54 protein-coding genes (1 of these 54 running past the window's edge) are annotated in these 57,671 nt (G+C 62.0%); 27 read left to right on the top strand and 27 right to left on the bottom strand.

The genetic code is table 11. The features are described from left to right. Positions 1–663, bottom strand: partial view of an undecaprenyl-diphosphate phosphatase gene (locus WD767_15630; GenBank protein ID MEX2617524.1) — the 5' portion only. The gene continues 135 nt to the left of window position 1, outside the view; only the first 663 of its 798 coding nucleotides appear in the window; it begins with the start codon at positions 661–663; the stop codon falls past the left edge of the window. Between the two features lie 146 nt (positions 664–809). On the opposite strand from WD767_15630, the gene WD767_15625 reads away from it, so the two are divergent. Further along, on the top strand, positions 810–1,478 hold the full coding sequence (locus WD767_15625; protein ID MEX2617523.1) for a glutathione S-transferase family protein: 669 nt from the start codon (positions 810–812) through the stop codon (positions 1,476–1,478). Positions 1,479–1,592: 114 nt separating this feature from the next. On the opposite strand, the gene WD767_15620 is transcribed toward WD767_15625, so the two are convergent. The 3 genes from WD767_15620 to WD767_15610 all read right to left on the bottom strand — a co-directional run bounded on the left by WD767_15620 (position 1,593) and on the right by WD767_15610 (position 3,885). Next, a complete protein-coding gene (locus WD767_15620; GenBank protein MEX2617522.1) occupies positions 1,593–2,621 on the bottom strand; it encodes an enolase C-terminal domain-like protein in 1,029 nt (342 codons plus the stop codon). Then, a complete protein-coding gene (locus WD767_15615) occupies positions 2,618–3,013 on the bottom strand; it encodes a RidA family protein (protein ID MEX2617521.1) in 396 nt (131 codons plus the stop codon). Before WD767_15615 ends, WD767_15620 begins: the two co-directional genes overlap by 4 nt. Positions 3,014–3,102: 89 nt before the next feature. After that, positions 3,103–3,885 (bottom strand): tetratricopeptide repeat protein, encoded by a 783-nt coding sequence (locus WD767_15610; protein MEX2617520.1) that lies wholly within the window; start codon positions 3,883–3,885, stop codon positions 3,103–3,105. Positions 3,886–3,933: 48 nt separating this feature from the next. Here WD767_15610 and WD767_15605 point away from each other — a divergent pair, with 48 nt between their 5' ends. After that, the gene (locus WD767_15605; GenBank protein ID MEX2617519.1) at positions 3,934–4,806 is read left to right on the top strand and encodes an SDR family oxidoreductase; all 873 of its coding nucleotides are present in this window, start codon (positions 3,934–3,936) and stop codon (positions 4,804–4,806) included. On the opposite strand, the gene WD767_15600 is transcribed toward WD767_15605, so the two are convergent. Further along, a complete protein-coding gene (locus tag WD767_15600; GenBank protein MEX2617518.1) occupies positions 4,754–5,557 on the bottom strand; it encodes an alpha/beta hydrolase in 804 nt (267 codons plus the stop codon). The genes WD767_15605 and WD767_15600 overlap by 53 nt on opposite strands. 39 nt (positions 5,558–5,596) lie before the next feature. On the opposite strand from WD767_15600, the gene WD767_15595 reads away from it, so the two are divergent. The 4 genes from WD767_15595 to infC all read left to right on the top strand — a co-directional run bounded on the left by WD767_15595 (position 5,597) and on the right by infC (position 10,306). Next, on the top strand, positions 5,597–6,802 hold the full coding sequence (locus WD767_15595) for a glycosyltransferase family 4 protein (GenBank protein ID MEX2617517.1): 1,206 nt from the start codon (positions 5,597–5,599) through the stop codon (positions 6,800–6,802). Further along, positions 6,799–7,728: a glycosyltransferase family 9 protein gene (locus WD767_15590; GenBank protein ID MEX2617516.1), complete on the top strand. Its 930-nt coding sequence runs from the start codon at positions 6,799–6,801 to the stop codon at positions 7,726–7,728. Before WD767_15595 ends, WD767_15590 begins: the two co-directional genes overlap by 4 nt. 45 nt (positions 7,729–7,773) lie before the next feature. Next, on the top strand, positions 7,774–9,687 hold the full coding sequence (gene thrS, locus WD767_15585; GenBank protein MEX2617515.1) for a threonine--tRNA ligase: 1,914 nt from the start codon (positions 7,774–7,776) through the stop codon (positions 9,685–9,687). Between the two features lie 82 nt (positions 9,688–9,769). Further along, entirely contained in the window at positions 9,770–10,306 is a 537-nt protein-coding gene (infC, locus tag WD767_15580) for a translation initiation factor IF-3 (protein MEX2617514.1), read from the top strand. Positions 10,307–10,333: 27 nt separating this feature from the next. Here infC and WD767_15575 read toward each other — a convergent pair whose 3' ends face one another. Continuing rightward, entirely contained in the window at positions 10,334–11,095 is a 762-nt protein-coding gene (locus WD767_15575; GenBank protein ID MEX2617513.1) for an enoyl-CoA hydratase, read from the bottom strand. Positions 11,096–11,109: 14 nt separating this feature from the next. Next, a complete protein-coding gene (locus tag WD767_15570; protein MEX2617512.1) occupies positions 11,110–11,889 on the bottom strand; it encodes a short-chain dehydrogenase/reductase in 780 nt (259 codons plus the stop codon). Between the two features lie 205 nt (positions 11,890–12,094). Between WD767_15570 and rpmI the strand changes: the two genes are divergently transcribed. The 5 genes from rpmI to WD767_15545 are packed head-to-tail and all read left to right on the top strand — an operon-like array spanning position 12,095 to position 16,884. Beyond that, positions 12,095–12,295, top strand: a complete 201-nt coding sequence (rpmI, locus tag WD767_15565) for a 50S ribosomal protein L35 (protein MEX2617511.1) — start codon at positions 12,095–12,097, stop codon at positions 12,293–12,295. Between the two features lie 19 nt (positions 12,296–12,314). Then, complete coding sequence (gene rplT / locus WD767_15560) at positions 12,315–12,674, top strand: 50S ribosomal protein L20 (protein MEX2617510.1); 360 nt, start codon at positions 12,315–12,317, stop codon at positions 12,672–12,674. A 29-nt stretch (positions 12,675–12,703) separates the two neighbouring features. Beyond that, complete coding sequence (pheS, locus tag WD767_15555) at positions 12,704–13,780, top strand: phenylalanine--tRNA ligase subunit alpha (GenBank protein MEX2617509.1); 1,077 nt, start codon at positions 12,704–12,706, stop codon at positions 13,778–13,780. Further along, complete coding sequence (gene pheT / locus WD767_15550; GenBank protein ID MEX2617508.1) at positions 13,777–16,188, top strand: phenylalanine--tRNA ligase subunit beta; 2,412 nt, start codon at positions 13,777–13,779, stop codon at positions 16,186–16,188. The genes pheS and pheT overlap by 4 nt, the downstream gene beginning before the upstream one ends. A gap of 54 nt (positions 16,189–16,242) precedes the next feature. Beyond that, a complete protein-coding gene (locus WD767_15545; GenBank protein MEX2617507.1) occupies positions 16,243–16,884 on the top strand; it encodes a J domain-containing protein in 642 nt (213 codons plus the stop codon). Between the two features lie 62 nt (positions 16,885–16,946). Here WD767_15545 and WD767_15540 read toward each other — a convergent pair whose 3' ends face one another. From WD767_15540 to WD767_15530, 3 genes are read right to left on the bottom strand one after another with little or no spacing between them, the layout of a single operon-like run. Beyond that, entirely contained in the window at positions 16,947–17,447 is a 501-nt protein-coding gene (locus WD767_15540) for a DUF934 domain-containing protein (GenBank protein MEX2617506.1), read from the bottom strand. After that, complete coding sequence (locus WD767_15535; GenBank protein MEX2617505.1) at positions 17,434–19,089, bottom strand: nitrite/sulfite reductase; 1,656 nt, start codon at positions 19,087–19,089, stop codon at positions 17,434–17,436. The genes WD767_15540 and WD767_15535 overlap by 14 nt, the downstream gene beginning before the upstream one ends. A 2-nt stretch (positions 19,090–19,091) precedes the next feature. Next, complete coding sequence (locus WD767_15530) at positions 19,092–19,397, bottom strand: DUF2849 domain-containing protein (GenBank protein ID MEX2617504.1); 306 nt, start codon at positions 19,395–19,397, stop codon at positions 19,092–19,094. Positions 19,398–19,655: 258 nt separating this feature from the next. Here WD767_15530 and WD767_15525 point away from each other — a divergent pair, with 258 nt between their 5' ends. Next, the gene (locus WD767_15525) at positions 19,656–20,687 is read left to right on the top strand and encodes a COX15/CtaA family protein (protein MEX2617503.1); all 1,032 of its coding nucleotides are present in this window, start codon (positions 19,656–19,658) and stop codon (positions 20,685–20,687) included. Here WD767_15525 and WD767_15520 read toward each other — a convergent pair. From WD767_15520 to WD767_15470, 11 genes are all read right to left on the bottom strand, one after another. After that, positions 20,641–21,567, bottom strand: a complete 927-nt coding sequence (locus WD767_15520) for a lysylphosphatidylglycerol synthase transmembrane domain-containing protein (GenBank protein ID MEX2617502.1) — start codon at positions 21,565–21,567, stop codon at positions 20,641–20,643. The genes WD767_15525 and WD767_15520 overlap by 47 nt on opposite strands. A 7-nt stretch (positions 21,568–21,574) precedes the next feature. Then, a complete protein-coding gene (locus WD767_15515) occupies positions 21,575–22,846 on the bottom strand; it encodes a Zn-dependent hydrolase (GenBank protein ID MEX2617501.1) in 1,272 nt (423 codons plus the stop codon). 111 nt (positions 22,847–22,957) lie between these two features. Then, complete coding sequence (locus tag WD767_15510; GenBank protein ID MEX2617500.1) at positions 22,958–24,124, bottom strand: MFS transporter; 1,167 nt, start codon at positions 24,122–24,124, stop codon at positions 22,958–22,960. A 91-nt stretch (positions 24,125–24,215) separates the two neighbouring features. Further along, a complete protein-coding gene (locus tag WD767_15505; GenBank protein MEX2617499.1) occupies positions 24,216–25,391 on the bottom strand; it encodes a glycosyltransferase family 4 protein in 1,176 nt (391 codons plus the stop codon). Between the two features lie 17 nt (positions 25,392–25,408). Further along, complete coding sequence (locus WD767_15500; GenBank protein MEX2617498.1) at positions 25,409–26,221, bottom strand: hypothetical protein; 813 nt, start codon at positions 26,219–26,221, stop codon at positions 25,409–25,411. A gap of 128 nt (positions 26,222–26,349) precedes the next feature. Then, the gene (locus WD767_15495; protein ID MEX2617497.1) at positions 26,350–26,835 is read right to left on the bottom strand and encodes a CinA family protein; all 486 of its coding nucleotides are present in this window, start codon (positions 26,833–26,835) and stop codon (positions 26,350–26,352) included. Between the two features lie 156 nt (positions 26,836–26,991). Further along, positions 26,992–29,151 (bottom strand): acetate--CoA ligase family protein, encoded by a 2,160-nt coding sequence (locus WD767_15490; GenBank protein ID MEX2617496.1) that lies wholly within the window; start codon positions 29,149–29,151, stop codon positions 26,992–26,994. A gap of 9 nt (positions 29,152–29,160) precedes the next feature. Next, positions 29,161–30,711 carry a carboxyl transferase domain-containing protein gene (locus WD767_15485; GenBank protein MEX2617495.1) on the bottom strand — a complete coding sequence of 517 codons (1,551 nt, stop codon included), beginning with the start codon at positions 30,709–30,711 and terminating at the stop codon, positions 29,161–29,163. Positions 30,712–30,748: 37 nt separating this feature from the next. Next, a complete protein-coding gene (locus tag WD767_15480; GenBank protein ID MEX2617494.1) occupies positions 30,749–31,531 on the bottom strand; it encodes an enoyl-CoA hydratase in 783 nt (260 codons plus the stop codon). Between the two features lie 125 nt (positions 31,532–31,656). Continuing rightward, a complete protein-coding gene (locus WD767_15475) occupies positions 31,657–32,940 on the bottom strand; it encodes a TRAP transporter large permease (protein MEX2617493.1) in 1,284 nt (427 codons plus the stop codon). A 1-nt stretch (position 32,941) separates the two neighbouring features. After that, entirely contained in the window at positions 32,942–33,577 is a 636-nt protein-coding gene (locus WD767_15470; GenBank protein ID MEX2617492.1) for a TRAP transporter small permease, read from the bottom strand. 326 nt (positions 33,578–33,903) lie between these two features. On the opposite strand from WD767_15470, the gene WD767_15465 reads away from it, so the two are divergent. The 4 genes from WD767_15465 (at position 33,904) to WD767_15450 (ending at position 39,014) form a co-directional block, all read left to right on the top strand. Next, positions 33,904–35,031: a lysylphosphatidylglycerol synthase transmembrane domain-containing protein gene (locus WD767_15465; GenBank protein ID MEX2617491.1), complete on the top strand. Its 1,128-nt coding sequence runs from the start codon at positions 33,904–33,906 to the stop codon at positions 35,029–35,031. Continuing rightward, positions 35,016–36,482 (top strand): bifunctional class I SAM-dependent methyltransferase/glycosyltransferase family 2 protein, encoded by a 1,467-nt coding sequence (locus WD767_15460; GenBank protein MEX2617490.1) that lies wholly within the window; start codon positions 35,016–35,018, stop codon positions 36,480–36,482. The genes WD767_15465 and WD767_15460 overlap by 16 nt, the downstream gene beginning before the upstream one ends. A 2-nt stretch (positions 36,483–36,484) precedes the next feature. Beyond that, complete coding sequence (locus WD767_15455; GenBank protein MEX2617489.1) at positions 36,485–37,285, top strand: class I SAM-dependent methyltransferase; 801 nt, start codon at positions 36,485–36,487, stop codon at positions 37,283–37,285. A 67-nt stretch (positions 37,286–37,352) separates the two neighbouring features. Beyond that, positions 37,353–39,014, top strand: coding sequence for an EAL domain-containing protein (locus tag WD767_15450; protein ID MEX2617488.1), 1,662 nt, complete (start codon positions 37,353–37,355; stop codon positions 39,012–39,014). An 11-nt stretch (positions 39,015–39,025) separates the two neighbouring features. Here the strand turns inward: WD767_15450 and phaR are convergent, their stop codons facing one another. Beyond that, the gene (gene phaR / locus WD767_15445) at positions 39,026–39,628 is read right to left on the bottom strand and encodes a polyhydroxyalkanoate synthesis repressor PhaR (GenBank protein MEX2617487.1); all 603 of its coding nucleotides are present in this window, start codon (positions 39,626–39,628) and stop codon (positions 39,026–39,028) included. Positions 39,629–39,883: 255 nt separating this feature from the next. Between phaR and WD767_15440 the strand changes: the two genes are divergently transcribed. Then, a complete protein-coding gene (locus WD767_15440) occupies positions 39,884–41,059 on the top strand; it encodes an acetyl-CoA C-acetyltransferase (GenBank protein ID MEX2617486.1) in 1,176 nt (391 codons plus the stop codon). A gap of 99 nt (positions 41,060–41,158) precedes the next feature. Here the strand turns inward: WD767_15440 and WD767_15435 are convergent, their stop codons facing one another. The 3 genes from WD767_15435 to WD767_15425 are packed head-to-tail and all read right to left on the bottom strand — an operon-like array spanning position 41,159 to position 43,871. Then, positions 41,159–42,358 carry a M20 aminoacylase family protein gene (locus WD767_15435; protein ID MEX2617485.1) on the bottom strand — a complete coding sequence of 400 codons (1,200 nt, stop codon included), beginning with the start codon at positions 42,356–42,358 and terminating at the stop codon, positions 41,159–41,161. Beyond that, complete coding sequence (locus WD767_15430) at positions 42,355–43,059, bottom strand: FkbM family methyltransferase (protein ID MEX2617484.1); 705 nt, start codon at positions 43,057–43,059, stop codon at positions 42,355–42,357. Before WD767_15430 ends, WD767_15435 begins: the two co-directional genes overlap by 4 nt. Positions 43,060–43,061: 2 nt before the next feature. Next, a complete protein-coding gene (locus WD767_15425; protein ID MEX2617483.1) occupies positions 43,062–43,871 on the bottom strand; it encodes a TIGR03084 family metal-binding protein in 810 nt (269 codons plus the stop codon). Between the two features lie 250 nt (positions 43,872–44,121). Between WD767_15425 and WD767_15420 the strand changes: the two genes are divergently transcribed. Together WD767_15420 and WD767_15415 are read left to right on the top strand one after the other, a co-directional pair. Then, a complete protein-coding gene (locus WD767_15420; protein MEX2617482.1) occupies positions 44,122–45,366 on the top strand; it encodes a cyclopropane-fatty-acyl-phospholipid synthase family protein in 1,245 nt (414 codons plus the stop codon). Positions 45,367–45,437: 71 nt separating this feature from the next. Beyond that, entirely contained in the window at positions 45,438–46,196 is a 759-nt protein-coding gene (locus tag WD767_15415) for an SDR family oxidoreductase (protein ID MEX2617481.1), read from the top strand. On the opposite strand, the gene WD767_15410 is transcribed toward WD767_15415, so the two are convergent. Both WD767_15410 and WD767_15405 read right to left on the bottom strand, forming a co-directional pair. Further along, on the bottom strand, positions 46,193–47,392 hold the full coding sequence (locus WD767_15410; GenBank protein ID MEX2617480.1) for an MFS transporter: 1,200 nt from the start codon (positions 47,390–47,392) through the stop codon (positions 46,193–46,195). The two genes, WD767_15415 and WD767_15410, sit on opposite strands and share 4 nt — an antisense overlap. 30 nt (positions 47,393–47,422) lie before the next feature. Further along, positions 47,423–47,569: a hypothetical protein gene (locus WD767_15405; GenBank protein MEX2617479.1), complete on the bottom strand. Its 147-nt coding sequence runs from the start codon at positions 47,567–47,569 to the stop codon at positions 47,423–47,425. A 280-nt stretch (positions 47,570–47,849) separates the two neighbouring features. Between WD767_15405 and acnA the strand changes: the two genes are divergently transcribed. From acnA to WD767_15365, 8 genes are all read left to right on the top strand, one after another. Further along, positions 47,850–50,573, top strand: coding sequence for an aconitate hydratase AcnA (gene acnA / locus WD767_15400; GenBank protein MEX2617478.1), 2,724 nt, complete (start codon positions 47,850–47,852; stop codon positions 50,571–50,573). Positions 50,574–50,708: 135 nt separating this feature from the next. Next, complete coding sequence (locus tag WD767_15395) at positions 50,709–51,437, top strand: DUF1223 domain-containing protein (GenBank protein ID MEX2617477.1); 729 nt, start codon at positions 50,709–50,711, stop codon at positions 51,435–51,437. A gap of 82 nt (positions 51,438–51,519) precedes the next feature. Continuing rightward, positions 51,520–52,026, top strand: a complete 507-nt coding sequence (locus WD767_15390; protein MEX2617476.1) for a thioesterase family protein — start codon at positions 51,520–51,522, stop codon at positions 52,024–52,026. Positions 52,027–52,113: 87 nt separating this feature from the next. Further along, positions 52,114–53,004: an alpha/beta hydrolase gene (locus WD767_15385; GenBank protein ID MEX2617475.1), complete on the top strand. Its 891-nt coding sequence runs from the start codon at positions 52,114–52,116 to the stop codon at positions 53,002–53,004. Beyond that, complete coding sequence (locus tag WD767_15380) at positions 53,001–53,990, top strand: phosphoribosylaminoimidazolesuccinocarboxamide synthase (GenBank protein ID MEX2617474.1); 990 nt, start codon at positions 53,001–53,003, stop codon at positions 53,988–53,990. Before WD767_15385 ends, WD767_15380 begins: the two co-directional genes overlap by 4 nt. A 102-nt stretch (positions 53,991–54,092) precedes the next feature. Beyond that, positions 54,093–55,688, top strand: a complete 1,596-nt coding sequence (locus tag WD767_15375) for a GMC family oxidoreductase N-terminal domain-containing protein (GenBank protein ID MEX2617473.1) — start codon at positions 54,093–54,095, stop codon at positions 55,686–55,688. Between the two features lie 51 nt (positions 55,689–55,739). Beyond that, complete coding sequence (locus WD767_15370; protein MEX2617472.1) at positions 55,740–56,468, top strand: transporter substrate-binding domain-containing protein; 729 nt, start codon at positions 55,740–55,742, stop codon at positions 56,466–56,468. An 87-nt stretch (positions 56,469–56,555) separates the two neighbouring features. Continuing rightward, positions 56,556–57,524, top strand: a complete 969-nt coding sequence (locus WD767_15365) for a hypothetical protein (GenBank protein ID MEX2617471.1) — start codon at positions 56,556–56,558, stop codon at positions 57,522–57,524. Positions 57,525–57,671 lie beyond the last annotated feature (147 nt).

Here is a 57,671-nt window from a genome sequence, read left to right as displayed (position 1 = left end):
CGCGACGGCCGCATCCCAGCCCAGCGCCAGGTCGCCGGATTGGTAGAGGTCATATCCGCTCAACACGCCGGCGCCGATGATCGTCGGGATCGACAGCAGCAAGGAAAACCGCGCCGCATCGGCCCGTTCCATGCCCAGGAACCTCGCTGCCGTCATGGTGATGCCGGACCGGCTGGTGCCGGGGATCAGCGCCAGGACCTGCATCAGCCCGATGAACAGCGCGCCGCGCCAGCGCAGGTGTTCTATCCGGTGCACGGTCATGCCGGTCTTGTCGGCAATCCAGAGCAGTATACCGAAACCCAGCGTCGCCCATGCGATGATTTCCACGCTACGCATATACGATTCGATGAACGGCTTGCCGAAATATCCGGCGATGATGACCGGAATTGTCGCCAGGATGACCAGCAGTGCCAGTTTTCCGCCCCGGTTGCTGCGACCGCGCATCATGCCCAGCAGTCCGGCGGTCATTTCCCAGATGTCGCGCCAGAAATACAGCATCACCGCCAACAGGGTGCCGACATGGACCGCGACATCGATGACGAGGCCCTGATCCGGCCAGCCGAGCACCTGCGAGGTCAGGATCAGATGGCCCGACGAGCTGATCGGCAGGAATTCGGTGACGCCCTGCACCAGCGCCAGAACCAAAATATGGTAGAGTATCACCCGAGTCTCCCCAGATACGGGTCATGTTATACGCATATTCCGATGGAATCGCGTATAAGTATTTTCAGGCTGCGACGATTTTACCCGCAACCCGCGACTTGCCGCATTCTCTTCCTATTTCGGGCCGAGGCCCTAATATAGCCGCCATGCATCTGCTTTATCACCTCTGGCTGTCCCCTTTCAGTCGCAAGGTCCGTCTCGTGCTTGGCGAGAAGGGGCTGGATGTGACCCTGAAGGTCGAGAAAGTCTGGGAAAGGCGCGACGAGTTTCTGGCCCTGAATCCGACTGGCGAGGTGCCGGTGCTGCTGGATCCGGACGGCATGGTGCTGGCTGATTCATGGGCCATTTCGGAATATCTGGATGAAACCCATCCCGAACCGCCGCTGCTCGGCCGGACGCCGGCGATGCGCGCGGAAACCCGCCGCCTTGTCGCCTGGTTCGATAACAAGTTTTACGAGGAAGTGACCGTCAATCTGGTCGATGAAAAGATCATGAAGCGGTTTCTCGGGCTGGGCGAACCCAATTCGGCCGCCATCCGCGCCGGCAACCACAATATTCACTACCATCTGGATTATATCGGCTATCTGACGGAGCGGCGGCGCTGGATCGCGGGTGACGAGTTAACGCTCGCGGATATCGCGGCGGCATCGCATCTGTCCTGCGTCGATTACCTGGGCGATGTGCCCTGGGAAGATCACCAGGCGGCGAAGGACTGGTACGCCCGTATCAAATCGCGCCCCAGCTTCCGCTCCCTGCTCGGCGACCACATCCCAGGCGCGCCCCCGCCCCGGCATTACGCGGATCTGGATTTTTAAGGCTGGGACACGACGCTCTCGACCTGCGCCGCCGCCACTTCGCTATATCGCGTCAGCTTCCCATCGTCCAGATCGATGCCGAGGCCCGGCCCGGACGGCAGGGGGATGCTGCCGCTACTGATGTCGAGCCCGCGTTGTGGCGACCGTGTCGATCACCTTCAGCGGGCCCACGCATTCGAGCCCCGGCAGGATATTGCGCGAGGTGGCGCCCAGCATGATTTCCGCCATCGTGCTGAGATCGAGCCCGAACCCGTGCCCCAGCACGACCGGCAGGCCGGCGGCTTCCGCGGTGGCCAGCATGCGCGCGGCCGGCAGCAGCCCGCCGGCCTGCTTGATGCCGAATTTCACAAAGTCGGCGCAGTCCGCCTTGATGACCCGGACAAGGCTGGCATGGTCGCTTATGGATTCATCGGCCATGATCGGGATGCCCCCCTGCCGCCGGATCGTCGCGAGGCCGTCGAGGTCGTCCTGCGGTGTGGGTTGTTCGAACAGCTGCATGTCGCAGGATTTCACGGCGCGGCAGAGTTCCAGCGCCCCCGCCACGTCGTATTGCATGTTGGCGTCCATGCGCAATTGCATACCGCCGCCGACCGCGTCGCGCACCGCCGCCACCCGGTCGGCATCGTCGGCGACGCCGGAGCCGACCTTGATTTTCAGCGATCTGAATCCCGCATCCTGCCAGCGTTTCGCTTCGGTCGCGGCTTCGCCGGCCGGCAACTCGCCGACCCATCCGTTGAACTGCACCCGGTCCAGAACGGCGCCGCCGACATAATCATACAGCGCCATATCCCGCTGGCGGCAGGTCAGTTCGATGCAGGCGAGTTCCACGCCGGCGACCGCGCCTGGCTGCGCTGGCGTTAGTCCGGTGGCAATTTCCACGATCCGGTTGACGTTGCCCGGATCCTCCCCGATCAGCGCCGGGCCCAGCCGGTCGCGAATGGCATTGGCCAGTTCCGGCGCTGTGTGCGGGGACTTGGCCTTGCTGGACGGATCGATGCTGCTGATGCCCACCGCACCGTCCGTCGCCGTAATCCGCACCACGACGCAATGGGTTACGCTGTTCGACTTTCCGCCGCTGGTGAACGTGCCGACCAGCGGCATGCCGATACCGAAGACCTCAACCTTGCTGATTTTTGCGGTCATTCGGGCGCCACCGCGATGCAATCGATCTCGACCATCGCATCCGGGTCGAGCAGGGCGCCGACCTGCAGCATGGTCATCGAGGGGAAATGGCGGCCGATATGCGCCTTGTAGCCTGCCCCGATCTCCCGGCCGGCGGCCTTGTAGGCGGCGATATCGGTGACATACCAGTTCATATGGGCGATATGCTCCGGGCCCGCGCCCGCCGCTTCCAGCACCGTCGCAATATTGGCGAGCGCCTGGCTGGCCTGCGCGCCGAAGCCGCCCGCCGCCAGCACGCCGGTTGCATGGTCGCGGCCGATCTGTCCCGCAACGAAGACCTGACGCCCCGTGGCGGCGACGGCCCATGAAAACCCCGGCGCCCGCGGCCAGTTCTCCGGTTGAAAAAAGTCCATGACAGTCCTGCTCCCGAAATCGTTTGCGCGATGGCCATCCTGCCAGAGGAGACCGGCAGGGCCAAGCAGCAGGCAGGTCGCGGGGGCGGCTAATCCGCCTTCACATCCAGCAGTTCGAGGTTGCGCCGCGCCGAGTCGGAGGCCGGCGTGCCTTCGTGCAAATGGATCAGGCGCAGCCACGCCTGCCGCGCGCCGTCGGGATCGCCCCCGAGACGCAACTGGATGCCGTATTCCAGCAGCACGTCGGGCCGGTCGGGCGCAAGACGGTAGGCGGCCTCGGCATCCTCGCGGGCTAGCGGAAGGGCATCGACGAAGCGGTAGGCGCTGGCCCGCAGGATCAGCGCATCATAGCGGTTGGGATTGTCTTCGATCACCCGGTTCAGGTCGTCGATGGCCTCCCAGTAGTTTTTGGCGCCGGCCAGGGTCATGGCCCGGTCGACCAGCAGTTCCGGATCGTCGGGCGTCAGTTTCAGCGCGGCGCTCTGCGCGGCGAAGGCTCGGTCGTAATGTTCGGCGCGGAACCAGGCGGTCCCGGCCTGCCCCAGGATGGCGGCGCGGTGCGCATCGCTCGCGGGGAGTATGGCGGCGGCGAGGGCTTCGAGCCGTTCCGCCGCCTGGACGAACTGGTTCAGGCCAATCAGCGCAACCGCGACACAATGCTGCGCCGCATGACCGCCGCCCAGGTCCTGCCAGGCGAGCGCCACCTCGAAACCCTGGCCAGGGTCGGTTCGGGCAAGTCGCATGCAGTTTTCGTATTCCCGGTTTTCCGCTTCGGCGCCGAAGGCGGGCACCGGCAACAGGGCGACGAGGAGAAGCATGGCGTGCCATTGCCGGATCAGGGATTTCGCGCGGTTATGTCTTGAGCAGGCCATGGCCTAAAGTCATTATGCCGCTCCTTCTTTGCAAGACCGGATACCGCCATGCCGCATGAAAATCCGCCGCGCCTGTTCTGTTTCGGGCTTGGCTATTCGGCCCGGGCGCTGGCCGATGCGCTGCAGGGCGAAGGATGGCGGATCGCGGGCACCAACCGCGAAACTGCCGCGGCAGGGGCGGATGACCGCGCGATATTCGCCTTCGACGGCGCTTCGGCGATGCCGGACGCGGCTGCGGCGCTGGCGGGCACGACGCATCTGCTGTCTTCGGTGCCGCCGGGCGCGGATGGCGACCCGGTGCTGGCCTGGCACGCGGACGATATCGCGGCGATTTCCGGCCTGCGCTGGATCGGTTACCTGTCGACGACGGGCGTGTATGGCGACCGGCAGGGCGGCTGGGTCGATGAGGATTCACCCCGGGAGCCGACCGGGTCCCGGGGGGCGCGTCGCGTCGCGGCGGAAGACGGCTGGTTTGCACTGGGGGCGCGTTGCGGCGTGCCGGTGCAGAGCTTCCGTCTCGCGGGGATATACGGCCCGGGCCGCAATGCACTGGAAACCGTCCGGGGCGGCAACGCGCGACGGGTCGTCAAGCCGGGGCAGGTCTTCAGCCGTATCCATGTCGACGACATCGTCGCCGTGCTGCGGGCGTCCATCGAACGGCCCAATGCGGGAGCGGCCTATAACGTCTGCGACAACGAGGCGGCGCCGCCGGAAACGGTGATCGAATACGCCTGCGAACTGCTGGGGGTCGAACCGCCGCCGCCCGTGGCGTTCGAGGACGCGGAACTGTCGCCGATGGGACGCAGCTTCTATCGCGACAACAAGCGGGTGTCGAACCGGCGCATCAGGGAAGAACTGGGCGTGACGCTCAAATGGCCAAGCTATCGGGAAGGGCTGCAGGCGTTGCTGGCCGATTGCTGAGTTCGGCCACCGCGGCGCGAAGCTTTGCCAGGTCCGCCGGTTCGGACAGGCGATGGTCGCCGCGCTTGATCAGCGTGACTTCCACATCGTCCGAAGTAATGGCTTCCGCGGTGCGCAGGACATGTTCCACCGGAATAACGTGGTCCTGCTGGCCCAGCAGGATGCGGACCGGTCCGTCGAAGGGGATGGGCCGATCGAGAATCAGGTGGTCGCGCGATTCCTCGATCAACTGGCGGGTGATCGGATAGGGGCCGTCATCGTAGACCGACGGACGCATCCAGATTCCCTTGTCCTGAATCTGCTGTCGGGCCTCGGGCGGAATGGTCTTCCACATCAGTTCGGTCGTGAAGTCGGCGGCCGGAGCCAGCAGCACCAGCCCGGCGATGCGTTCCCGTCGCAACAGGGTCAGCAGCAGGGCCATCCAGCCGCCCATGGAGGAGCCGACCACAACCTGCGGACCTTCGGTGATATCCTCGAACACGGCGAGCAGGTCGTCGAACCAGGCGCCGATCGTGCCCTCGGCAAACGTGCCCGAGGAAGCGCCATGGCCCTGGTAGTCGAAGCGCGTAAACTGTTGCCCGCGCGATGCACAGAAGCTATCCAGCATCGTTGCCTTGGTCCCCGTCATGCTGGAATGGAAGCCGCCGCAGAACAGCACGCCCGGCAATGCGCGGCCGTCCACCCGCCCGGGTCGGTGGTGATAGGCGATTGTCGCGCCGTCCGCGCGTGTTAATATTGAGTGTGGCGTCAAGGTGTTGCACCTGATCCAGACCGGAGAATCGAAGCGAATATGAACGAACCTGCAGAAATTGTCACGGTGGAACACAATATTGCCGGTCGCCCCCCCACCGTGATGCAGGTGCTGCCGGCCCTGGTGACCGGCGGTGTCGAACGCGGCGCGGTCGATATCGCGGCGGCGCTGGTGAAGGAAGGCTGGCGGTCGATTATCGTGTCCTCGGGCGGGCCGATGGTGCGCGAAGTCCTGCGCGCCGGGGCCGAGCATATCGAACTGCCGGTCCATTCGAAGAACCCGTTTGTCATGCGCCGCAATACGCGAAGGCTTGCCGAACTGATCCGGCAGCATGACATCGACATCGTGCACGCGCGCAGCCGCGCCCCGGCCTGGAGCGCGCGCCGCGCGGCCCGGCAGGCAGGCCGGCGGTTTCTGACGACCTTCCATGCGACCTACAATCTGGGCCTGCCGCTCAAGCGCCTGTATAATTCCGTCATGGCGGATGGCGACCGGATGATTGCGATCAGCGACTATATCGCCCGCCACGCCATACAGACCTACCGTGTCGACCCGGACAAGATCAGGGTCATCCACCGTGGAGTCGACATCGACCTTTTCGATCCGGCGCGGGTCAGCGCCGAGCGGTTGATCCGGCTGTCCACGGACTGGCGGTTGCCCGACGGGGTGCCGGTTATCATGATGCCCGGCCGCCTGACCCGCTGGAAGGGGCAGAGTGTCCTGATCGAAGCGATTGCCCGGCTTGGCCGGGACGACGTCCGCTGCCTGATCGTCGGGGCGGAAAAAGGGCGCGGCAGTTACCGGCGCGACCTTGAAGCCCTGATCGAGAAGCATCGGCTCAACGGGATCGTCCACCTGGTGGGCAGTTGCAACGACATGCCCGCCGCGCTGATGCTGGCGGATGTCGTCGTTCACGCCTCGACGGACCCGGAAGGATTCGGGCGCGTCATCGCGGAGGCCCAGGCGATGGGCCGCCCGGTGATTGCCACCGATCACGGCGCCAGCGCCGAACTTGTGGATACCGGTCAGGGCGGATGGCTTACTGAACCGGGCAATCCCGATGCACTGGCGGGCGCGCTGTCGGAAGCGCTGGCGCTCGATCCGAACCAGCGGGTGGATATCGCGGTACGCGCCATTCGCCGGGTCCGGGAGCGTTTCAGCAAGCAGGCCATGGCGGCGGCGACCCTCGACGTCTATCGCGAACTTCTCGAGGATGCGCGTCACGAAGGCGAAGCTGCCGCGTGAGCCCCGCCGCGACGAATATTCTTGTGATCAAGCTTGGCGCGCTGGGCGATTTCGTGCAGGCGCTCGGTCCCTTCGCCGCTATCCGGCGGCATCATCCCGATGCCCGCATCATCCTGCTGACCACGTCGCCCTACCAGGCCCTGGCCGAAGCCAGCGGGTATTTCGACGATATCTGGATCGATGAGCGGCCAGGTTTTTGGCAGGTCCATCGGTGGTTGAACCTGAAACGCCGGTTCGCCGAGGGCGGATTTGGTCGTGTTTACGACCTGCAGACGTCGGACCGAACCGGTTTCTACTTCCGCCTGTTCAGCCGCGCGAAACCGGAATGGAGCGGTATTGCCCCGGGCTGCTCGCACCCGCATCTGAACCCGGGGCGCGACCACATGCACACCATTGAACGCCAGCGCGAACAACTGGCGGCAGCGGGTATCCGCGATGTCGCGCTGCCCGATCTGGGCTGGGCGGTCGGCGACATCGCGCCATTCGGCCTGGACAGGCCGTTCGTGCTTCTGGCGCCGGGGGGATCGGCGCATCGGCCGGCCAAGCGCTGGCCGGTCGCGGGATATGCCGCATTGGCGAACAGTCTGGCAGGCCGGGGGTATCAGCCGGTACTGGTTGGTACCGGTGAAGAAGCACAGCGGAATGCGGCAATTGCGACGGCTAGCGCGGCGGCCGTGAATCTGACCGGTCGCACCTCGCTGCTCGACCTCGCCTGTCTCGCCCGCGACGCGGCGGGCGCGGTTGGCAACGATAACGGGCCGATGCATCTTGTCGCGGCGGCGGATTGCCCCGCGCTGGTGCTGTTTTCCGCGGCATCCGACCCTGAATTATGTGCGCCGCGCGGCGCGTCGGTCGCGATCCTGCGGCGGGATAATCTGGCCGAGCTTGAAATCGCGGAGGTTGAAGCCGCAATACGCTTGCGTTAGTAGAAGTGCGCCGCGCGGCGGCAGAGACTGGAAACGGATAGAACCATGGTAGCGATTACACTTCCCGATGAGAGCGTCCGCCAGTTCGACGGCGCGATTACCGGCGCCGAACTGGCGGCCTCCATCGGACCGGGCCTCGCCAAGGCGGCGGTCATGGTCCGCGTGGACGGGACCGAACGGGACCTGACCCATGTGATCGATCAGGATGCACGGGTGGAAATCGTGACCCGCGACAGCGACGCGGCGCTGGAACTGCTGCGCCATGACTGCGCCCATGTTCTGGCCGAAGCGGTCCAGGAGTTGTTTCCCGGCACGCAGATCACCTTCGGTCCGTCGATCGAAGACGGATTCTATTACGATTTCCATCGCGCGGAGCCGTTCTCGACGGACGATTTCGAGGCCATCGAAAAACGGATGGCGGAAATCGTGGAGCGCGACGAGGCGATTTCGCGCGAGGTCTGGTCGCGCGAGGAAGCAACGAAGTTTTTCGAAAGCATCGGCGAAACCTTCAAGGCGGAGCATGTCGGCAGCCTGCCCGAAGACGCGGAAATTTCCCTGTATCGCCAGGGCGACTGGGTCGATCTCTGCACCGGGCCGCACCTGCCGTCCACGGGCCGGCTGGGCAAGGCGTTCAAGCTGATGAAGCTGGCGGGCGCCTATTGGCGCGGCGATCCGAAAAACCCGCAATTGCAGCGTATCTACGGCACCTGCTGGCGCACGGAAAAGGAACTCAACGCCTATCTGCATCGTCTGGAGGAGGCGGAAAAGCGCGATCATCGCCGGCTGGGCCGCGAAATGGATCTGTTCCATATCCAGGAAGAAGCCGTCGGCAGCGTGTTCTGGCATCCGAAAGGCTGGGCGCTGTACCGGACCTGCGAGGAATACATGCGCCGCCGGCTGGAAAAGGGCGGCTACGGCGAAGTGAAAACGCCGCAGCTCGTCGACCGAACCCTGTGGGAGCGGTCGGGGCACTGGGAGAAATTCCGGGAGCATATGTTCACCGTTGAAGATGAGCATGAAAAAGTGCTGGCGCTGAAGCCGATGAACTGTCCGTGCCATGTGCAGATTTTCCGCCAGGGGCTGAAGAGCTACCGTGATTTGCCGATCCGAATGGCTGAATTCGGGTCCTGTCACCGCAACGAACCCTCGGGCGCGCTGCACGGCATCATGCGCGTCCGGGCCTTCACGCAGGACGATGCGCATATCTTCTGCACCGAAGACCAGATCGTCTCTGAAACGGAGCGTTTCTGCGACTTACTGCTGTCGGTCTATCGCGATTTCGGCTTTGACGATGTCGCGGTCAAGTTTTCGGACCGGCCTGAGGTCCGCGCTGGCGACGACGCCACCTGGGACCGGGCCGAAAAGGCGCTGACCGAAGCCACCGAAGCAGCAGGGCTGAAATACACGCTGAACCCCGGCGAAGGCGCGTTTTACGGGCCGAAGCTGGAATTCGTGCTGCGCGACACGATCGGCCGCGAATGGCAATGCGGCACGCTGCAGGTCGATTTCGTCCTGCCGGAGCGACTGGATGCCTCCTATATCGGCGAGGACAGCGCGCGGCACCGTCCGGTCATGCTGCATCGGGCGATCCTGGGTTCATTCGAGCGGTTCATTGGCGTACTGATCGAACATTACGCGGGCCGCATGCCGCTGTGGCTGTCGCCGGTCCAGATCGTCGTGGCGACCATCACCTCCGATGGCGATGAATACGCGCAGGAAGTCGCGGCAGCCTGCACGGCCGCCGGTTTGCGGGTTGAATCGGACCTGCGGAACGAGAAGATCAATTACAAGGTTCGCGAACATTCGCTCGCCAAAGTGCCGGTGATGCTGGTTGTCGGTCAGCGCGAGGCCGAGGCAAGGACAGTCGCGATCCGCAGATTGGGTGGCAAAACGCAAGAAATTCTTGCACTTGACGCCGCGCTCAATACACTAAAGGCAGAAGCGGCGATGCCTGTATAGGCGGAGCGCTGCCGGATGCGGCGCCGTTGCTGTATTCGCGACCGGTAAACCGGTAATTATTGGCAAAAAACAGGAGGAATCTATAGCCCGTCCACCATTTAATGCCGCGCCGACGAAGAAGGGTCCGCGCGTCAACCGAGAGATTGAATCCGCCAATATCCGCCTGGTCGACCAGGATGGAGAGATGATTGGCGTCGTTCCTTTGATCGAAGGGCTCAACAGAGCCGATGCGGCCGGCCTGGACCTGGTGGAAATTTCACCGAATGCCGATCCGCCGGTTTGCAAGATCCTCGACTACGGCAAGTTCAAATACATTGCCCAGAAGAAGGCCAACGAAACCCGCAAGAAACAGAAGACCATCGAGGTCAAGGAGATCAAGATGCGTCCGAACATCGACAAGCATGACTACGATGTGAAGATGCGGTCGATGGGCAAGTTTCTGGGCGAGGGCGACAAGGTCAAGGTGACCCTGCGCTTCCGCGGCCGTGAAATGGCGCATCAGGAACTGGGACGTCAGGTGCTGGACCGGGTGCGCAAGGATTTCGATGAAACCGCCAAGGTCGAGCAGTTCCCGCAGATGGAAGGCCGTCAGATGATCATGGTCCTCGTGCCAAAGTAAGGCGCGGGGCCGTGGCGGGATTTGCGGTCAGCGATCCAGGAAGTCTGTTATTCGCTGGCCAGGGTTTCCGTGCAGGAAGGCCTTGGCGAGTGAATCGATACCTGCGTGAATGCCGTCGTCGATGGACATGCGCTCCCAGTCGCGCATGAGCTTTTTCTGCTGCCGCATACCGACGGGACCGTTTGCCATCATGCGGTCCACCGTTTCGGCGACAGCATCGTCCAGTCCGGCGGCGGGAACGCAGTGTTCGACCAGCCCCCAGTCCCGTGCGGTCGCCGCGTCGATGGCGTCGCCGCGATACAGAAACCAGGACGTCCGGCCCCAGCCGATCAGGCGCGGCAGCAGGGCGGCTTCGACAACCGATGGCAGATCGAACAGGACTTCCGGCATGGCGAAACGCGCATTGTCGGCGGCGATCCGGATATCGCAACTGACGGCGACCTCCAGTCCGGCCCCCATGCAAGCGCCGTTGATCCGCGCAATGACGGGGACGGGAAGGTCCCGGATTGCCTTGTTCGCCCGGGTCAGGCTGGTGATGTAGGTCCGGGCGGCCGATTCGTCGAAATGCCGCAATTCCTGCAGATTAGCCCCCGCAATGAAGGACCGTTCTCCCGCGCCGGTCAGCACGGCAAGGCGCAGGTCCTTATCGTCGGCGAGGTCGCGGAAGACCGTCTCCATCTCGCCGACCAGCGCGCTGGTCAGGCAGTTCGCCTTGGCGGCATTTTCCAGCGTTACCCGGGCGATGCGGCCTGCCGGCCGGGTCTCGATGTTGACGGATATCCGTGCCATGCCGGTTACTGCTCCTAAAGTGTCGCGCGCTTGGTGACGCCGCCGTCGATGGTGACGATCGTGCCACTGACCCAGGATGCCCTCGGGCTGGCGAGATAGGTGACGAGGTCCGCCACTTCTTCCGGTTTTCCGGCGCGGCCCTGCGGCATGTTTTCCAGGAATTCGCGCCAGCGGGTCCTGTCGCCGAATTTCTGTTCGGCGCGGGCTTCGCTGAGGGTAACCATGCGCTCGGTTTCGATCAGGCCGGGATTGACGCCGACGACCCGCACGCCCTTGTCCACGGATTCGCCGCCCAGCGCGACGCACAGCGCCATGAGGCTGGCATTGCCCATGGAGCCGGCGATATAGCTTGGCGTCGGCCGTTCGCCGGCGGTGCCCAGGACATTGACGATCACGCCGCTGCCCCGCGCGATCATGGCGGGATAGACCTCCCGGATCAGGTTGACATAGCCCAGGACCTTCAGGTCCCAGGCGGTGCGCCAGGTCGCCTCGTCGACCATGTCGACGCTGCCGAAGGGGATGGCGCCCGCATTGTTCACCAGAATGTCGATTCCCGCCGTATCGCGCGCCAGCTGCCGCATCCGGTCGCCATCCGCCAGATTGCCGGCATGGATCGTGACCTGCGCGCCGAAATCGCGGTTAATTGCATCGCGGGCGGCTTCCAGGTCCGCCTGGGTGCGGGACGCCAGATGCAGGCTGCAGCCTTCCTCGGCGAGTTGCCTTGCGACGGCCAGGCCGATCCCCTTGGATCCGCCTGTGACCAGCGCGGTTTTTCCCGCCAGATTCAAATCCATCATGCCCCCCTGCCTGAATTGTGTCGGGCCGCAATGTGGCGCGGCGATGGGCCGCAGGTCAAGCCGCGCCCGGCCTTGCGCCGCCGGCCTTTGGGGGGTATAAGGCGCGCCTCAATAAGGCGGCTGTGGCCCTGGGTATGCCCTGTGCGTCAAATAACGGTCAAAACCGAAAACGTATTAACACATTCGATCAGAGGAAACCGAAATGCCCAAATTGAAGAGCAAGTCCAGCGCCAAGAAGCGATTCCGCGTTACGGCCAAGGGCAAGATCCGGTTCAACAGTGCGTGCCTGTCGCACATGCTGCGCCGCCGGTCGCAAAAGATGAAGCGTACCAACCGCGGTACACAGATCATGGCCGACTCGGATGCCCGGGTGGTCAAGCGACATTTCCTGCCTTACCTGTAGCCGATAGGAGTCCGATACTATGTCTCGAGTAAAACGGGGCGTGACAACGCACGCCCGTCACCGCAAGGTCATCAAGGCCGCCAAGGGCGCACGGGGTCGTTCCAAGAATACCTTCCGGGCCGCCATACAGCGGGTCCACAAGGACCTGCAATACGCCTATCGCGACCGCCGCACTAAGAAGCGCGATTTTCGCCGTCTCTGGATCCAGCGCATCAACGCGGGCGTCCGGCAGCACGGGCTGACCTATTCCGTGTTCATCAACGGTTTGAAACTGGCGGGAATCGATCTCGACCGCAAGGTCCTGTCCGACCTAGCGGTCCACGAACCCGATGCGTTCCAGGCCCTTGTCGTGCAGGCGCAGGCCGCGCTCGCCGAATAACGCCTTTACCCTGCGGCCAGGCCCCGGCGATGGAAAATCTCGACGAGTTGCGCGAACAGCTGCTATCCGCCGTTGCATCGGCGGATAGCCTGGACGCGTTGGAGGAAATCCGGATCGCCGCGCTTGGCCGCAAGGGCCAGGTTACGGAACTGATGAAGGGTCTGGGCAAGCTGGACCCCGAACAGCGCAAGACGGCGGGCCAGTCGCTGAACGCGGTCAAGACCGCCGTATCAGCGGCAATCGATGCGCGGCAGGGCGGGCTGGCCGCCGCCGCGCTGGAAGCGGAACTGGCCGCGGAACGGATCGATATCAGCCTGCCGGTGCGCCCGGAAAGCGAAGGGCGGATTCACCCGATCAGCCAGACCTTCGATGAGATTATCGCCATCTTCGGCGAAATGGGCTTCAGCGTCGCCGAGGGTCCGGATATCGAAGACGATTTCCACAATTTCACGGCGCTGAATATTCCGCCGGAACATCCCGCCCGGCAGATGCACGATACCTTCTACCTGGCGGAACGCGCCGATGGCGAACGCCCGGTATTGCGGACCCATACCTCGCCGGTGCAGGTCCGCACCATGCAATCGACCACGCCGCCGCTGCGGATCATCGCGCCGGGCCGGACCTACCGGTGCGATTCCGACATGACCCACACGCCGATGTTCCATCAGGTCGAGGGGCTGGTCATCGACAAGACCAGCCATATGGGGCATCTCAAGGGCTGCCTGATCGAATTCTGCCGCGCCTATTTCGAGGTACCCGATGTGCCGGCCCGCTTTCGGCCCAGCTATTTCCCGTTCACCGAACCGTCGGCTGAAATGGATATCGGCTGCAGCCGGTCCGGCGGTGAGCTGAAAATCGGCGCCGGCGACGACTGGCTGGAAATTCTCGGTTGCGGCATGGTGCACCCGAAAGTACTGGCCGCCTGCGGCATCGACCCGAACGAATATCAGGGTTTCGCCTTCGGCATGGGAATCGAACGGATTGCGATGCTGAAATACGGCATTCCCGATCTGCGGACGTTTTTTGACGCGGACCTGCGCTGGCTGCGGCATTACGGTTTCGTGCCGCTGGAAGTGCCGACCCTGTTGCGCGGGTTGACGCCATGAAGTTCACGCTGTCCTGGCTGAAGGATCATCTCGACACCGATGCGCCCCTGAACGAGATCACGGACAAGCTGACATCGCTTGGCCTTGAGCTTGAGTCGCTGCATGACCGCGCCGCCGGATTCGAAAACTTCGTGATCGGCCATGTTATCGCCTGCGATCGGCACCCGGATGCCGACCGGCTGCGCGTCTGTGTTGTCGATACGGGCGGCGCCGAAACCACGCAGGTGGTCTGCGGCGCCCCGAATGCGCGGATGGGCATGAAGGGCGTCTTTGCCCCGGCGGGGACCCGTATCCCCGGCACCGGGGTTGACCTGAAGGTCGCCAAGGTGCGCGGCGTCGAATCCGCCGGCATGCTGTGTTCGGAACGGGAACTCGGCCTGTCCGACGACCATGACGGCATCATCGACCTTCCCGAAGATGCACCGGTCGGCGCCTCCTATGCTGAATATATGGGGATGGACGATCCGGTTATCGAAATCGGCCTGACCCCGGACCGCGCCGATTGCGCCAGCGTGCGGGGCATTGCCCGCGACCTTGCGGCGGGCGGCATCGGTACGCTGAAGCCCTGGCCGTATGAGAACGATTCGGTTCCCGTTACATTCGACAGCCCCGTCCAGTGGGTTCGCGACCTTGGCGCAGACGGCAATGCCTGTCCGATGGTGGTCGGCCGCGCGTTTCGCGGGGTGAAGAACGGACCCAGCCCGGACTGGCTGCAGGATCGGCTGCGCGCTATCGGGCTGCGGCCGATTTCGGCGCTCGTGGATATCACGAATTACGTGACCTTCGATCTGGGCCGGCCGCTGCATGTCTTCGATATCGGCAGGGTCACCGGCGATACGCTGACGATGCGCTTCGCGCGGGATGGTGAGGAAATCGCGGCGCTGGACGGGCGGGACTACACGCTGGACAGCGCGATGACGGTCATCGCCGATTCCGCCCGCGTGCTGGCGATCGGCGGCGTCATGGGTGGGGAATATTCCGGCTGTACCGAGGCGACCACGGATGTCTTCGTGGAAGTCGCGCTTTTCGACCCGATCCGCACGGCGGCGACCGGGCGCAGGCTCGGCATCGAATCCGATGCGCGCTACCGGTTCGAACGCGGCGTCGATCCCGAATCGGCGCTGTGGGGCGCGGAAGTCGCCGCCCGGATGATTCTGGATATCTGCGGCGGTGAGGCCAGCGCCCCGACAATAGCGGGCGAATTACCGGCGCCGGCGCCGGTAATCATGCTCGATCCGGCCCGGATCGCATCGCTGGGCGGCGTCGAGGTCGAAATGGATGCGGCCCGGAAAATTCTGGACGATCTAGGGTTTGAAACCGGTATCGTCGGAAACCGGATTGAGGCGGCCCCGCCAAGCTGGCGTTTCGACGTGGAAGGCGAGGCCTGTCTTGTCGAGGAAGTCCTGCGGGTCCGCGGCTTCGACGGCATACCGGCGGTCCCGTTGCGCGCGGATACGCCGCTGTCGCAGCCGGCGATCACCCCGGTGCAGCGCCAGGTATCCTTCGCGCGCCGGGTGCTGGCGGGTCGGGGCATGCATGAAGCCGTAACCTGGTCGTTCATGCGCGATGCCGATGCGCGGCATTTCGGCGGCGTGACGGATTCGCTGCGCCTCGCAAATCCGATCAGCGCCGATCTGGATGTCATGCGGCCTTCGATCCTGCCAAATCTGATTGCGGCGGCGGGCCGAAACATGGATCGCGGCATCGCGGATCCGGCTTTGTTCGAAACCGGCGCGGCCTGGGAAAGCGATCAGCCGAAAGGGCAGCGTCTGGTTGCCGGCGGTGTTCGCACGGGCATGACGGGCCCGCGCCACTGGGCCGGACCGCAGCGGGCCGTGGATGCGTTCGATGCGAAAGCGGATGCGCTGGCTGTGCTGGCCGCGTGCAACGCGCCGGTGGACAAGCTGCAGGCGACCCCCGACGCGCCGGCGTGGTATCATCCGGGACGGTCAGGTGCGCTGCGGCTGGGGCCGAATGTGCTTGCCTGGTTTGGCGAGGTTCATCCGTCCGTGCTGCGCGAAATGGGTGTGCGCGGCCCCGTGGCGGCGTTCGAGGTGTTCCTTGATGCGGTGCCGCAGCCCAAGTCAAAGGCCGGCAAGGCTAGGCCGCTTCTGCAATCGTCGCCCTACCAGCCGGTCAATCGCGACTTCGCGTTCGTCGTCGCGGATGATATGCCGGCGGCGAAGCTGCTGACGGCGATCCGTACAGCGGAACGCAAGCTGATCACCGAAGTCGGCGTTTTTGACGTTTTTACCGGTCCGTCGATCGGTGCGGGTCGCAAGTCGATTGCCGTTTCGGTCACGCTGCAGCCGACCGAGGCGACCATGACCGAGGCGGAAATCGATGCGGTGGCCGGCCGTATCGTGGCGAGCGTCGAAAAACAGACCGGCGGCGTCCTGCGCAGCTGACGCCAACTGCAATCGCAGTTGACGGGGCATGGCGACTCGTCGAATAACATGCCCATGGCGGCCACGAAGAAATCCTACGCAATTCCCTGCAGCAGCGCGTTCCGAGACCGGGTACAGGCGCTTGCCGCCCGGCGGGGCGTCAACGCCGGCGACCTGGTCCGGTCGGTCATGCTGGTCGTACCGCCGGAGGCCATTGCGGCCATGGCCGATCCCGGCGAGCCGGCGGAACACGATCGCGAGACGATAACGCTCAAATCCGGTCCCGGCGCGGGCAAGCCATGGCGGCGCAAACCACGCATCCAGGTCCGCTTGCCGGCCGGCCATACGATTCCCGAACTGCGCCGGGCGCTGAACCTGGCGCTGGCAATGTCCGCGGGGCAACAGACAATTCGGGTCGAAAATGCGGCGGTCCCGGCGGCGGAAAAGAAGCTTCAGGAAGCGCAGCGGGAACTGGACCGCATGCGCGGGATCATCCGGTCACTGTCCTTCAGCCCGCTGCGCAACAGTGTGAAGACCCGTTCGGACGCGCTTTACGTGCTGGGGTTTCCGCCAAATGCCAAACTGTCTCCAGAAGCCATCAAGACGCGATTCCGCGCCCTGGCGGCAATCCATCACCCTGACAGCGCCTTTGGCGATACGCGCCGCATGAGCCAGCTCAACGAGGCCATGGCGACGCTGCGCACGCTTGGATTCTAGATTTGATCGTGACTGCTGGAATCGCCTCTGGCGATCCGACAGTCACGTGAATCTGATCGACCTTATTGAAGACAGGACGCGTGCCGCAATTGCGCCGCGGTTGGCCGCCGGTCCGCCGCCGGCTGATACTGCACATCCACGAGGGACAATACCTCGAACCAGTCATCGACCGAGACATGCGGCGCCAGATCGAAGGCGTCGAACCCGCATCGCGTCATCAGGCTGGCCTGATCGCACAGCACATTGCCCGTTGCGCGGATCTCACCCGCATACCCGTAGCGTTCCCGCAGGATGCGCGCCATGGAATAGCCGCGCCCGTCGGTAAAGGCCGGAAACGCGATGGCGACAAGCTGCAGGTTTTCCAGCGCATCGGCGATGTCCTCCACATCGTCGGCGCCTGTCAGGCGAATGCCGAGCGGGGCGCCCGAGGCTTTCAGATTTTCACTGTCATTCCGCCACCGGGCGAGCGAAACCGTAACGGGTTTGCCTTCCGGCGCTGCGGAATCGTCGTCCAGATGCGTCCAGCGGTCCTCGATAATCTTGCCGTCCTTAAGCAGTGCCATAGAGCGCCTCCTTGAAGGGGGCCTGTCCGACCCGTTCATAAGTGTCGATAAACCGCTCCTTGCCCTGCCGCTGCGCGACATAAACGTCGACGATGGTTTCCACGGCGTCCACGACTTCATCCGTGGAAAAGGCGCGGCCGATAATCTTGCCGATGGCCGCATTCTCGTCGGCCCGACCGCCCAAGGTGATCTGGTAAAACTCCTCGCCTTTCCGGTCGACGCCCAGAATGCCGATATGGCCGACATGGTGATGGCCGCAGGCATTGATGCAGCCTGAAATCTTGAGCTGCAATTCGCCGAGATCGTGCTGGCGCTTCAGGTCGCTGAACCGCGTGGCGATGCGTTGCGCCACCGGGATCGACCGCGCGGTGGCGAGGCTGCAATAATCCAGCCCGGGACAGGCGATGATATCGCTGATCAGCCCTATATTCGCGGTGGCCAGCCCCTGCGCCTTCAACTGTTCCCACAACGCATACAGGTCGCCCTGCCGGACATGCGGCAGCACCAGGTTCTGCTGATGCGTGACGCGAATTTCAGACAGGCTGAACTCGTCTGCCATGGCAGCGACGGCATCCATCTGGATGGCCGTCACGTCGCCCGGAACACCGCCTTCCGGCTTCAGCGAAATGTTAACGATCGCATAGCCGTTTTGCTTGTGTTCGACGACGCTGGCACGCACCCATTCGGCAAAGGCAGCGTTTTCGCGAAGCTGTTCGATATAGTCCTGCTGGTTGTCGCCCGGCGGGTCGTAGTCCGGCAGTGCGAAAAACGCCTCGATGCGCGACACTTCCGCCGGGGAAAGATCCGGGCCCTTGTCCCGGAGGTTTTCCCATTCCGCTTCGACCTGACGGCGGAATTCGTCGGCGCCCAGGTCGTGCACCAGGATCTTGATCCGCGCCTTGTACTTGTTGTCGCGGCGACCGTTCAGATTGTAGACCCGCAGGATCGCTTCCAGATAGGACAGGAGCTGTTCCTTTGGCAGGAATTCCCGGATTGTCTTGGCAATCATCGGCGTGCGGCCAAGGCCGCCGCCGACCATGATTTCGAATCCCGTCTCGCCGGCGGCGTTCCTGCGGATGGCGATTCCGATGTCGTGGACCTTTACCGCGGCGCGGTCATTGTCGCAGGCGGTGACGGCGATCTTGAACTTGCGCGGCAGGAAGGTGAATTCCGGGTGCAACGTCGACCACTGGCGGATGATTTCGCAGTAAATCCGGGGGTCCTCGATTTCCTCCGCGGCGACGCCGGCATAGGGATCCGATGTCGTATTGCGGATCGTGTTGCCGCTGGTCTGGATGGCGTGCATTTCGACGCTTGCCAGATCGGCGAGGATATCCGGCGCGTCTTCCAGCTTCGGCCAGTTATACTGGATGTTCTGGCGGGTCGTGAAATGGCCGTAGCCGCGGTCATAGCGCCGGGCGATCTGGGCCAGCATGCGCATCTGCGTCGCGGAGAGCGTGCCGTAGGGAATGGCGACCCGAAGCATATAGGCGTGCAATTGCAGGTAAAGACCATTCAGCAACCGCAAGGGCCGGAATTCCTCTTCGCTCAGCCGGCCGTCCAGACGGCGGGTAACCTGATTGCGAAACTGGGCAACCCGCTCGTTGACGAGCCGGGTGTCGTACTGGTCGTAACTGTACATATTCAGGCGACCCGACGAATTTCGCTGGAGTTTGCACCGTATGCGACGGTCGGACCATTCGCCCGGATCTGCTCGCGGATCGTCACCGGACGCGGCAACGCATCATCAAGTGTGACCTCAACGAGGTATGGATCGATGATATACTGCGTGTCGGCGGCGTCCTGCGCCGTCGCCAGCATGGCGGCGTTATCGTCTTCGCTCGTGGAAACGAGGCTTCCCGCGATTTTTTCCGACCATGTGCCGCCTGCTGTCAGGTAGACCGCGCGTCCGTCCCGAAGGCGGCTGGCCGTTACGACCTGCTGTGTCATAATTTCTCTCCGCTGTGTGCCTGGTGCGGCGCCAATCCGCGCCAGGGTTCGTGTTCTTGCTGTTTTGCGGCTTATTTAACACAAAACAAACAGTGTTATTTCTAATTAAACATCATATTAGTGTTATTATAAAATAAAACAACACAAAAAAGTGGAAAATATTTTCGGGTGCTGCGACGCTTTGCGGCGTGGGTTGATCCGGGCGATTCCGTATATCTTGATATCTTGCAAATATTGTCAGCGCGAAGAAACCGACAGATGAGATCAGACACAATCCGGTCCGAAAGAACCGTGCCGCATTCGGTTGCGCACTGGCTGTTCCTGTGCGCCGCCATGGTACTGGCGATGATGATCATCGGCGCGATAACAAGGCTGACGGAATCCGGCCTGTCGATGGTGGAATGGCGGCCGCTGATCGGGGTCCTGCCGCCGATGAATGACGCCGAATGGGACAGGGTCTTCGCGCTGTACCGGGAAACGCCGGAATACCGGATCGCCAATGCCGGGATGACCCTGGCCGAATTCCAGACGATTTTCTGGTGGGAGTTCATTCATCGCCTGTGGGGACGGTCGATCGGACTGGTATTTGCCGTGCCGTTCGTGGTGTTCCTGATCCGGGGCATGATTCCGCGCGGGCTGATCCCGCATCTGGTGGCGCTGTTCGTTCTGGGCGGGTTGCAGGGCGTGATCGGATGGTGGATGGTGAAAAGCGGCTTTGTCGACCGCACCGATGTCAGCCAGTACCGACTGGCAGTTCACCTGGCATTGGCATTCATCATCCTGGGCTATCTGCTCTGGGTCGCGCTCGACATTGTCGCGCCGCGAAACCGGGAACCTTCTCCTTTGCGGGGGCATGCGATGGCGGTGCTCGCCGTGATCTTCGTCACCGCCTTCGCGGGCGGGCTTGTGGCGGGGTTGCGGGCCGGGCTGGATTACAACACCTGGCCGCTGATGGGCGATTCGTTCGTGCCGGACGGTCTGCTGTCGATGTCGCCGGTTTGGCTGAATGTATTCGAAAATATTGCGACAGTTCAGTTCGATCACCGTATGCTGGCCTATCTCAGCGCGGTTCTGGTTGCATCGCTGTGGTGGCGCGGTCGCAATGCGGATCCGCTTTTTCGCAGCGCGGTTACCGCGCTGGCCCATATGACGGTATTGCAGATCGGCCTTGGCATTGCGACGCTGCTGCTGGTGGTGCCGTTGCCGTTGGCGGTGTTGCACCAGGCCGGCGCGGCGGTGACCTTCAGCCTGGCGGTATGGGCGCTGCACGCGGCGTCCGGCCGCGGATAAGCCATAACGCGCCGCCGGGCAGCCCTGCCAGCATGACCAGCAGCCCCAGAGTGATCGAAACGCCGAGCGCCTGTTCGGTGGCGATTCCGTATGGGACAAACAGCCCGACCAGGACGGCTTCCCGCACACCCCAGCCGCCGAAGGAAATCGGCAGCGTTGCCAGCAACAGCGCCAGCGGCGAAAGGGTCAGGCAGACCAGCAGTCCCGGCGATGCGTTCGCCGCCATCGCGACCAGCCAGACGGTCAGTCCGCCGCCCAGATGAATGCCGAGCGACAACAGCAGGATCGGGATCCCGGCGCGGGACAGCAGGACCCGCCGCGCGTCGTATAGAAACGAGCCCAGCCCCTGCAGCCATCGCCACCCGGCGCTGCGCAATGCCGGGCCGAACCCGATGATCGCAGCCAGCGCCACCCCGGCCCCCGTCAGCAGCCACCAGGTTTTTTGTCCGGTCAGCGGCGCGGCGAGGATGGCGGCGGGGATCAGCGCCATCATCGACAGCATGCCCGCGGCGCGTTCAAGCACCACGCCGGTCGCCGCACGTCCGGTGGAGACGCCGGTCGCGCGCAGCAGCCAGACCCGTGCGGCATCCCCGCCCAGTGTCGTCGACAGGGTCTGGTTGAAGAACATGCCGATGAAGAACAATTGCAGTGTCGGTCCGTATCCCGGTGCGTCGCCCTGCCGCCGCATGATCGCCCACCAGCGCCAGGCGCTGGTAAATCCATGCAGCATCAGCATCAGGAAGGCGGCGGCGAGCCAAACCGGCTTCATGGCCTGCAATTGGACAAGCACCGGCGTGAAGTCGAACCGGACCAGCAGCCAGCCGAGCAGCACGGCGGATATGCCAAGTTTGAGCCCAAGAAACAGCCGTCGGCGCGTCATAGGGGCGTCAATGTCCGCCGGCGCGTTCCAGCATCGCATGCAGCAGGACCTGGCAGCCGGCGGCGATGTCGTCCGGTGTGGCGTTTTCGATCTCGTTGTGGCTGATGCCGTCCTCACAGGGGACGAAGATCATGGCGGCGGGGGCGACCTGCGCCATGTAAACCGCGTCATGTCCCGCGCCGCTGACGATGTCCATATACGCCAATCCGGCTGCTTCCGCCCCGGCGCGCACGGCGGCGACGCATTTGGGGTCGAAATGCGTCGCGGCGAAGGACCATATTTCGGTCACCTCGATTTCCACTTTATGGATTGTCGCCAGTTCAGCGGCGGACTGCCGCAAGGCCTTGTCCATTTCGGCAAGCCGGCCGTCATCGGGATGGCGGAAATCCACGGTCAGAAATACCTTGCCGGGGATGACATTGCGGCTGTTCGGGCTGGACTGGATCATGCCCACCGTCGCGCAGGCGCCGGGCTGGAAGTCATGGCCGATTCTGTTAACCGCCAGGACCAATGCCGAAGCGCCGACCAGCGCATCCTTGCGCACCGCCATCGGTGTGGGACCCGCATGACTTTCCTGTCCCGTTACGTCGATTTCATACCAGCGCTGCGCCTGCGCGCCGGTCACGATGCCGATGGGCAATTTTGCGGCTTCCAGAATGGGGCCCTGCTCGATATGGGCCTCGAAATAGGCGCCGAATTCCCGCCCGCCGCAGCCTTCACCCCTGTAGCCGATGCGCTCCAGTTCCTCGCCCATGGTCTTGCCGTCCATATCGGCGATGGCATGGGCCTGATCCAGTGTGAATATCCCGGCATGGACGCCCGATCCCACCATGGCGGGTGCAAAGCGGCTGCCTTCCTCATTGGTCCAGACGGCGACCTCGATGGGTGCCTCGGTTTCCAAACCGGCGTCGTTCAGTGCCCGCACGACTTCCAGCCCCGCAAGAACACCATAGGCGCCATCGAATTTTCCGCCGGTCGGCTGGCTGTCCAGATGGCTGCCGGTGACAATGGGCGGCCGTGACTCATCGCGTCCCGGTCGCCTGGCGAACATGTTGCCCATGGCGTCATGGGTGACGGTGCAGCCCGCGTCCTCACACCAGCGCCGGAACAGGTCACGCGACTGCCGGTCTAGATCCGTGAGCGCCAGCCGCCGGACGCCGCCCTTTTCGGTCGCGCCGATTTTGGCCATTTCCATCAGGCTGTCCCACAGCCGCGCGCCGTCGATCCGCAGGTTATTTCCCGAATGTTCCATTGCGTTCCTCCGGTTGACCGCCGTCATGCCCTTGGGAATGAGTATACCGATTACCCGGCCTCAGCGTTACCCTGTTATCGCCTGCCGCTCCGGATTTGGAGGCGACGCCGGGGCAATACGGCTGTTGCGCCGACCGGTTCAGTCCATTGCAGCGACCCGGTACAGAATGATGCCGCACAGCAATGCGATGACCGCAAATATGCCGAAGGTCATTGCATAACCCGCCAGGGTGATCAGCGCGCCGGCCACAATCGGGCCTGTCGTGATGCCGATATACATGAAGAACTGCGACCCGCCGGCAGCGTCCGCCGTGCGGCCCTGCGGTGCGCGGCGAGCCATTTCGGAAAAGAAAAGTCCGACCCAGCCATTGCCGCCGATACCGAATACTGCGGCGAGTATCATGAAGGCGACCGGCGGCCACGCTGGTGTCGAGAATGCAAGTCCCGCCAGGCCGATTGTCATGACCAGGCCGAGCAGACCCAGCAGGACAGGTGTCGCAATCCAGCGGTCAGCGATGGCGCCCAGCGCAACGCGGGCGGAAATGCCGGCAATATGGACAATCGAAAAGGTCAGCCCCGCCAGTTCCGGGGCCAGTTTTATTTCCGTCCAGAGGTAGACAACAAGATAGGTTGACATGGCGAGCTGGCATCCTGCGAAGCCCAGCCCGGCCAATGCGTAACGTCGCAATATGACGGTTGTGGCAACAAGTTTCAGAGTGACCAGGGCATCGCCGAATGCAAAGCCGGTATTTTCCCGGCGTTGCTCCTTTGGCCCGACTCCCGCTATTGCGGCGAGGGCAATCGCCGCCAGTGCGGCCAACGGAATGACCTGAACCGCTGCGTTCCAGCCATAGGCGAGCAGAAGCGGCGGCAGGATCGCCCCGGCCAGCGCACCGCCCATCGGCGTGCCGCATTGTTTGAGAGAGAAAATCAACGGTCGCCAGTCAACGGGCGAAACCCGCGCCAGGACATGGCTGCCGACCGGGTTCATCGGTCCCGTTCCGACGCCGATCATGGCGGCGCCGAGCAGCATGCCGGCGGGGTTGCCGATTCCGATCAGCATCATACCGAGCCCGGTAAAACCCAGCATGAGTTGAAACGAGGCGCGAGCGCCGAACCGGGAAATCAGGGTGCCGGATAACAGGCCGGTCAGCATCGCAACGAAATAGATCACCGAAACCAGACCGCCGATCAACGCCGGCGCGATATTCAGGTCCGCGGCGATGACGGCCGTCACGACGGGGATACCATAAGCGGCCATGGTTATGATCGACTGGATAACCAGGATCATTACCAGTGGCGTCAATACCCTTCTTTGCAGTAAATCATTCAAGAAAATGCCACTTTCGGCGTACGCATATCGTTGCGCAGTATGTTCGCAGGCAGTGACCGCGCTGTCACCTGCGTCGCAAAATGCTTTCAAAAAGCGCCTGCTGGCCCTCAGTCGTCGAATTCCAACTGAATCTTTCGGCGTAACGGCGCGTCGCCCCGCGATCCGGGAGGTTGCCGAACAACATGTTCACCGCATCGGCCAGCGCTGCGGAGTCGCGGGATGCCATAAGTACCCCTGCGGCGTGTTCGGCGACGATTTCCGGCGTCCCCCAAACATTCGTGGCAACGACGGGGGTGCCGCATGCCATCGCTTCCAATAACACATTGGCCCATCCCTCGCGGCTTGACGCCAGAACCAGCGCGTCCGCTGCGCCGTATACGTCCCGCAATGTGTCATGACCGATCTGCCCCAGAAACCGGACCCTGTCATGCACGCCAAGCCTGCTGGCCTGCTGTTCCAGCGCCTCGCGCTCCGGTCCGGCGCCGGCGATCATCAGGGTGGTGTTTGCCAGTTTCGGCAAGGCGCCGATAACGAGGTCATGCCCCTTGCGTTCAATCAGGTGGCCGACCGATAGCAATGTCGGGCCTGTCAGATTGAGCTTCTTGCGTATCGTCGGCCGGTTGCCTGGCCGGAACATTTCCAGATCCACGCCATTGCGCAACACGCGGACTTTGTCCGGATCCACATCCAGTGCGGTGAGTTCGTCCTTGAGGGCCTGGCAAACCGTAATTATCCCCTGCACGCTGCCCGCAGCCCATTTGATTTGTGCGCGGGGTATCGCGTATTGCGGCAGCAGGTTGATGTCCGTGCCACGGGCGGTCACGGTCACCGGTTTGCCGAATCGACGGCCCAGCAGCGCTGCCGTGATGCCGTCCGGATAGAAATAATGCGCGTCGATCAGATCGACTTCTGCGCCCTGCCGGATCAATTTCGCAATAAACGGCTTCACGAACAAATACATCAGCAGGGGTGCAATGTTGGTGCCGATTTTCGGTATGACCGGATATCGCGGATGGTGAATGGTCAGGCCGTGCCGCTCCTCGATCTCCGGAATACGGGCAAAGTCGCTATAGGGTCTGAATCGTTCATGGCGCGATGGAAACCAGGGAACAGGCGCGACAACGGTCGCTGTCACATTACCGCTTTCGATCAGGTGCCGTAGCCTGTTTTCGACGAATATTCCGTGGACCGGTTGTATCGCATTGGGAAATAGCGACGTGAACGTCAGAATCCTGATCATATACTCGCCATTTTTCGTCAGGTTCGCGGCTGCCGGTTCAAATTGATCGCCAGGATCGTGAGGCCGGTAAACAGAATTACATAAGTGATCGGAAGCCGAATCAATTTGAAAAAAATGTCTGAAGCAAATTCTGACAGGGACCGGCTTCGCGCTTCAGTTTGGGCGCTGGTGCCGGACGCGCCCCTTTCTGTCGAATTACCCGACAGGTTGGAATGCAGCAATACCTGGTCCGGAAGGGTGCCGTTATTTATTACACTGCCATATTTAAAGCCGCCGACGACTTGAAATTCATTCAGTGATGAACCGAAATTGCCCCATCGATTGCCTTCCAGCCAGAAGCGGATTTCCGGAATAAAGCCGGCAACGGCCGTGGCGGAAAAATCAAGCAGTTCGTCGATTTCCAGTGTAAAGGCAATGTCCGACCAGAGATTTTGCCTGTCGGTTAATGTTACGGGATCGATATTGAAATCGGAATCCACGTTCGCAATTCCGTTTGCATTGCTACCTGCGACCAGTTCAATCAGGTCCGGTCCGCCAAGCACCATGTCGCCGACTCCGATTCGGGGATTGTCCGAAACGAATGCTGTTCCGGGCCGGCTGTCGCTGAAGTCAAAGCGGCCAAGGGTATCGGGATTTTCCTGTGGTCTGAATGTATAGCGTTCTAGAATCGGGACGGCAGGAAAGCGGACCTGTCCCTCCAGGGCGCTGCCCGAAACGATCATCAATGTCGCATGCGCCATCGGAAAAAACGTCAGATTTTCAATTTCCTGCCCTGACACTGAATACGCGACGGTAAGCCAGACCAGCCCGTGACAGAATTTTCTACTCATATTATCTGGGACATATCATTGGTCGATTAAGGAAAAATAGACGGACGCTTTATTTGACAGGAACGAATGGATTTAAGCCCGTCAAGCGGGCTTAAAGACAAAGACTGCTTTCGATAGCAATGCGGCCTTCATGCCCTGTTCATCGTCGTATCAGCAAGGGTTAAGGCTGCGGCGGCAAAGGCGTGCATATTCGGTTCGCGGTCCGATTTTCCCGTTTCAATGGTCGTAACAATATCGACCGGGCCTGAAACAGCGACGCAGACATGTCCGGCATCGTCGCCGTAACGATTTCCGGTCGGCCCGGCGGCGCCGGTTTCCGCGATACCCCAGGTCGTGCCCATCTTTTCACGGACCGTTCGCGCCAGCATCATGGCATGCGGTTCCGAAGCGGACCGGATTTCATCGAGGGTCTTTTCCGGAACACCCAGAAGTCTGATCTTGGCATCGCGCGTGTAGACAACGACGCCGCCCATGAAATAGACCGAAGCGCCCGGAACGGCCAGAAGCGCTGCCGCGACAAGACCGCCGGACGATGATTCCGCGATTGCCACCGTTTCGTTACGCTGCTTCAACCCGGCTCCGACCCGGTTCGCCAATTCGCTCAATTCCGACATGATTGTTCTTCCAATGGTGCGATAGTGAAAATAAGAAAGATTTCAGTATACTGGATTTCTTCTACTTTGGGAATGAAAGGACAGTCAATTTGAAACGGAATACGTGCAGGCTCCTGTCTTTCGTCCCCCCTGTTCGACGCGGCGCCATTGTGCCTGTTATTCGAGGTCATGCCGGAAGCGCTCGAATTTCCGCAAGGCGGTCAATACCCGGGCCGCGTTGGCGAGTTCATCATAGACCGGTATTCCGACTTCCAGCGCCCGCGCGCGGTAACCGCGCTTGGCATTATCGATGTCTTCACCGCCGTCCGAACGCAGCACCAGGATGAAATGTGACTGGCCGGGATACTGCGCCTGAACCCGCAGCGCCGCCTGCATCAGGTTCTCCAAGGGATCGACCGTGCTACGGCCGATAAATGCAGCCAGGTTCAGATGCATAACCACCGCATCGGCCTCGTCGGTCGCATAAACCGCGTCGAGTATTTTTTCAGCGATCTTTCCTTGCTCGGTCTGCAGGGTTCCGACCGGCGTATCGATCGGGTTAACGACACTGGTTCCTGGCGGCAGGCCCAGCGCATTCAGCGCATCCTGCGCCCTGACGCTGAGCGGATCAATGTCCAGACCCAGTCGTGTAAAATAGTCGGTCGCCAGCACGCTGGTGCCGCCGCCATTGCCGAACATGACAATCCGTTTTGTCGGCCGGCCCGGATTCGGGGTCAGCATCTGGAAGGCCAGCAGGGCTTCGACGAAATCGTCCAGGTTATCGACCAGCACGCATCCCGTCTGCTTCTCCAGGGCCGTCCAGACCCGGTCGTCGCCGGCCAGGGATCCTGTGTGCGATGCGGCAGCGGCCTGCCCGGCGCGGGTTCGTCCCCCTTTCAGGATCACGACCGGTTTCACGGCTTTCGCGGCTCGAAGGATATTTGCGAAGCGGCCGCCGTCCTTGGCGTCCTCCAGGTACAAGCCGAGCACTTTGGTGTTCGGATCGGACAGGTAGAATTCCAGCAGGTCGTTCGGGCCGAGATCGGCGCTGTTGCCGACGGTGACAAGGCCACTGAACCTGACTCCGCGCAGCAACCCGCGCCGGACGATGTCGGTACCAAGACCGCCGCTCTGCGAGATGACGCCGACGCTGCCCGGCTCCATCGAAGAACCCTTGGCGAAGGTAACGCGGCCGCGCGGAGAATAGAGACCCAGACAGTTCGGTCCGATAACCCGGCAGCCGCCTTCGCGGGCGGCGGCGACGAGGTCGCGCTGCAGGTCGATACCGTCACTGACCTCGCCGAAGCCCGCCGAAATGACCTGCGCGAATTTCAGCCGGCCTTTTGCGGCGCGCAGCATATCGGGGACTCGGGCGGCGCCGACCGCGATGAAGGCATAATCTATGGGGTTGGGCGTCTCACCGAGCGAACGATAGACCGGCAACCCGTCAATTTCATCCGCGGTTGGATGGATCGGGTAAATGTCGCCTTCGAAGCCGCTTTCGCGCAACCGGGCGATGCAGTTATTGCCGACCGCGAAGCGTTCGGCGGACGCCCCCAGCACGGCAACGGCTTTCGGTTCGAAAAGCGGGCCGAAATCGGCCGGGACAGGTTCGGGATGTTCCGGCCGCGATTCCTTCGGCGCCAGAATGACGCGGGCGTCCACGGCGACAGCGCCTTTCGGCGAAACGATGATCGGGTTGATATCCAGTTCGTCAATTTCGTCCGCGTTGTCGAGCAACAGACCGCCTGGTCCGCCGATTTGCATCAGTGCGTCGATAATGGCCTGTTCGGAAACCGGTTTACGGCCACGCGCGCCAACCAGCAGCGGCGCGCCCTTTAATTCGCGCAACATGGCCCAGGCATCGGATTCGGATATCGGGCACAGGCGAAAGGCGACATCGCCCATGACCTCGACGAAGATACCGCCCAGGCCGACCATGATCATCGGTCCGAATTGCGGGGCGTAGACGCCGCCGATCACCACTTCCTGGCCATCGGGAGCCATTTCCTCCATCAGGAATCCGTCGATCTGGCACCCGGAAATCGCGGGGGATTTCCGCATGGTCATGATTGCTTCGGCAACGGCCTCGGCGTTGTCCAAGCCGATGGCGACGCCGCCGGCATCGCTCTTGTGCAGCAGGTCCGGCGACATGACCTTGACGACGACAGGCGCGGTCAATCCGGTAAAGGCTGTCGCAGCATCCTCCGGACCTGTCACGATAACGGATTTCGGCGTGGCGATACCGTATTGCGCCAGAAGGGTTTTCCCGGCGGCTTCGTCAAGCGCCTCACGCCCCGCGGTGCGGGCTTCGGCAAATAGTGCTTTGGTGTTCATGGTTCCGTTCTAGTAGCTGGTCGGCCAGGTGCGCATCAGGTGCCTGCCGACGCCGCTGGTCATGCGCAGGCGGTGGATATCGAGCATGCGGATCAGGAATTCGCGCGTTTCAGACGGCTTGATTACATCGTGGACGGCGTAGGTTGCGGCCATGTCCCAGATCTCCGTATCTTTCTGGATCCGGGCGAACGCTTCCTCGAAGCCTTCCATGCCTTCCTCCAGCCCGTGCACGATCATGGTCGCGAAGCGCGGGTCCATGAAGCTGACCTCGCCGGTGGGCCAGGCGGCCAGCGTGTCCGAATGCCGCCCGCCGCCCATGCAGACATAGGCGCGGCCATAGCTCTTGCGCAGGATGACGGCGATGCGCGGTACGGTGACCAGAGTCATCGCGTTCATGAAATTCATGATCCGGCCCGGTGCGCGGCTGCGCTCCGCCTCGGTGCCTATGGCAAAGCCCGGCGTATCGACAAGCTGCACGATGGGGATGTTGAAGGAATCGCACAGCACCAGGAAATCGACGATCTTCTCGCAGCACTGGGTATCCAGCGCGCCGCCGCGATGCTGCGGGTTATTGGCAATGACGCCCACGCTCTTGCCGTCCAGCCGGGCCAGCGCGGTGATCGCCGGGCGGCCGAAGCGCGGCTTCATTTCGAACAGGCTTCCCTTGTCGAATACGGCGTCGAGGATCTTGCGCATGTTGTAAACCTGGGTGCGCTTCGCCGGCAGGACCTTATGGATGTCGGCCATGTCCTCGCCGGATCCCGGCGTGACGTCGCGCACCGGCGGCGCTTCCATGTTGTGGCTGGGCAGGTAGCTGAGGAACGTGCGGATTGCGTCCAGCGCCTCCTCGTCGGTATCGACCACCATGTCGATCTGGCCGGTGGTCTCCGCATGCAGCTTCCAGCCGCCGAGTTCCTCCAGGTCGACCTCCTCGCCGATGGCGCGGCTGACGAGGCGCGGGCTGGACACCGACATGGTCGATCCCTTGCGCATGACCGCGAAATCCGAACAGCAGGCCAGCCAGGCGGAGGATCCGAAGGAAAAGCCCAGCGCCGCGGCCGCCCAGGGCGTATCCCGCATGCGCTGGAACTGGGTGATGTCGTTGCCCAGCAGCGCGCCCATGCCGCGCGATCCCATCGCGTCCGGCAGGCGCGCGCCGGTGGATTCGCCAATAAAGACGGCGGGCATGCCGCGCTCGGTCGCGATTCGTTTGACCTGTCCGACCTTCTTGCTGTTGGTGGCGCTGGTCGAGGAGCCCTTGACCGTGAAGTCGTTCACGACCAGCGCGACATCCCGGCCATCGATTTTGGCGTAACCGGTGATCTTGCCGTCGGTCGGGGTTTCGTCATGCTGTTCGGGATAAACGCCGGACGTGCCCAGCAGCCCGGTTTCCAGGAAGCTGTCCGTATCGGCGATATAGGCGACCCGTTCCCGTGCGTTCAGAACGCCCGCATTGCGGCGGCGTTCCAGCTTCTTCCCGCCGCCCATCGCCAGAGCCTTGCGGCGGCGCTCTTCCAGTTCGGCTATGCCGGTTTCGATACCGGATTCTTCGTTTACCATGTCGCGGCTTTTCGTGTTCTTGAAAGGGTATATATGTTCAGCGCCCGACAAACACGGGTTTGCGCTTCTCCATGAAGGCGCGTCGTCCTTCCGCATAATCCTCGCTCGCGTTGCAGATGTCGACCATGCTGTCGCAGAGTTGGATGTTGCGGTCATCCGGGTCCTTGGCATTCTCCAGGACGGCTCGTTTTACGGCATGCATTGTCATGGGCGCATTGGCGGCGATGGTCTTCGCGTAGTCGCGTACGTAATCTTCCAGGATATTGTCCGGCACCAGCCGGTCGATAAGCTTCATGTCCAGGGCTTCCTGGGCGTTGAACTGGCGTGCCGTGAAGAATATCTCCTTGGCGAAGGACGGCCCTACATGCGCGACCAGTCGCGAAATGCCATCGTAATCATAACCGATGCCCAGCCGGCCTGCCGGTATGGCGAAGCTGGATTTGTCGGAACTGATCCGCGTATCGCATTTCAGGGCCGCGCCAACCCCGCCGCCAATACAGTAACCCCGAATCATGGCGATTGTCGGCTTCGGCATGTTCAGCAGCAGCTTCTGCGCCCGTTCGTTCCTGGCGTGGTATTTTTCCTCCGCTTCGGCATTGGCGCGTTCGTCTTCGAATTTCGAAATATCGGCGCCGGACATGAAGGCCTTGCCGCCGGCCCCGGTGACAACGACAACGCGGATGGCGCTGTCATTCTGGAAATCCTCCAGGATATCCGCCGCCGCTTCCCACATGTCGCCCGAAACGGCGTTGTGGCGCGCGGGGTTGTTGAAAATCATGCGCCCGACCGGGCCATCCTTTTCAGCGAGCATCTTATCCATGGTCAAAAGCGTACTTCCCTTTGTCTGCACTGAAAACACTGCGGTTTTGGAACGTTGCGGGCCAGCGTCATCTGAAAATCCGGTTTACGGCTTTACTCTGATCGGATGTCCCTGCAACAATTCCGTCAATAGAACATCTGGGGCAGGAAAAGCGCAACCTGAGGGAACAGGACGAGCAGGCCGATCATGACGAACATGGTCAGTACAAAGGGCAGGGTACCGACAATCACATCGTTCATTGCCCCCCCATCGCGGACACCATGCACGATATACAGATTGACGCCGACGGGCGGCGTAATCAGCGCGGTTTCCAGCAGGATAGTCACCAGGATGCCGAGCCAGACCGGATCGAAGCCCAGCCCGATCAGGATCGGGGCAATCAGGGGGGTTGTCGTGATCAGCATCGACAGCGTTTCCATGAAGCAGCCGAGAACGATATAGAATGCGATGATGACCCAAAGCGTCTGCATCGGCGTCACGCCCAGGTTGTCGATCAGGTCGATCAGCCTGCCGGTCATGCCGACGGCGGCCAGCACAAAGTTGAGGAACAGGGCCGCAAAGATAATCAGCATCACCATTGCGGTGGTTCGCAACGTTCCTTCGACAGCCTCGCGCAGCATGGTTATGTTCAGTGCGCCGAAACAGGCGGCGAGGATAATCGAGGCGACCACCCCGACGGACGCCGCTTCGGTCGGGGTCGCGACGCCGGCATAGATCGAGCCGACGACGACGACGAAGATGCCCAGCGGCGGCAGAAGGTGCGGCAGCGATTCCCAGCGCATGTCCCAAGTCGTTTCAACCGGGCTGCCGCCCCATTTCGGCTTGATCAGGACAGCGATCAGGATGGTCAGCATGAACAGGCTGGCAAGCAGTACGCCGGGAATAAACCCGGCGAGATAGAGCTGCGGCACGGACGTATCGGTCAGTAACCCGTATATGATCAGGTTTATCGATGGCGGAATCAGGATGCCAAGCGTGCCGCCGGCGGCGAGCGTGCCCAGGAACAACGGTTCGTTATAGCCGCGCCGGGCAATTTCCGGATAGGCGACGGTGCCGACCGTGGCGGCCGTGGCGACGCTGGATCCGGACGATGCCGCAAAGATGGCGCAGGAGCCGATATTCGAATGCATCGTGCCGCCGGGCAGCCACGACAACCACTGCACCATCGCGCCGTACATGCGTTCGGCGATGCCCGCGCGCAGCAGGATTTCGCCCAGCAGGATGAATAGCGGGATGGCGACCAGCACGTATTCGATGGCGTTCTGCCAGACGACTTCGCCAAGCGCGAGGTGAAGCGGCATCAGCGAATAGAAATTGTCGAGGATGAGCCCCAGCCAGCCGAGTGCGCCGGCGACCGGCACACTCAGCGCCAGCAACGACAGAAGTATTACTCCGGTCCACGCCAGCATGTCAGTCGTCTTCGCCGCGTTTCAGGCGGGCCCGTTCGTTGAGTGCGTGTTCGCGTTCTATTTCGGCGCGCGCATGGGCGCGTTCCTCGGCGACTTCTTCCTCGATCCCGCGCGGACCGACCAACTGCGCAATGCGCAGCCAGTCCCGCTGAAACAGCGCGACGATCAGCCGAATCAGCATCAGGGCGAAAACAACCATGAAAAAGCCCAGACCGACCAGCCAGAAGCCTTGCGGTATGGCCAGCGGCGTCACCAGCGGCGTAATCGATACCGAATCGCTTTCGTAGCTGTTCAGCCAGACGGCAAAGGCGCGTTCGGTGACGATCGTCAGAAATCCGCCCAGGAGCAGGAACCCCAGAATGTCGAGAAACGGCCGGACGACTTTCGGCAATTGCAGGTACAGCGCGTCGATCCGTACATGGGTTCGCTGCAATGTCGCGAATGCGAATGCCAGCGCTGTGGAAATGGCGAATATATAGCCCGCAATTTCATCCGCGCCACCGAACGACCAGTTGAAGATCTTCCGGACGATGACGTCGATCGTTGTCATGACGGCAGCGAAAATCAGCAGCGCGCCGCCGATCCAGACGGCAATCCGCGACACTTTCTCCGCGCCTACGAGAAGTCTGTCAAGCATGGTTCTCACGGGGTGCTTGCCGATTACCGTATACAGCGCCATGCGCCGCGCCGGGTAAAGGACTGGGGGATGGCGGATTTCGGGTAAGTAGCCGGCAGGTTCCACCGCCGCCGCGATCCCGCCGGATATACTTCTGGATACTCAACTTGCCACCCGTCTCGTTACTGGAGGCGTGTCCGGAATTGTACCAGTGCCTTTGGGATATCAGCCATTGGTTCGTTCCGTTTCACACAGCATATAACCACCCGACGGCACGCTTCGGTACCATTTGCACGTCACAATGGCATAACTTCCGCCATGATGTCATTCATCCTGATCAGATTCACATGGCTGCTGGATCGCCAGAGGCGTTTCCGGCAAACCGTGATCTGATTCAGGCATCAGCTCCCGCCAGCCTTGCCCATGGCGCGACGAAACTGCTAAACACCGCGCCACGTTCCGGCACGGTGCCGGATTTCCCGGAACCGGCAAAATCGGCGCGCTTCATAGTGAAAAAATGGCTCATTTTCGTAGTCAAGTCGGCTGTCTCGGTCCTGTTGCTCTGGTGGCTTTTCAGCCGTATCGATCTCACGCCGGTCGCTGAAGCGGCAGGCCGGATGTCGTCGGGCCCCATCGTCGTGGCATTTGGCCTGACGGTAGCGGCATCGGCAGTTCTTTCCCTGCGCTGGGTTGTCGTCTGCCGGACACTTGACATTCCCCTTGCGGTTGGACGGGCGTTGTGGCTGACATTTGTCGGCCAGTTTTTCAATCAGACACTGCCATCGACGATCGGCGGCGACGTCGTGCGAATCTGGTTCTTTCGCAGCGATCGGGTTTCGATGGAGCAGGCGGCGATTTCTGTCATTCTCGACCGGTTCTGCGCTCTCGCGGCCTCGCTGATTGTCGTGACCCTGACGCTGCCGATCCTGTTTACGCTGACCGGGGACTCAGCCGCCCGCTGGAGCATACTACTTCTGATCGTCGCGGGATCGGCGGGGATTGCCTTCCTGATCGCGTTGGGTGGGCGCGCGGGTCAATTCGCGGGGCGATGGCGGGCATTACGGCCGCTCGTGGCGTTCGGAATGGCGGCGCGCCGTTTTTCGGTACAGACTGTTCCGGTCGGTGCGGCGCTTGGCCTCGCGGCTGTCATCATCGCCTTTACAATGCTTACAGTCTGGTTGATCGGCCTGTCCATATCGGCTGAACTTCCGTTGATTCATTGCCTGGTTCTCGTGCCGCCGGTAATTCTGGTATCCATGATTCCGGTATCCATCGCGGGATGGGGCGTACGCGAAGGGGCGATGGTCGTGGCGTTCGGGTTCGTCGGTATTCCTGCGGCGGACGCGCTGGTCGTATCGCTGACGTTCGGCGCCCTGCTCGTCGCCACCGGTTTGCCCGGCGGGGTCCTGTGGTTGCTGTCGGGCCGGCAACTCAGAACTGGAAACGGAATAACAGGCCGATGGAGAAACACGTAGCCATGATCGATGCCCGGAGGCCAGGTTCGCCACGCAAGGAAGCGATGATCGCGTGGATAGATCGCATTGCCGATAGTCGCGATGCCTGGCGGCAGAAGAACCATTACTTCAACGCCGAACATGAGCGTTACCTGCAATTCCTGATCCCCAGCGGATTGCGCGTGCTCGATATCGGTTGCGGCACCGGGCATCTGCTTGCCGGGCTGAAACCCGGCCGCGGCGTCGGCGTCGATTTCAGTTCCCGTATGGTCGAAATCGCCCGGGAAAATTACCCGGACCTGGAATTCATCCAGGGCGATGCGGAAGACCCGGAGCTTGCGGCGCGGCTCGGCGGGCCGTTCGACGTGATCGTCGTTTCCGATACGATCGGCTACTTTGACGATTGCGAAACCGCCCTGCGAAACCTGCATTCCCTGTGTACGCCGGATACGCGGATCGTCATCGCCTATTATTCGAAATACTGGGAACCGATACTCTCTGTCGCGGAACTGTTCGGGCTGAAGATGCGTCAGCCGCCGCTCAACTGGCTGTCGACGAGCGATATAGGCAACCTGCTGTCGCTGGCCGATTTCGATATTATCAAGCGGGACTGGCGGCAGCTTGTCCCGCGGCGGCTGTTCGGAATCGGACCGGTCATAAACCGGTTCATCGGCACCCTGCCGCTGATCCGCCGGTTTTCGCTGCGCAACTACATGGTGGCCCGGCCGATGCCGACGCAGTCGCTCGGCCCGCTTTCCGTGACGGTTATCATTCCCTGCCGTAACGAGCGCGGCAATATCGAGCCGGCGATCCGGCGGATGCCCCGATTTGCCGAAGACATGGAAATACTCTTCGTCGAGGGGCATTCCAGCGACGGAACCTTCGCGGAATGCGAAAGGGTCCGTGACGCCTATGCCGGGGAATGGGATATCAAGGCGGTTCGGCAGGAAGGCAAGGGCAAGGGCGATGCAATGCGCAAGGGGTACGATCTCGCGCGGGGCGATGTCCTGATGATCCTGGACTCAGACCTGACCATGCCGCCGGAGGACCTGCCGAAATTCTACCACGCGCTGGTATCGGGCAAGGGTGAATTCATCAACGGTTCCCGGCTCGTGTATCCCATGGAAAGTGAAGCGATGCGATTCCTCAACTGGGTCGCCAATCAGATTTTCTCACTGCTGTTCAGCTGGCTGTTGAACCAGCGCTTTACGGATACGTTGTGCGGCACCAAGGTTTTGCGCCGGCGGCATTACGACGCCATTGCCGCCAACCGTGACTATTTTGGCGATTTTGATCCATTCGGCGATTTCGACCTTATTTTCGGCGCCACCAAGCTGAACCTGAAAGTGGCCGAGATACCGATCCGCTACGCCAGCCGACGCTACGGCGAAACGCAGATTTCCCGGTTTTCGCATGGCTGGTTGCTGGTGCGGATGGTGGTGTTTGCCTTTTTCCGGTTGAAGGCGTTCTGACGATGGCGCCCGCCCGCCCGGCGGATTATCGCGCCATCTGGATGGCGAAACCGGTCCTGCGCAACGTCTACCAGGGCTGGTACCGGCGTATGGCGAAGGCCTGCCGGGCGGGCAGGACACTGGAAATCGGCGGCGGGTCGGGAAATTTCAAATCGTTCGCGCCGGATGTCATTTCAACGGATATCATGACCGCCGCGTGGCTGGATGCGGTGTGCGATGCGCACCGGCTGCCTTTTGACGAAGCGAGCTTCGACAATATCGTCATGTTCGACGTCCTGCATCACTTGCAGCGCCCGGCCCTTTTCTTCAGGGAGGCCATGCGCGTTCTTCGCGCCGACGGGCGGATCGTCATGCTGGAACCGGCCATTACGCCGGTCAGCCACGTTTTCTATGACAGGTTCCATGCCGAACCGGTGAATATGACCGAGGATCCCTTCGCAGACGGGCCGCTGGATACCGGTCGCGACCCGTTCGATTCCAATCAGGCAATCCCGACTCTGCTGTTTGGCGGAATGGCGCGGCAGGCGGCTTTCGAAAAGGCTTTTCCCGGACTTTCCGTCGACATGGCGGAATATCTGGCGTTGTTCGCCTATCCGCTGACGGGCGGTTTCCAGTCCTGGAGCCTGCTGCCCGCATGGCTGGCCGGGCCGTTGACTGCGCTGGAAAATATTCTGGCGCCGGTTCTGGGCCGGTCGATGGCGTTCCGGATGCTGATTGTTATCTCCCTCAAACGATCCTATCGCATGCCGGGTCAGGAATCCTTAACGGTTGATTATCAAAAAAACCGATGGCTTCGCAGTTAGCTTTATTTTACCTGTTAATTAGATAAAATTTTAGACGAATGCCGGAAATGCTGGTACTAAATCGCTTATGACCGACTCTACCGCAAAGTCGGGGGTACTCCTCGATGCGTTGATGGCCGCTGGCGATATCTCCTATGAATGGGATATCGCCAGTGACCGGATGATTTTTTTTGGCGATGTCGATGCCCTGATCGGCGCCGATCACATGACCGACGGCGCGACATACCAGTCGCATGTCAATGCCGAGGACCAGTCGCGGCGCCTGGAGGCTCTGGCGCATCATGTGTCTGCGGGGGGGCGTTTTGATTGCGAATACCGCCTGCGGCGGCCGGATGGTTCCATCTGCTGGGTGCATGACCGCGGCAGAATCGAAACCGGGCCCGACGGCGGCGCGCACCGTATGACGGGAACGCTGCGGATTATCACCGATCGCAAGTCGGCGGAGGAAGTCCAGCGCGACGCGGCCGTCTACGACGCGCTGACCGGTCATTACAACCAGTCCCGGTTACGGGAATCGCTTGAGCACGCGCTGTCCCATACACAACGATATGTGTCGGAAGGGGGGTATCTGGTTGTCGGAATCGACGGGATGGCCAGCCTGACTGCCGCATATGACGAAACGGTACGGGACAGGATTTTCGTTTCGGTCGGCCAGAAGATTGAGGAATGTGTCCGCACGGCGGATGTGATCGGCCGGCTGGACGCCTTTCGTTTCGGCGTTGTGCTGAGCCATTGCACGGAACCCGGTCTTGCCGCGGTCGCGGACAAGATCATGGCAAAGGTTGCCGCCAGTCCCGTCCTGACCCCCGCCGGCCCCCTGTCGGTCACCGTTTCGGTCGGCGGCGTGCTTTTCCCTTCGGTCGTCAGGACAACGAACGCGGCCATGCATTGCGGGATCCGGGCGCTTGACGATGCGATGCGGCGCGGGGCAGGGAGGTTCGCGTCCTACCGCAAGGCCTCTGCGCCGTTCGGACAGGGCCACGATCAGGAGGATATCGGCGCGTCGCTGATGCAGGCGTTGCGCGACGGTCACGTCGCCTTCGCCTTTCAGCCGGTTATCCGCTCTGCCGACCGTGAAATAGCCTATTACGAAACCCTGTTGCGGATACTGGATGGGGACAATGCGCCGATTCCGGCTTCTGTTTTCGTCCCGGTCGCCGAAAAGCTGGGCTATTCACAGCGCGTTGACCGTTATGTCCTGGACCTCGCCATCGCGGAACTGGAACAGTATCCGGAACTGCATCTGGCGATGAATATTTCCGGACTGACGGTGACCGACCGCGCATGGCTGCGACGTCTGAACGGCGCGGTTGGCGAACGCCCCGATATCGCGCGGCGCCTGATTGTGGAAATAACTGAAACTGCGGAACTGTATGATTTCGAGGATTCGCTGCGTTTCGTCTCGTCCGTGCGCGCGCTTGGCTGCCGCGTATCGCTGGACGATTTTGGCGTCGGCTACACGAATTTCCGCCATTTGCAGACATTTCCGGTCGATACGGTGAAAATTGACGGCGCCTATGTCCGCGGCGTGGCGGACAATGCCGAAAACCAGGAATTCATCGATACCCTGCTTGGAATGACAACGTCATACGGGATCGAAACCGTTGCCGAATGCGTCGAATCCCGGGCCGACCTCGACTTTCTGCTGGGGCGGGGTGTTACCTATCTGCAGGGCTGGGAACTGGGCCGTCCAGCCCTGACTCATCGCGATTTCGCGGACGCCGGTTAGGCGGCGACGGCTCAACTCTCTTTTTTTGACAGCGCGTCGATCTGCATCTGCAGCGCATCCAGTTTCTGCGTCAGCGCGTCGATCTTGTCATCGTCCGCTGCGGCAGGCTTTGCCTGTGCCGATGCATCGGCTTTTTCACCCGTGTTGCCGCCGAACGGCTTGAACAGTTCCATCGCCTTTTCGAACATGTTCATGTTCTGGCGACCAAGGTCGTCCAGCGATCCGATAGGGAAGACATTGCCGAAGGATTCGCGGAGCGTTTCCTGCATCTTTGTCTGATTGTTCATGAAGGTCGACATCGAATGCTCCAGAAAACGCGGCAGCAGCGTCTGTTGCATCGCGTCGCCGTAACAACCGATGACTTGCCGCAGGAAGTCAATCGGTAGCAGGTTCTGCCCCTTCGCTTCCTCTTCGACGATAATCTGGGTCAGGACCGACCGGGTAATGTCCTCGCCGCTCTTGGCGTCGTAGACGACGAAATCGACGTTGTCCTTGACCATCTGGCACAGATATTCCAGCGTTACATAGCTGCTCGTGGCCGTATTGTAGAGCCGCCGATTGGCGTATTTCTTGATCGTGACCGGCGCTCCGGTCTTGCCGTCTGTATCCGCCATGTATCCTCGCAAGGTTGGTGCCAGAATGTTTCAGCATTAACGCATAACATCCTATGCGTCCGCGATCAAAGGATTGCTGCACCGCAACGCATGCGGGCGTCGAATTTCAAAACAACACGGCATCGACGAGAATCGAGCGTTATGCGCGCCGCTCCTTGTTTGCCCCGGCTTGTCACGATATGCTGCGTCGCAAAATGATACGCCGCCAGCTGCTTGCGGCGGGATGGGCGAATTATCACCAGCAGGAGTTATATCATGTCGGATGTTGTTATCGCAGGTGCCGCGCGAACCCCGGTGGGTGCGTTCAATGGCGGCTTGAGTTCGGTTCCCGCTTCGTATCTGGGATCGGTCGCCATCGCCGAGGCGATGAAGCGGGCAAAGGTAGATCCGGGTGAGGTCGATGAAGTCATCATGGGGCAGATCCTGACGGCGGGTACCGGGCAGAACGCCGCCCGTCAGGCCGCCATGGAGGCCGGCATTCCGGTCGAAAAAACCGCTTATCAGATCAATCAGCTTTGCGGCTCCGGGCTGCGGACGGTCGCGCTCGGCTATCAGTCGATCCTCACCGGCGACTGCGACATCGTCGTGGCCGGCGGCCAGGAAAGCATGAGCCAGGCGCCGCATTGCACGCATCTTCGCAACGGTCAGAAAATGGGCGACCTGACGTTCATCGACACGATGCTGAAGGATGGCCTGTTCGACGCGTTCAACGGCTATCACATGGGCAATACGGCGGAAAACGTCGCCCGGCAATGGCAGCTGACCCGCGATGAACAGGACACTTTTGCCGCCGCATCGCAGCAGAAAGCCGAAGCGGCGATGAAGGCGGGCCGGTTTGTCGATGAAATCATCCCTGTCACGATCAAGGGGCGGCGTGGCGATACGGTTGTCGATACGGACGAGCACCCGAAGGCCGGCACGACGGTGGAAACCCTCGGCAAGCTTCGCGCCGCCTTCGAAAAGGACGGCACGGTGACAGCCGGCAACGCATCCGGCATCAATGACGGCGCCGGCGCGACTGTCCTGATGCGGGCGGAAGAAGCGACGAAACGCGGAATTGTGCCGCTCGGCCGGATCGTTTCCTGGGCGACGGCGGGCGTCGATCCGACGATCATGGGCACCGGGCCGATCCCGGCAAGCCGACGCGCGCTGGAGAAAGCCGGCTGGAGCGTCGACGATCTCGACCTGATCGAAGCGAACGAAGCCTTCGCCGCGCAGGCCTGCGCGGTAAATCGCGACCTTGGCTGGGATGTATCGAAGGTCAATGTCAATGGCGGCGCCATCGCGCTCGGCCATCCGATCGGCGCCAGCGGCACCCGTGTGCTTTGCACGCTGCTGTATGAAATGGCCCGCCGCGACGCGAAGAAAGGTCTCGCCACGCTCTGCATCGGCGGCGGCATGGGCATTGCCATGTGCATCGAACGCGACTGACCGATAGCCGGCCCCTGTTTTGGCGTATGACGCTGGTCGCGTGCGACGGTTAATCCGCCCAACGGGTCCTGTTACGCCGCTTGCAGATAGGTGACGGCGTCAGTCGTCACGTTTCGCCAGTTCCCTGCGCGCCAGCGCCACCCAGTAGGACACGCCGTTGGCGATGATGTCGTCGTCGAAATCATAGCGCGGCGCATGGATGAATTCGTCGGATTCTGTTATCCCGTTGCCGATGAAGGCATAGCAGCCGGGCACCTGTTCCAGCATGAAGGCGAAATCCTCGCCGCCCGGCAAAGGGTTCAGATTGGGGTTCACATTGGCCGCGCCGATGGCTTCCTGAGCGGCGGCGATGGCGATGTCGGTCTGTTCGTCCCAGTTGACCGTCGCCGGGTAGCCCCTGGTATAGGTCGATTCCACCGTGCAGCCATGCGCCGTCGCAATCCCGGCGGCCATTTCGGCCAGTCGCCGTTCCAGCAATTCGCGGACCTGCGGCACGAAGCTGCGCGCCGTACCGCCGATGAAGACTTCCGACGGGATGATGTTGAGCGAGCCGATATCGCCGGCGGCGATATGGCCGAGGCTGATGACGCCGGTCAGCAGCGGATCGACATTGCGGCTGACGATGGTCTGCAGCGCCATGGTGAACTGCGCTGCCGGCATGGTCGGGTCGGTGCCCTTGTGCGGCATCGAGCCATGGCCCCCCGTGCCGCGGAAGGTCGCGGTCCAGCGGTCGCTGGCGGCCAGGGTCGGGCCGTGCCGCAATCCGATATGGCCTTTCTCAATGCCGGGCATGTTGTGCAGTCCGTAGACCGCATCGCAGGGAAATTTCTCGAACAGCCCGTCATCGATCATCGCCTTCGCCCCGGCGAGGCCTTCCTCCGCCGGCTGGAAGATGAAGTGCAGCGTGCCGTTGATTTCATCCGATTCCGCCAGATACCGCGCGGCGCCCAGCAGCATCGCCGTATGGCCGTCATGGCCGCAGGCATGCATCTGCCCGTCATGCACGGAGCGATGCTCAAAGGTGTTTTTCTCCTGGATGTACAAAGCATCCATATCGGCGCGCATGCCGATGGCGCGGTTCGAATCGCCGCGACGCAAGGTGCCGACCACGCCGGTCCGACCAAGTCCGCGGTTCACCTCAAGCCCCCAGGATTCGAGGTTCCTGGCGACGATATCCGCCGTCCGGTTCTCCGCATAGGCCATTTCCGGATGTTTGTGAATGTCGCGGCGGATCGCGGTCAGCTCGGCCTCATAGGATTCAATTTTCGCCCGGCGCCTGTCGGATTCCGTATCGGTCATGTCTGTGCTCCCTGCCGTGGCCATGCGAACACCACATCGATCTGCAGTTGCCGCTTCAGCGACCGCGAAAAATTGGTCTCCACGAGCATCAGCGGCGTCATGCCCATTGTATGCAGGTCGTTGAGGAAGGACAGGTAGGTTTCCTCGCCCTGGTAAAGCGGGAACAGCGACAGTTCCATCTGCAGTCCCGTAATCCGTTGCAGTGTCTCGGTTGCGCCGTTCAGCACGTTGCGCTCGAAGCCCTGCGTATCGATTTTCAGAAAAACGTTCGTGGCGTCGCCGATCCATTCCGGCAGCACGGTATCGAGCCGCCGTAGCGGCGCGGTGACGCGTTCGGTGCTGTGCGTTTTCGGCAGGGTCCGCAGCAGGTCGTCGCTGGCATCCAGCGCGCTGCTCATATCGGTGGAATCGGAAACGTTGATCTCGATATCGCCATCGGCGTCGCCGATGGCCATCCGTTCCGCAACGGTCCATTTTTCATCTGCCGCCGCCGCGGCCGTCAGCGATGCATGCGCCGACGGGACCGGTTCGAACGACAGGATACGGCCGTCATACCCCGCCTGCCGGAGGGTCTGGCCCGTCTGGCCCACATTTGCGCCGACATCGACCACGAGATCGACCTGCCTGTCCTGCAGGATGCTGACGATCTTGCCGGGGGTTGTCTTGTCCGTTCGTTTCCGGGAAAAGGGCAGGATCCGCATGGTCAGACCGACGCCTGCGTCCAGGCCCGCTCTCCGGGCGCCGGCGGGTTACGCGGCGGCCCGGCAAAGCATTGCGCGATTTCCATCCATCGGGTTGCAGCATCGCCTGTAACGCTCAGCGATGTATCGGCGATATTCCGGCCCTGCGTGACGACATGGCAGAATTCGGCGGCGCTGCCAGACACACGGCTGTCCGTCGATTCCGATCCGGGGAAATCCCATATGGCGCCGGACGGCGCCGTGAGTGCCACATGCGGCGTTTCCGCCGGCGGCTCCATGCCGCGATTCCGGAACGTCCAGCCGAAGGTCTTTACGCCCAGGACGGCGATATTCTTCAACCTGTCGGTCGGCGTGCGGTGGCGGCGCAGCAGATCGTAGATATCCTGGCCATGCGCCCAGGTCTCCATCTGGCGGGCGGTCGCGGCCGACCGGATGCTCATATCCGGGCCCGACCACTGAACCCGCGAGCGGGGGTCGGCGGCGGCAATCTGACGGCACATTTCCTGAAAATACTCGTACCACTGTGCCATCAGCTTGCGGCCCGTCGCCAGTTCCGGACCCAGCCGGTTACGGGCATCCTCGTCGCCGCGATCCCGCGCTTCCTGCCGCGCCTGCTTGAACATGGCATAGGCGACGGGATCGGTCATGGTCAATACGACGGCCCAGTCGCCGCCATGCAAATGGCCGATGACCTCGTTCACTGTCCAGCCGTTGAAGGGGGTCGGGCGGTTCCAGTCGCTGTCGTCCAGGGAATACAGGAGTTCGAATAGTTCTTCACCTTCTTCGCGAAGATCGGCCGCCTGTTGCTGCATCTATTTTATTTCCGCTTGTTGCCTTGTCCGCGGATGACACCATGCAGCAGGTCGGATGTCCAGTCATCGCCGCTGGCGGGTGACGGGTACCTGCCCGGACATTGCGATAGATCATTGCGCAAGGTTAACAAAATGTGATTTCATTTATTAATGCCCGGGTACTCGCGCGGAACAGAAAGATTTCCCCGGGCGTTCATTCAAGGAGAAGTCAGGCAGGGAACATCGAAGGCAGGCTCGGGAGACAATTGAAATGCTATTGTCGAAATTGCTGAATCGCATGATTCGTGTAGGCACGCTGAGTATCGTCGATGCGGAAGGGCATCGGCACAAGTTCGCCGGTGCGCCGGGGCCCGAAGCGACGGTCAGGCTCCATGACAAGTCTTTGCATCATAAGCTTTTCATCAACCCGGACCTTTATATGGGCGAAGCCTATATGGACGGTACACTGACGATGGAAGATTGCAGCCTGCGGGATTTCCTTCAGGTCGTGATCAGCAATCATGCCTTTGCACGTGACGACCCGATGTATTCGTTTTCCTCAAGCTTGTCGCGAATGACACGCTGGATTCATCAGTACAATCCTGTCTCGCGGTCAAAAGCCAACGTGGCGCATCACTATGATCTCGCGGTGGATTTCTATGATCTGTTTCTGGACCGCGACCGACAGTATTCCTGCGGCTATTTCCGCACACCGGATGAAAGCCTCGAACAGGCGCAACTCGACAAGCGCCTGCATATCGCCGCCAAGCTGTTATTGAAGCCGGGGCAGAAGGTACTGGATATAGGGTCGGGATGGGGCGGCCTGTCCACCTATCTGGCCCGTACCAGCGACGTGAAGGTATCGGGCCTGACCCTTTCCACCGAGCAGTTGCAGGTCGCGAGGCAAATTGCGGCGGAAGAAGGGCTGGGAGACAGGGTGGATTTCCACCTGCGCGATTACCGGGAAGAGACCGGCGCCTATGACCGCATCGTGTCGGTCGGCATGTTCGAGCATGTCGGGGTACGCCATTACGGCGATTTTTTCGCCAAGATCAATGAATTGCTGTCGGCGGACGGGATCTGCCTGCTGCATTCGATCGGCCGGATGTCGGGTCCCGCAGCCACGGCCGGCTGGGTCCGCAAGTACATTTTCCCCGGCGGCTATTCCCCGGCCCTGTCCGAAGTGATGGCGGCGGTGGAGAAAGCGGGGCTCTGGGTGGCCGATATCGAAATCCTGCGGGTGCATTATGCCGATACCCTGCTTGCCTGGCAGCGCCGTTTTGAGGAGAACAGGGCCAGGGCGGCGGAGATGTATGACGAGCGCTTCTGCCGCATGTGGGAGTTCTACCTGGCCATCAGCGAAGCGGTGTTCCGCTATGGGGACCATTTCGTCTTCCAGATGCAGATCGCCAGACAGCGAGACGCCGTGCCGCTGACACGCGATTATGTCACGGACTGGGAGCGCGCGCATGGCGTCGAGGCGGAACCGGTGCGGCTGCGTCCCCGGGCGGGGTGACGCGCTCGACCTCGCGCCGTCACCCCTCTACCGTTTCCGCACGCTAACAGGCAAAACGGAAAGCAAAATCGATGGATCTGCAATTGACGGACAAGGTCGCGCTGGTGACCGGCGCCAGCCGCGGCATCGGTATGGGGGCGGCGAAGGTCCTGGCGGCGGAAGGCTGCCGTATGGCGATCTGTGCGCGGCGTGAAAACCTGCTGGATGGGGTGGCCGATGAAATAGAGGCCGCCGGACATCCGCGCCCGCTGACCATCGTCGAGGATGTTCTGCCGAACGACGCCGGCATGCGTATTCGAAACAGGGTGCTGGGCGTGTTCGGGCGGTGCGATATCCTGATCAATTCGGCGGGCGGGTCGCGCTCGATCCCCTGGAATGCCAGTGACGCGGTCTGGGATGAAGGCATGCTGCTCAATTTCGATGCTGTCCGCCGTCTGACGAACGCCATTGTTCCGTCCATGGTCGAAAACGGTTACGGTCGGGTCATGACCATGACGGGGATCATGGAGCCGGCCGGCGTCAATGTCGCGCTGGCGGCGAAGGCGGCGGTCCATGCCTGGTCGAAGGGCATGGCGCGGGTTCACGCTAAATCGGGTATTACCTTCAACTGCCTGCCGCCCGGCCGTATCAAGAGCGAGCAGATCATGGACCGGCTGCATGCCGACCCGGTCGCCCGCGAACGCTACATCGAAGAGAATATCCCGGTCGGCTATTTCGGCGAACCGGAGGACATGGGGTACCTGATTGCTTTCCTGGCCTCGCCACGGGCTCGTTACATCACCGGCGAGATCATCCATGTCGATGGCGGCATGCACCGATATGCGTTTTAAAGCCGGCGCAGCGCCGGCACCGCCAGCGCCGTTACAAGCCCTGTCGCGACCAGCGCCGCGCCGTTGACCAGCAGCGCATTGCCGACACCGGCCCAGTCCGCGAAGGCGCCCATCTGCAGATGGCCCAGGGGTGCCGCGCCGATGGCCAGCACCCAGACACCCATGGCCCGCCCGCGCAGGTGATTGGCGACGCTGAGCTGCATCATGCTCTGGGTCAGGATATCAGAAGACGTCGCCATGGTGGTGACCATGAAGATCGCCAGCAGCGTCAGCAGCAGCGGACTGTCGACGGACAGCAGCATCAGGCAGGCGCCGAACCCGACAATCACGCACAGAAAGATGATTCCGCGATGTTGTATCGCTCCGGCCAGTGAAAAGGCCAGTCCGGCCGCGATGCCACCCGAGGCCCGCGCCGCGTGCATCAGGCCCAGGCCATCCGCACCGAGCGTCGAACGCACTACCGCAAGTTCCGGCAGCGTCGTCGCGAAGGAAAAACCGAAGATTTCGATGGACGCGGTCACGGCGAGCAGCATCACCAGGATCCGGTTGCTGCCCAGTTCGGCGGCGTATTCGCGCAGGTTCTGCCGGATTGGCGCTCGCACGGTTTCGGCCGCGGCGCCGGCGGTCCGGAAGCCGGAAAACAGCAGGAACGCGAGACCATGCCCCGCCGCGACGGCCAGCAGCGCCGTCGGCGCGCCATATCGATGCATGATCGCGCCCGCCGCAAGCGCACCGACAAGCTGCCCGCTGCGCGATCCCAGGTTGACGAAGCCGATGGCGGCGGTCACCTGCTGTGGGCCGGTGATGTCATAGGCATAGCTGGCGCGCACGGGTTGATGCATCGCGCGCAGGCTGCCGCTGACCAGGGTGAAGCTGATCAGCAGCCACAGCGCGGTAAAATCGAGCACCAGGCAGAGCGCAAACAGCAACAGGTTGACGATCAGGGCGATTTCGATCCCGCGCAGCAGCTTGCGCCGGTCGATCCAGTCCGCCACGACGCCGGACAGCATGCCGAAAACGAAGAACGGCAGGAAATAGACCGCAAGCGTGATTCCGACCCATGCGGTGGAATCCGTAATCCGCAGTACCAGCAGTCCGATGATGACATGTTCGCCGGTCATGCCCTGCTGGTTGAAGGCCGCGCCGGCCAGCAGGCGGCGGAAATCCGCGTCGCGCAGCAATGGCAGCCGGATCATGGCGTCGTCGCAACCAGGGCGGTCACGCGGTCACAGCGCGTTACAGGGCTGTCGCAGCGTCCGCCAGATATGCGATGACGGTGTGTTGTCGTGGCCCAGGGGCTGGTCGCCCATCTCCCTGATTTGCTGTCCCTCCAGCGCGTCCGCACGTTCCGAAAGCGATTTCATGGCGACCATGATGTGCCTCCCCGTTTTGCGGGCGCCACCCGCCTGAAACATCGTCAGGCTACGGGTCATCCGCAGACCCGTCAATTGAGGAGACGGTATAAGGATGCAGCAGTGATATGCTAATGTATCCAGCGGTACCCGACGCTCGAACTTACGCTTTGTTAACGGTAATTCCTGTTAATTCGATTCGCGATATTGCCTGATGCTATCGCCGTTCGCCACTTCTCATGGCGCATGAATAGGTGTAATCACAGTGATATCGTTGCAGCATGATTTCGCGGCCGGCGCCATGGCGGTGTTTGGTGTGCGCTCAAAAAGAGGAGGGGATCCGCCCGTGACTGGTCAAGACAGCCTGAAGACACGCCGTACGCTGAATGTGAACGGCAAGTCCTACGACTATTATTCCGTTGAAGCCGCCGGCGAAGCGCTGGGCGTCGATTTCACCCGGCTGCCCTATTCGATGAAGGTGCTGCTGGAAAACCTGCTGCGCTTCGAAAACGGCCGCAGCGTCAAGGTCGACGATATCAAGGCAATCGGCGACTGGCTGACGGAGCGTACCAGTACGCGGGAAATTGCCTATCAGCCGACGCGCGTGCTGCTGCAGGATTTTACCGGTGTTCCCGCTGTTGTCGATCTCGCGGCGATGCGCGACGCCTTCATCAAGCTGGGCGGCGATGCCAAGCGGATCAACCCGCTGTCGCCGGTCGATCTCGTCATCGACCATTCGGTGCAGATCGATTACTCCGGTTCGGCCGATGCCTTCCGCCTGAATGTGGAAAAGGAATTCGAACGCAATACCGAACGCTATGAATTCCTGCGCTGGGGCCAGGGCGCGTTTGACAATTTCCGGGTCGTACCGCCGGGCACGGGCATCTGCCATCAGGTGAATCTCGAATACCTGTCCCAGGTCGTCTGGACCGACAACAAGGCCGGCGGCAATACGCTGGCCTATCCGGATACGGTCGTCGGCACGGACAGCCACACGACGATGGTCAACGGGCTTGGCGTTCTCGCCTGGGGCGTCGGCGGTATCGAGGCGGAAGCCGTGATGCTGGGCCAGCCGGTCTCCATGGTCATGCCGGAAGTCATCGGCTTCCGCATGACCGGCGTGCCGAAGGAAGGCACGACCGCGACCGACATTGTCCTGACCGTGGTGCAGATGCTGCGCGCGCGCGGTGTGGTCGGCAAGTTCGTCGAATTCTTCGGTCCGGGTCTCGATCACCTGTCGCTGGCCGATGCCGCGACCATGGCCAATATGGCGCCGGAATATGGCGCGACCTGCGGCATCTTCCCGATCGATTCCGAAACCATCAATTACCTGACCTTCACGGGCCGCGATGCCGACCGCATCGCACTGGTCGAAGCTTACGCCAAGGCGCAGGGTATGTGGCGCGATTCCAGCACGCCGGAACCGATCTTCACCGATACGCTGGAACTCGACCTGTCGACGGTGGAACCCTGTCTCGCCGGACCGAAGCGTCCCCAGGATCGCGTGTTGTTGTCCGATATGACCAGGTCGGCGGCAGCGGCCATGACCGATATGGGCAGCGGCAAGTCAACCCCGGTCGCCGGCAAGGACTATTCCATCGATCCCGGCGATATCGTGATCGCGGCGATCACGAGCTGCACCAATACTTCGAACCCGGCCGTGTTGCTGGCCGCCGGTCTGGTGGCGCGGAATGCCCGTGCGAAGGGCCTTTCGCCCAAGCCCTGGGTGAAAACGTCGTTTGCGCCGGGCAGCCAGGTCGTGACCGACTATATGATTGCCGCCGGGCTGCAGGAGCACATGGATGCGATGGGCTTTGGCCTCGTCGGCTATGGCTGCACGACCTGTATCGGCAACTCCGGTCCGCTGGACGAAGCCATCGAGGAAGCGATCAACGAGGGCGATGTTGCCGTTGCCGCGGTGCTTTCCGGGAACCGCAACTTCGAAGGCCGCGTCCACCCGCTGACACTGCTGAACTACCTCGCCTCGCCGCCGCTGGTGGTGGCGTATTCGCTGGTCGGGTCGCTGAACGTCGATCTGGTCAAGGATTCGCTGGGTGACGACCAGGACGGCAATCCCGTCTACCTGAAGGACATCTGGCCGACCAACAAGGAAATCAACGACCTGATCCAGTCGGTTTTGACGGCGGAAATGTTCCGCGCCCGCTACGACAACGTGGCGCAGGGACCCGAACAGTGGCAGGCAATCCCGGCATCGGGCAGCCTGACCTATAAATGGAGCGCCGGTTCGACCTATGTCCAGAATCCGCCATACTTCGAAGGCATGAAGATGGAACTGGACCCGCTCAGCGATATCCGCGGGGCGCGGTCGATTGCGCTGCTGGCCGATTCGATCACGACCGACCATATCTCGCCGGCGGGATCGATCCAGCAGAGCGGCCCGGCCGGAACCTATCTGACCGAACATCAGGTTCGCCCGGGTGAATTCAATTCCTACGGGTCGCGGCGCGGCAATCATCAGGTCATGATGCGCGGCACCTTCGCCAATATCCGCATCCGCAACGAGGCGGCGCCGAATACCGAAGGCGGCGTGACGACGCATCAGCCCAGCGGCGATGTCATGCCGATCTTCGATGCGGCCCAGCGCTACCAGAGCGAGGGGGTGCCGACGATCGTCATCGGCGGCAAGGAATACGGCACCGGTTCGTCGCGCGACTGGGCGGCGAAAGGGACGCGGCTGCTCGGCATCAAGGCCGTTATTGTGGAAAGCTTCGAACGGATTCATCGTTCCAACCTGGTCGGCATGGGCGTGCTGCCATTGCAGTTCAAGGACGGTCAGAACCGCAAATCCCTGAAGCTGGATGGTACCGAAGTCTTCGATATTACCGGTTTCGCGCACGGGATCGAGCCGGGAATGGATATCGACTGCACGATCACCCGCAAGGATGGCAGCAGCGAAAAGATCACGCTGCTGTGTCGTATCGATACGGCGGATGAGGTCGAGTACTTCCGCAATGGCGGAATTCTGCAATACGTGTTGCGCAACATGATGCAGGCCGCCGCGTAACGACAGTCGGCGGGGACAACGAAACAGGCCGGAATCCGTGCGAGGCGGGGATTCCGGCCTGTTCTCGAAAGGCTCACCTACATTTGATTCGGTATGAGCTATCAACCGGTTATATTACGCGCCATGCAGATACCGATGAGATACGCGTTCGCGCTGGCCGCGCTGTTCCTTGCCCATGCCGGAATGGCGCCTGACGTGGCGGCCGGCGAAGCGAAATCGCCGGTTGTCGTCGAACTGTTTACCAGCCAGGGATGTTCCTCCTGCCCGCCGGCGGAAGCCTATTTGCGGGAACTCGCGGACCGGCCGGATATCATCGCCCTGGAACTGCATGTCGATTACTGGGATTACATCGGCTGGAAGGACCCATTCGCAGCCCATGCCTTTGTGGAACGGCAGCGCAACTACAGCGGCAACCTTGGCGAACGGTACGTTTACACGCCGCAGATGGTGATCGGCGGCCGGACACATGCGGTCGGCTCGGACCGCAGCCAGGTTGAGGCCGCGATCAGGTCGGTTCGCGATCAGATGTCGCCGGGGCCGTCGCTTGTCCTGTCGCGCGACGGGGATAAAATTCAGGTCCAGATTGGCGCAATCGACAGCGGCGACACCTTTGATGTCTACTTCGTGACTTACGATGCGAAACATGTCACGAAAATTCAGCGCGGTGAAAATCGCGGTATGACCCTGATCAACAGGAACATCGTGCGCACGTTCGAACATATCGGTAATTGGGTGGGAAAGCCGCTGGACCTGACGGTCTCCCTCGCCGGCAAGAAAGGCGATGGCGGTTGTGCTGTTCTGGTCCAGGAACAGGATGCAGGTCCCATTCTTACGGCCGCATCGTTGCCATTTGCCCCGCGCTGAGAATACGGCGCCGGTCCTGGCGCTTGCTATTTCAGACGCCTGTTTCTAAAGCAATCAGGCATATTCTTCTTTTCATGAAATCGTGAGTATTCCTGTGCCAAACCAGATCGATATTCCCACACCCTATGAACTGCCCGGCAGCGTCGTCATCCCGGAATGGATCGACCATAACGGCCATATGAACGTGGCGAACTATCTGCGCGCCTTCGATACGGCCGCGGATGCGCTGGGAACCTATGTGGGGCTGTCGCGCGAATACAAGCAGCGGACCAACAGCGCGACGTTCGTCGGGAATGTCCATATCTCCTATCGGCGCGAGGTACGGGAAGGGGACCCGCTGCGGTTCACCGGCCGGATCATCGCCTGCGATGCGAAGCGGGTGCATTCCTGGGTGGAAATGTACCACGCGACGGAAGGCTATCTGTCGGCGACGGCCGAATTCCTCGACCTGCACGTGGACATGGCAACCCGCCGCGTGGCGCCCATGGGGGCCGATATCCTGGCGCGGATCGAGGCGGTCCGCGATGCCCATGCGGCACTGCCACGGCCGGAAGGGCTGGGCCGGGTGATTCACGTTCCGGGCAGTTGATCCATTATTGCCGTATCGGTCCCGGCTGATTAAGGATACGGGAACCGTTCCATGCGGGCGGGCCGATTTTTCATTGGGAGGAATTTCATGGCCAGTGCCGAACTGCAGAAGGTGATCGCCGCCAGGCGCGCCAATGCCTATACCCCTGATTCGACGATCGAACAGCTGCGCGCCGAAACCGAAGCCCGGGGCGGCGCGCCGCTGATCGACGGCGCGACGCACCAACCGGCCAGCGCCAACGGCGTGCCGGGTGAATGGGTCGATGCGGCGAACGCGGCGAAGGACAGGGTCTTTCTCTTCCTGCATGGCGGCGGATATTACCGCGGTTCGGCGGCGTCCTCGCGAACGACCTCGGCGCGGATTTCGGCTGCCTGTGGCGCCCGGGTCTACGCTATCGATTACCGGCTGGCGCCGGAGCATGCGTTTCCGGCGGCTGTCGACGATGCGCTGACGGCCTATCGCTGGCTACTGGATCAGGGTATCGACGCGGGCAAGATTGCGGTCGGCGGAATTTCGGCCGGCGGCGGATTGACGCTCGCGCTGCTGTTGCGGCTGAAGGAAACCGGCCTGCCGCAGCCGGCGGCGGCATTTCCGATGAGCGCCTGGACCGATCTGACCCAGAGCGGCGAAACTTTTGTCACCAGGGCCGATGTGGACCCGGCGATCAGCAAGCCCTATCTCGATCGCATGGCCGGGCTGTATCTGGCCGGCGCCGACCCGAAAACGCCACAGGCGTCGCCCTTGTTTGGCGACCTTACCGGTTTGCCGCCGATTCTGGTGCATGTGGGCACGGCGGAAACGCTGCTGGACGACAGCAGGCTGTTTGCCGAAAGGGCCCGGGCGGCCGGCGTGGATATCACCTATGAGGCCTGGGAAGACATGATTCATGGCTGGCACGCCTTCGGCGATGTCCTGCCGGAAGCGCGAGAGGCCATTCTCGGCATCGGCGAATTCTACCGCGGGCAGGTGCCCGCGTGATCGATACCGATTTCGAAGCCGCGCTCGCCAATCGGCTGACCGACGCGAAATTCCCGCAGCTGCCGAATTTCGAGCGCGGCAAGGTGCGCGAATCCTATGACCTGCCGGATGGCCGGCGGGTGATGATCGCGACCGACCGGCAATCGGCCTTCGACCTCGTGCTGGCGGCGGTGCCCTATAAGGGGCAGGTGCTGAACGAGACGGCGAAATTCTGGTTCGAACAGACCGCGGACCTCTGCCCCAACCACGTGCTCGAATATCCCGACCCCAATGTGATCATCGGCCGGCGGCTGACCATGCTGCGGGTGGAAATGGTGGTCCGCGCCTATCTGACCGGCTCCACCAGCACCAGCATCTGGCCGATGTATGAACGCGGTGAGCGCACTGTTTATGGTCACACGCTGCCGGAGGGCATGGTCAAGAACCAGCCGCTGGAACAGACAATCATTACCCCGTCGACGAAGGGCATGGGCGATGTGCACGATGTTGCGACCACGGCGGACCGTCTGCTTGCCGACGGCATCGTCACGCCGGCGCAATGGGAGGAACTGTGCGCGCGCAGCTTCGCCATCTTCGCGCGGGGGCAGGAAATCGCCGCGCGCCACGGGCTGATCCTGGTCGACACCAAGTATGAATTCGGCGTCGATGAAAATGGCACGATCACCCTGGCGGATGAGGTGCATACGCCGGATTCCAGCCGCTACTGGATTGCCGACAGCTATGACGAGCGCTTTGCCGCGGGCCGGGAACCGGACAGCCTGGACAAGGAATTCCTGCGGCTGTGGATCAACGCCCGTTGCGACCCCTACAAGGATCCGATACCGGAAATACCGGCTGAAACCCTGCAGGATTTCAGTGGCCGTTATATCCGACTATACGAAAAAGTCACCGGATTGCGGTTTGAACGGCCGCCACCGGGTGTGTCCGTCCGTGACAGGATCGAGAACAATCTGCGCCGCGCCCTGCCGGAATATTTCGCCGGTTAAACCGGGCCCGGGCCATCCGGATTGACAGCGCCGCGACCGTGGCGTTCATTTGTCAAGGCGGCACACGGCGTCAGTGTGGTTGCCGAAGCAGGAAAACGGGACATGGATGAGTTCGATTTTATCATTGTTGGTGCGGGTTCGGCGGGTTGCGTACTCGCCAACCGGCTGACCGAGGACCCGAAAATCCGGGTGCTGCTGCTCGAAGCCGGACCGAGAGACAGCAACCCGTTCATCCATATTCCTGCCGGCTTCTTCAAGACCCTGTATGACAGGAAGGTCAACTGGTGTTTCAGCACCGAGAAGGAGGAAGCCTGGGGTAACCGCGCCATCCACTGGCCGCGCGGCAAGGTTCTGGGCGGCTCGTCGTCGATCAACGGTCACCTGATCGTGCGCGGACAGCCCGACGACTATAACGGCTGGGCGCAACTGGGCGCGCGCGGCTGGGCCTTCGACGATATCGCGGATTATTTCAGGAAATTCGAGAATTCTCAGGTCGGCGACCCGCCGGTGCGCGGCAAGGGCGGACCGATCAATGTGCGCGAACCGGTCGAAAAGCATCCGCTGACCGAACGCTTTATCGAGGCCTGCGTTGAATCCGGCATCAAGCGCAACAGCGATTATAATGGCGTCGCGCAGGAAGGCGTCGGTTATTTCCAGCATGCAATCCTGAATGGTCGCCGACAGAGCACCGCGCAGACCTATCTGAAACTGGCGCGGAACCGCCCCAACCTGCGCATCGAAACCGAAGCGCCGACCCGCCGCATCGTGGTCGAAGGCGGCCGGGTGACCGGTGTCGAATATGAACAGAACGGCCAGACGAAGCGCGCGAAGGCGGGGCGCGAGGTATTGTTGTCTTCGGGATCCATCGGCTCGCCGCAATTGCTGGAACTCTCCGGCATCGGCGATGGCGAACGGTTGAAGACGCTGGGTATCGACGTGGTGCACAATCTGCCCGGCGTCGGCGAGAACCTGCAGGACCATTATCTCGCCCGGATGTCGTTCAGGGTCAAGGGCGCCGGCACCTATAACGAGAGATCGCGCGGTATCCGCCTCGGCATCGAAGTATTCAAATATGCGCTGACCCGCAAAGGCATGCTGACCGCGGCGCCCGGCAATGTCAGCGCTTCGGTCAGGGTGATGCCCGGCGTGGACAATCCGGACGTGCAGTTTACCTTTGCCCCGGCCAGCTATGTCGACGGCCTGATCGGCGTGCTGAACGATTTCCCCGGCATGACCTGCGGTTTCTGGCAGCATCGTCCGGCCAGCACCGGTTCGCTGCATTGCGTCTCGAAGGATCCGTCGGTCCAGCCGAGCATACGGCCGAATTATCTGGGGGAACAGATCGACCGGGACACGGCGGTGGCATCCGCCAGGATGGTGCGGCGAATTTTCAGCCAACCTGCCATTGCCCGGCATGTGGAGAGCGAAGTTTTCCCCGGCGCGGATATCCGCAGCGACGACGAGATCCTCGGCTATATTCGCAACAGCGGCGCCACCGTCTATCACCCGATCGGGACCTGCAAGATGGGCAGCGATCCCATGGCGGTTGTCGATCCGCAACTCCGCATGCATGGCCTGCAGGGCATCCGTGTTATCGATGCTTCGGTCATGCCCCGCATGGTATCCGCCAATACCAATGCCGCGACTTTGATGATCGCGGAAAAAGGTGCTGATATGATCAAGGCTTCAATGCGGTAGCTATCATTCCATACTGACAAGCACTCCAACAGATACAGGGACTTTCCACTCATGAATTCAGACGTCGTTGCCCAACTCGCTCCGAACGGCACATTGCGCGCCGCAATCAACATGTCCAATTTCCTGCTTGTCACAAGCAAGACCCCCGATGGCCTGCCTGTCGGCGTATCTGCCTCGGTGGCGAAGGCCATTGCCGACAAGCTGGGCGTAAAACTGCAACTGCTGCCCTACAAGACGCCGGGTGAAATCTCCGACGACGCCGGCACCGGCAAATGGGATATCGGCAATATCGGCGCCGAGCCGCAGCGGGCGATGAAGATGGACTTCACCGCCGCCTATGCCGAAATCCAGTCGACCTACATGGTGCCGCCGGGCTCGCCGATCCAGACCATCGCGGATGTCGACAAACCGGGTAACCGCATCTCGGTTTCCGGGCGCAGCGCCTATGGCCTGTGGCTCGAAAACAACATCAAGCACGCAACCCTGATGCCGACCGAAGGGCTGGACGGCTCCTTCAACCAGTTCGTCGACCAGAAGCTCGAAGTCCTGGCCGGGTTGCGTCCGCGACTCGTCGAAGATGTCGAGAAAATGCCGGGCGCGCGCATTCTGGACGGCCAGTTCAGCGCCGTGCAACAGGCGGTCGGCTGCAACAAGGGCAATGACGCGGCGGCCAAATTCCTGACGGAGTATATCGAGGAGTTGAAAAGATCCGGCTTTATCGGCGAACTGATCGAAAAATTCGGCGTCACCGGCCGTCTGTCCGTCGCGCCGCCGGCCTGAAAGCGGAGCCGGGGCGGGCCTGCGGGTCCGCCCCTTATCCGGCCCGTATCCGGGGACGCTGAACTACAAACGACAGGACCATATTGCATGCCGCGCGCCACCCGTCTGCTTGACCGTCCCATCATCACGCCGGACAGCCATCCCTCGATCGGGGTGAACATCCAGGGACCGTCCCTGATCCGCGTGCCGGACTGGGTCGCGGACCCGCTGGGCCGTTACTACCTGTATTTTGCCGACCACAAGGGCAGCTATATCCGGCTCGCCTATGCCGATGCCCTGACCGGGCCGTGGCGGATCCATGAACCCGGCAGCCTGCATCTGCGCGACTCGCTGTTTCCGACCGAACCGCCCGAAGCGCCGGCGGACGCGCCACGTGAATACGAACCGGCCAGTTTGCCGGCGGAGCGCCGGTCGCATAGCTATCATACCGAGGCGAGCACGCCGCATATCGCCTCGCCGGATGTGCATGTGGACGATGAAAACCGCCGCATCGTGATGTATTTCCACGGGCTGGAAAGCTACGCGAAACAGGCGACGCGGGTTGCGGTTTCCGCCGACGGAATCGCGTTCTCGGCGCGTCCGGAAATCCTCGGCCGCACGTATTTCCGCGTTTTCCGGCATGGCGATTACACCTATGCGCTGGCGATGCCGGGACAGCTTTACCGGTCGCGCGACGGGCTGTCCGGTTTCGAGGCGGGGCCCGTGCTGTTCAATCCGCATATGCGCCATTCGGCCGTGTTCATCCGCGACGGCGCGCTGCAGGTCTTCTGGACCGAGGTCGGTAACGCGCCGGAGACCATCCTGCTCAGCAGTATCGATCTCGCGGGTGACTGGACGGGCTGGAAGGAGAGCGATCCGGTGGAAATCCTGCGGCCGGAATTCGACTGGGAAGGCGCCGACGCGCCGCTGGAACCGTCAATACGCAGCACGGCTTACGGCCAAGTCAATCAGTTGCGGGATCCGGCGGTGTATATTGAAGATGACGTGGTCTATCTGCTCTACGCCGTGGCGGGCGAAGGCGGTATCGCCATCGCGCGTGTGGATATGGACGGGTGAGGCTGCATGAATAGTCTGGCCAGATTCTTGCTGATGCGGATGCGGGAGCGGTTGTGGCTGAAACCGCTGACATTCTGTGTGCTGGCGGTGGGGGCAGGGTACAATCATGAATCGTTAACGTGCGAGGATTTCGGCGCGGAATGCCGG

It is taken from the genome of Alphaproteobacteria bacterium, from assembly GCA_040905865.1.
Taxonomy (GTDB): domain Bacteria; phylum Pseudomonadota; class Alphaproteobacteria; order UBA8366.
Note: the sequence above shows the minus strand (reverse complement) of the source record. Positions and strands in the feature narration are given on the sequence as shown.

What these genes read in the sequence shown, in the direction of transcription:
- WD767_15540 (MEX2617506.1), bottom strand. Translation starts at nt 17,447, where the DNA reads ATGGCACTGCTTAAGGACGGCAAGATTATCGAGGACCGCTGGACGCAT.
- WD767_15395 (MEX2617477.1), top strand. Translation starts at nt 50,709, where the DNA reads ATGAGATACGCGTTCGCGCTGGCCGCGCTGTTCCTTGCCCATGCCGGA.
- WD767_15610 (MEX2617520.1), bottom strand. Translation starts at nt 3,885, where the DNA reads ATGGCCTGCTCAAGACATAACCGCGCGAAATCCCTGATCCGGCAATGG.
- WD767_15455 (MEX2617489.1), top strand. Translation starts at nt 36,485, where the DNA reads ATGGCGCCCGCCCGCCCGGCGGATTATCGCGCCATCTGGATGGCGAAA.
- WD767_15375 (MEX2617473.1), top strand. Translation starts at nt 54,093, where the DNA reads ATGGATGAGTTCGATTTTATCATTGTTGGTGCGGGTTCGGCGGGTTGC.
- WD767_15435 (MEX2617485.1), bottom strand. Translation starts at nt 42,358, where the DNA reads ATGACCGATACGGAATCCGACAGGCGCCGGGCGAAAATTGAATCCTAT.
- WD767_15460 (MEX2617490.1), top strand. Translation starts at nt 35,016, where the DNA reads ATGGAGAAACACGTAGCCATGATCGATGCCCGGAGGCCAGGTTCGCCA.
- WD767_15515 (MEX2617501.1), bottom strand. Translation starts at nt 22,846, where the DNA reads ATGACGGCGGTCAACCGGAGGAACGCAATGGAACATTCGGGAAATAAC.
- WD767_15410 (MEX2617480.1), bottom strand. Translation starts at nt 47,392, where the DNA reads ATGATCCGGCTGCCATTGCTGCGCGACGCGGATTTCCGCCGCCTGCTG.
- WD767_15420 (MEX2617482.1), top strand. Translation starts at nt 44,122, where the DNA reads ATGCTATTGTCGAAATTGCTGAATCGCATGATTCGTGTAGGCACGCTG.
- WD767_15415 (MEX2617481.1), top strand. Translation starts at nt 45,438, where the DNA reads ATGGATCTGCAATTGACGGACAAGGTCGCGCTGGTGACCGGCGCCAGC.
- WD767_15620 (MEX2617522.1), bottom strand. Translation starts at nt 2,621, where the DNA reads ATGACCGCAAAAATCAGCAAGGTTGAGGTCTTCGGTATCGGCATGCCG.
- WD767_15450 (MEX2617488.1), top strand. Translation starts at nt 37,353, where the DNA reads ATGACCGACTCTACCGCAAAGTCGGGGGTACTCCTCGATGCGTTGATG.
- rplT (MEX2617510.1), top strand. Translation starts at nt 12,315, where the DNA reads ATGTCTCGAGTAAAACGGGGCGTGACAACGCACGCCCGTCACCGCAAG.
- WD767_15595 (MEX2617517.1), top strand. Translation starts at nt 5,597, where the DNA reads ATGAACGAACCTGCAGAAATTGTCACGGTGGAACACAATATTGCCGGT.
- WD767_15365 (MEX2617471.1), top strand. Translation starts at nt 56,556, where the DNA reads ATGCCGCGCGCCACCCGTCTGCTTGACCGTCCCATCATCACGCCGGAC.
- WD767_15485 (MEX2617495.1), bottom strand. Translation starts at nt 30,711, where the DNA reads ATGGTAAACGAAGAATCCGGTATCGAAACCGGCATAGCCGAACTGGAA.
- WD767_15490 (MEX2617496.1), bottom strand. Translation starts at nt 29,151, where the DNA reads ATGAACACCAAAGCACTATTTGCCGAAGCCCGCACCGCGGGGCGTGAG.
- WD767_15430 (MEX2617484.1), bottom strand. Translation starts at nt 43,059, where the DNA reads ATGCGGATCCTGCCCTTTTCCCGGAAACGAACGGACAAGACAACCCCC.
- WD767_15480 (MEX2617494.1), bottom strand. Translation starts at nt 31,531, where the DNA reads ATGGATAAGATGCTCGCTGAAAAGGATGGCCCGGTCGGGCGCATGATT.
- WD767_15495 (MEX2617497.1), bottom strand. Translation starts at nt 26,835, where the DNA reads ATGTCGGAATTGAGCGAATTGGCGAACCGGGTCGGAGCCGGGTTGAAG.
- thrS (MEX2617515.1), top strand. Translation starts at nt 7,774, where the DNA reads ATGGTAGCGATTACACTTCCCGATGAGAGCGTCCGCCAGTTCGACGGC.
- WD767_15545 (MEX2617507.1), top strand. Translation starts at nt 16,243, where the DNA reads ATGGCGGCCACGAAGAAATCCTACGCAATTCCCTGCAGCAGCGCGTTC.
- rpmI (MEX2617511.1), top strand. Translation starts at nt 12,095, where the DNA reads ATGCCCAAATTGAAGAGCAAGTCCAGCGCCAAGAAGCGATTCCGCGTT.
- WD767_15440 (MEX2617486.1), top strand. Translation starts at nt 39,884, where the DNA reads ATGTCGGATGTTGTTATCGCAGGTGCCGCGCGAACCCCGGTGGGTGCG.
- WD767_15625 (MEX2617523.1), top strand. Translation starts at nt 810, where the DNA reads ATGCATCTGCTTTATCACCTCTGGCTGTCCCCTTTCAGTCGCAAGGTC.
- WD767_15570 (MEX2617512.1), bottom strand. Translation starts at nt 11,889, where the DNA reads ATGGATTTGAATCTGGCGGGAAAAACCGCGCTGGTCACAGGCGGATCC.
- phaR (MEX2617487.1), bottom strand. Translation starts at nt 39,628, where the DNA reads ATGGCGGATACAGACGGCAAGACCGGAGCGCCGGTCACGATCAAGAAA.
- WD767_15505 (MEX2617499.1), bottom strand. Translation starts at nt 25,391, where the DNA reads ATGATCAGGATTCTGACGTTCACGTCGCTATTTCCCAATGCGATACAA.
- WD767_15470 (MEX2617492.1), bottom strand. Translation starts at nt 33,577, where the DNA reads ATGCTTGACAGACTTCTCGTAGGCGCGGAGAAAGTGTCGCGGATTGCC.
- acnA (MEX2617478.1), top strand. Translation starts at nt 47,850, where the DNA reads ATGGCGGTGTTTGGTGTGCGCTCAAAAAGAGGAGGGGATCCGCCCGTG.
- pheS (MEX2617509.1), top strand. Translation starts at nt 12,704, where the DNA reads ATGGAAAATCTCGACGAGTTGCGCGAACAGCTGCTATCCGCCGTTGCA.
- WD767_15615 (MEX2617521.1), bottom strand. Translation starts at nt 3,013, where the DNA reads ATGGACTTTTTTCAACCGGAGAACTGGCCGCGGGCGCCGGGGTTTTCA.
- WD767_15530 (MEX2617504.1), bottom strand. Translation starts at nt 19,397, where the DNA reads ATGACACAGCAGGTCGTAACGGCCAGCCGCCTTCGGGACGGACGCGCG.
- WD767_15465 (MEX2617491.1), top strand. Translation starts at nt 33,904, where the DNA reads ATGGCTGCTGGATCGCCAGAGGCGTTTCCGGCAAACCGTGATCTGATT.
- WD767_15525 (MEX2617503.1), top strand. Translation starts at nt 19,656, where the DNA reads ATGAGATCAGACACAATCCGGTCCGAAAGAACCGTGCCGCATTCGGTT.
- pheT (MEX2617508.1), top strand. Translation starts at nt 13,777, where the DNA reads ATGAAGTTCACGCTGTCCTGGCTGAAGGATCATCTCGACACCGATGCG.
- WD767_15575 (MEX2617513.1), bottom strand. Translation starts at nt 11,095, where the DNA reads ATGGCACGGATATCCGTCAACATCGAGACCCGGCCGGCAGGCCGCATC.
- WD767_15475 (MEX2617493.1), bottom strand. Translation starts at nt 32,940, where the DNA reads ATGCTGGCGTGGACCGGAGTAATACTTCTGTCGTTGCTGGCGCTGAGT.
- WD767_15405 (MEX2617479.1), bottom strand. Translation starts at nt 47,569, where the DNA reads ATGGTCGCCATGAAATCGCTTTCGGAACGTGCGGACGCGCTGGAGGGA.
- WD767_15535 (MEX2617505.1), bottom strand. Translation starts at nt 19,089, where the DNA reads ATGTACAGTTACGACCAGTACGACACCCGGCTCGTCAACGAGCGGGTT.
- WD767_15425 (MEX2617483.1), bottom strand. Translation starts at nt 43,871, where the DNA reads ATGCAGCAACAGGCGGCCGATCTTCGCGAAGAAGGTGAAGAACTATTC.
- WD767_15370 (MEX2617472.1), top strand. Translation starts at nt 55,740, where the DNA reads ATGAATTCAGACGTCGTTGCCCAACTCGCTCCGAACGGCACATTGCGC.
- WD767_15520 (MEX2617502.1), bottom strand. Translation starts at nt 21,567, where the DNA reads ATGACGCGCCGACGGCTGTTTCTTGGGCTCAAACTTGGCATATCCGCC.
- WD767_15500 (MEX2617498.1), bottom strand. Translation starts at nt 26,221, where the DNA reads ATGAGTAGAAAATTCTGTCACGGGCTGGTCTGGCTTACCGTCGCGTAT.
- WD767_15605 (MEX2617519.1), top strand. Translation starts at nt 3,934, where the DNA reads ATGCCGCATGAAAATCCGCCGCGCCTGTTCTGTTTCGGGCTTGGCTAT.
- WD767_15385 (MEX2617475.1), top strand. Translation starts at nt 52,114, where the DNA reads ATGGCCAGTGCCGAACTGCAGAAGGTGATCGCCGCCAGGCGCGCCAAT.